This is a genomic window from Microbacterium sp. Beta (assembly GCF_005502545.1).
GTDB classification, from domain to species: Bacteria; Actinomycetota; Actinomycetes; order Actinomycetales; family Microbacteriaceae; genus Microbacterium; species Microbacterium oxydans.
Genome location: NZ_SCOG01000027.1, coordinates 1 through 47,465, shown reverse-complemented (window position 1 = coordinate 47,465; position 47,465 = coordinate 1). Strand labels below are relative to the sequence as shown.

The 47,465-nt window shown below is 68.5% G+C and carries 46 protein-coding genes and 1 tRNA gene; 33 read left to right on the top strand and 14 right to left on the bottom strand.

What is annotated here, in order from left to right; all coding sequences use genetic code 11:
- Positions 1–119 precede the first annotated feature (119 nt).
- Together FFS56_RS18055 and ald are read right to left on the bottom strand one after the other, a co-directional pair.
- Positions 120–1,319 (bottom strand): pyridoxal phosphate-dependent aminotransferase, encoded by a 1,200-nt coding sequence (locus FFS56_RS18055; protein ID WP_127012569.1) that lies wholly within the window; start codon positions 1,317–1,319, stop codon positions 120–122.
- A gap of 81 nt (positions 1,320–1,400) precedes the next feature.
- Positions 1,401–2,495: an alanine dehydrogenase gene (gene ald, locus FFS56_RS18050; protein WP_046747839.1), complete on the bottom strand. Its 1,095-nt coding sequence runs from the start codon at positions 2,493–2,495 to the stop codon at positions 1,401–1,403.
- A 104-nt stretch (positions 2,496–2,599) separates the two neighbouring features.
- Here ald and FFS56_RS18045 point away from each other — a divergent pair, with 104 nt between their 5' ends.
- Positions 2,600–3,118, top strand: a complete 519-nt coding sequence (locus tag FFS56_RS18045; RefSeq protein ID WP_082108623.1) for an Lrp/AsnC family transcriptional regulator — start codon at positions 2,600–2,602, stop codon at positions 3,116–3,118.
- Positions 3,119–3,136: 18 nt separating this feature from the next.
- Here the strand turns inward: FFS56_RS18045 and FFS56_RS18040 are convergent, their stop codons facing one another.
- From FFS56_RS18040 to aceA, 3 genes are all read right to left on the bottom strand, one after another.
- Positions 3,137–3,568: a hypothetical protein gene (locus FFS56_RS18040; RefSeq protein ID WP_046747841.1), complete on the bottom strand. Its 432-nt coding sequence runs from the start codon at positions 3,566–3,568 to the stop codon at positions 3,137–3,139.
- Between the two features lie 90 nt (positions 3,569–3,658).
- Positions 3,659–5,323, bottom strand: a complete 1,665-nt coding sequence (aceB, locus tag FFS56_RS18035) for a malate synthase A (protein WP_127012568.1) — start codon at positions 5,321–5,323, stop codon at positions 3,659–3,661.
- Between the two features lie 134 nt (positions 5,324–5,457).
- Positions 5,458–6,783, bottom strand: a complete 1,326-nt coding sequence (aceA, locus tag FFS56_RS18030; RefSeq protein ID WP_046747843.1) for an isocitrate lyase — start codon at positions 6,781–6,783, stop codon at positions 5,458–5,460.
- Positions 6,784–6,916: 133 nt separating this feature from the next.
- On the opposite strand from aceA, the gene FFS56_RS18025 reads away from it, so the two are divergent.
- From FFS56_RS18025 to FFS56_RS17995, 7 genes are all read left to right on the top strand, one after another.
- Positions 6,917–8,368 carry a helix-turn-helix domain-containing protein gene (locus tag FFS56_RS18025; RefSeq protein WP_046747844.1) on the top strand — a complete coding sequence of 484 codons (1,452 nt, stop codon included), beginning with the start codon at positions 6,917–6,919 and terminating at the stop codon, positions 8,366–8,368.
- Positions 8,369–8,392: 24 nt separating this feature from the next.
- Entirely contained in the window at positions 8,393–9,517 is a 1,125-nt protein-coding gene (locus tag FFS56_RS18020; RefSeq protein ID WP_127012567.1) for a DUF6226 family protein, read from the top strand.
- A gap of 145 nt (positions 9,518–9,662) precedes the next feature.
- Positions 9,663–10,766 carry an ABC transporter substrate-binding protein gene (locus tag FFS56_RS18015; RefSeq protein WP_046747846.1) on the top strand — a complete coding sequence of 368 codons (1,104 nt, stop codon included), beginning with the start codon at positions 9,663–9,665 and terminating at the stop codon, positions 10,764–10,766.
- The gene (locus tag FFS56_RS18010; protein WP_017201539.1) at positions 10,766–11,563 is read left to right on the top strand and encodes an ABC transporter ATP-binding protein; all 798 of its coding nucleotides are present in this window, start codon (positions 10,766–10,768) and stop codon (positions 11,561–11,563) included. Before FFS56_RS18015 ends, FFS56_RS18010 begins: the two co-directional genes overlap by 1 nt.
- Entirely contained in the window at positions 11,556–12,404 is an 849-nt protein-coding gene (locus tag FFS56_RS18005) for an ABC transporter permease (RefSeq protein ID WP_046747847.1), read from the top strand. The genes FFS56_RS18010 and FFS56_RS18005 overlap by 8 nt, the downstream gene beginning before the upstream one ends.
- A 111-nt stretch (positions 12,405–12,515) precedes the next feature.
- Positions 12,516–13,895: an NtaA/DmoA family FMN-dependent monooxygenase gene (locus FFS56_RS18000; protein ID WP_058633055.1), complete on the top strand. Its 1,380-nt coding sequence runs from the start codon at positions 12,516–12,518 to the stop codon at positions 13,893–13,895.
- Positions 13,888–14,772: a PfkB family carbohydrate kinase gene (locus tag FFS56_RS17995; protein ID WP_046747849.1), complete on the top strand. Its 885-nt coding sequence runs from the start codon at positions 13,888–13,890 to the stop codon at positions 14,770–14,772. Before FFS56_RS18000 ends, FFS56_RS17995 begins: the two co-directional genes overlap by 8 nt.
- A 2-nt stretch (positions 14,773–14,774) precedes the next feature.
- Here FFS56_RS17995 and FFS56_RS17990 read toward each other — a convergent pair whose 3' ends face one another.
- Positions 14,775–15,380 (bottom strand): PadR family transcriptional regulator, encoded by a 606-nt coding sequence (locus FFS56_RS17990; protein WP_046747850.1) that lies wholly within the window; start codon positions 15,378–15,380, stop codon positions 14,775–14,777.
- A 103-nt stretch (positions 15,381–15,483) separates the two neighbouring features.
- Between FFS56_RS17990 and FFS56_RS17985 the strand changes: the two genes are divergently transcribed.
- Together FFS56_RS17985 and FFS56_RS17980 are read left to right on the top strand one after the other, a co-directional pair.
- Positions 15,484–16,008 (top strand): flavin reductase family protein, encoded by a 525-nt coding sequence (locus FFS56_RS17985; protein ID WP_046747851.1) that lies wholly within the window; start codon positions 15,484–15,486, stop codon positions 16,006–16,008.
- Positions 16,005–16,394 (top strand): riboflavin kinase, encoded by a 390-nt coding sequence (locus FFS56_RS17980; protein WP_046747852.1) that lies wholly within the window; start codon positions 16,005–16,007, stop codon positions 16,392–16,394. Before FFS56_RS17985 ends, FFS56_RS17980 begins: the two co-directional genes overlap by 4 nt.
- A 50-nt stretch (positions 16,395–16,444) precedes the next feature.
- On the opposite strand, the gene FFS56_RS17975 is transcribed toward FFS56_RS17980, so the two are convergent.
- The gene (locus FFS56_RS17975) at positions 16,445–17,953 is read right to left on the bottom strand and encodes a PucR family transcriptional regulator (protein ID WP_127012566.1); all 1,509 of its coding nucleotides are present in this window, start codon (positions 17,951–17,953) and stop codon (positions 16,445–16,447) included.
- A 98-nt stretch (positions 17,954–18,051) separates the two neighbouring features.
- On the opposite strand from FFS56_RS17975, the gene gabT reads away from it, so the two are divergent.
- From gabT to FFS56_RS17940, 7 genes are all read left to right on the top strand, one after another.
- Entirely contained in the window at positions 18,052–19,419 is a 1,368-nt protein-coding gene (gene gabT / locus FFS56_RS17970; protein WP_046747854.1) for a 4-aminobutyrate--2-oxoglutarate transaminase, read from the top strand.
- Positions 19,420–19,526: 107 nt separating this feature from the next.
- On the top strand, positions 19,527–20,909 hold the full coding sequence (locus tag FFS56_RS17965; protein ID WP_127012565.1) for an NAD(P)/FAD-dependent oxidoreductase: 1,383 nt from the start codon (positions 19,527–19,529) through the stop codon (positions 20,907–20,909).
- Entirely contained in the window at positions 20,909–21,793 is an 885-nt protein-coding gene (locus tag FFS56_RS17960) for a universal stress protein (protein ID WP_045264684.1), read from the top strand. Before FFS56_RS17965 ends, FFS56_RS17960 begins: the two co-directional genes overlap by 1 nt.
- Positions 21,793–23,340 carry an APC family permease gene (locus tag FFS56_RS17955; protein ID WP_046747856.1) on the top strand — a complete coding sequence of 516 codons (1,548 nt, stop codon included), beginning with the start codon at positions 21,793–21,795 and terminating at the stop codon, positions 23,338–23,340. Before FFS56_RS17960 ends, FFS56_RS17955 begins: the two co-directional genes overlap by 1 nt.
- A 22-nt stretch (positions 23,341–23,362) precedes the next feature.
- On the top strand, positions 23,363–24,829 hold the full coding sequence (locus tag FFS56_RS17950) for an NAD-dependent succinate-semialdehyde dehydrogenase (RefSeq protein ID WP_137772203.1): 1,467 nt from the start codon (positions 23,363–23,365) through the stop codon (positions 24,827–24,829).
- Between the two features lie 99 nt (positions 24,830–24,928).
- On the top strand, positions 24,929–26,293 hold the full coding sequence (locus FFS56_RS17945) for an NAD-dependent succinate-semialdehyde dehydrogenase (protein ID WP_058632128.1): 1,365 nt from the start codon (positions 24,929–24,931) through the stop codon (positions 26,291–26,293).
- 111 nt (positions 26,294–26,404) lie between these two features.
- Positions 26,405–26,842: a pyridoxamine 5'-phosphate oxidase family protein gene (locus tag FFS56_RS17940; protein ID WP_046747859.1), complete on the top strand. Its 438-nt coding sequence runs from the start codon at positions 26,405–26,407 to the stop codon at positions 26,840–26,842.
- Positions 26,843–26,864: 22 nt separating this feature from the next.
- Here the strand turns inward: FFS56_RS17940 and FFS56_RS20640 are convergent, their stop codons facing one another.
- A complete protein-coding gene (locus tag FFS56_RS20640) occupies positions 26,865–27,035 on the bottom strand; it encodes a hypothetical protein (RefSeq protein WP_164734110.1) in 171 nt (56 codons plus the stop codon).
- Between the two features lie 176 nt (positions 27,036–27,211).
- Between FFS56_RS20640 and poxB the strand changes: the two genes are divergently transcribed.
- Positions 27,212–28,936, top strand: coding sequence for a ubiquinone-dependent pyruvate dehydrogenase (gene poxB / locus FFS56_RS17935; RefSeq protein ID WP_046747860.1), 1,725 nt, complete (start codon positions 27,212–27,214; stop codon positions 28,934–28,936).
- Between the two features lie 26 nt (positions 28,937–28,962).
- On the opposite strand, the gene FFS56_RS17930 is transcribed toward poxB, so the two are convergent.
- Together FFS56_RS17930 and FFS56_RS17925 are read right to left on the bottom strand one after the other, a co-directional pair.
- On the bottom strand, positions 28,963–31,761 hold the full coding sequence (locus FFS56_RS17930) for a hypothetical protein (protein WP_127012563.1): 2,799 nt from the start codon (positions 31,759–31,761) through the stop codon (positions 28,963–28,965).
- 21 nt (positions 31,762–31,782) lie between these two features.
- Complete coding sequence (locus tag FFS56_RS17925) at positions 31,783–33,606, bottom strand: HSP90 family protein (protein WP_171011040.1); 1,824 nt, start codon at positions 33,604–33,606, stop codon at positions 31,783–31,785.
- Positions 33,607–33,801: 195 nt separating this feature from the next.
- Between FFS56_RS17925 and FFS56_RS17920 the strand changes: the two genes are divergently transcribed.
- From FFS56_RS17920 to FFS56_RS17880, 9 genes are all read left to right on the top strand, one after another.
- A tRNA-Trp gene (locus FFS56_RS17920) sits at positions 33,802–33,874 on the top strand.
- Positions 33,875–33,914: 40 nt separating this feature from the next.
- Positions 33,915–34,187: a preprotein translocase subunit SecE gene (gene secE / locus FFS56_RS17915; protein WP_021201065.1), complete on the top strand. Its 273-nt coding sequence runs from the start codon at positions 33,915–33,917 to the stop codon at positions 34,185–34,187.
- Between the two features lie 40 nt (positions 34,188–34,227).
- Positions 34,228–35,265 carry a transcription termination/antitermination protein NusG gene (nusG, locus tag FFS56_RS17910; RefSeq protein ID WP_127012561.1) on the top strand — a complete coding sequence of 346 codons (1,038 nt, stop codon included), beginning with the start codon at positions 34,228–34,230 and terminating at the stop codon, positions 35,263–35,265.
- Between the two features lie 247 nt (positions 35,266–35,512).
- Positions 35,513–35,944, top strand: a complete 432-nt coding sequence (gene rplK / locus FFS56_RS17905) for a 50S ribosomal protein L11 (RefSeq protein ID WP_046747864.1) — start codon at positions 35,513–35,515, stop codon at positions 35,942–35,944.
- Positions 35,945–35,955: 11 nt separating this feature from the next.
- Positions 35,956–36,645 carry a 50S ribosomal protein L1 gene (gene rplA, locus FFS56_RS17900; protein WP_046747865.1) on the top strand — a complete coding sequence of 230 codons (690 nt, stop codon included), beginning with the start codon at positions 35,956–35,958 and terminating at the stop codon, positions 36,643–36,645.
- Between the two features lie 172 nt (positions 36,646–36,817).
- Positions 36,818–37,639, top strand: coding sequence for an amino acid ABC transporter substrate-binding protein (locus tag FFS56_RS17895; protein ID WP_046747866.1), 822 nt, complete (start codon positions 36,818–36,820; stop codon positions 37,637–37,639).
- A gap of 3 nt (positions 37,640–37,642) precedes the next feature.
- Positions 37,643–38,308, top strand: coding sequence for an amino acid ABC transporter permease (locus tag FFS56_RS17890; protein WP_113681342.1), 666 nt, complete (start codon positions 37,643–37,645; stop codon positions 38,306–38,308).
- Entirely contained in the window at positions 38,295–39,098 is an 804-nt protein-coding gene (locus FFS56_RS17885; protein WP_127012559.1) for an amino acid ABC transporter ATP-binding protein, read from the top strand. Before FFS56_RS17890 ends, FFS56_RS17885 begins: the two co-directional genes overlap by 14 nt.
- Before the next feature lie 77 nt (positions 39,099–39,175).
- Positions 39,176–39,532, top strand: a complete 357-nt coding sequence (locus tag FFS56_RS17880; RefSeq protein WP_046747869.1) for a DUF1801 domain-containing protein — start codon at positions 39,176–39,178, stop codon at positions 39,530–39,532.
- 4 nt (positions 39,533–39,536) lie between these two features.
- Here the strand turns inward: FFS56_RS17880 and FFS56_RS17875 are convergent, their stop codons facing one another.
- Entirely contained in the window at positions 39,537–40,199 is a 663-nt protein-coding gene (locus FFS56_RS17875) for a LysE/ArgO family amino acid transporter (protein WP_046747870.1), read from the bottom strand.
- Positions 40,200–40,269: 70 nt separating this feature from the next.
- Between FFS56_RS17875 and FFS56_RS17870 the strand changes: the two genes are divergently transcribed.
- Positions 40,270–41,214: a LysR family transcriptional regulator ArgP gene (locus FFS56_RS17870; protein ID WP_171011039.1), complete on the top strand. Its 945-nt coding sequence runs from the start codon at positions 40,270–40,272 to the stop codon at positions 41,212–41,214.
- Here FFS56_RS17870 and FFS56_RS17865 read toward each other — a convergent pair.
- Positions 41,153–41,668: a MarR family transcriptional regulator gene (locus FFS56_RS17865; RefSeq protein WP_127012557.1), complete on the bottom strand. Its 516-nt coding sequence runs from the start codon at positions 41,666–41,668 to the stop codon at positions 41,153–41,155. The genes FFS56_RS17870 and FFS56_RS17865 overlap by 62 nt on opposite strands.
- Positions 41,655–43,370, bottom strand: coding sequence for an MDR family MFS transporter (locus FFS56_RS17860; RefSeq protein WP_046747873.1), 1,716 nt, complete (start codon positions 43,368–43,370; stop codon positions 41,655–41,657). The genes FFS56_RS17865 and FFS56_RS17860 overlap by 14 nt, the downstream gene beginning before the upstream one ends.
- Positions 43,371–43,649: 279 nt before the next feature.
- Here FFS56_RS17860 and FFS56_RS17855 point away from each other — a divergent pair, with 279 nt between their 5' ends.
- From FFS56_RS17855 to FFS56_RS17835, 5 genes are read left to right on the top strand one after another with little or no spacing between them, the layout of a single operon-like run.
- Positions 43,650–44,270, top strand: a complete 621-nt coding sequence (locus FFS56_RS17855) for a SipW-dependent-type signal peptide-containing protein (protein WP_046747874.1) — start codon at positions 43,650–43,652, stop codon at positions 44,268–44,270.
- Positions 44,271–44,277: 7 nt separating this feature from the next.
- Positions 44,278–44,895 (top strand): SipW-dependent-type signal peptide-containing protein, encoded by a 618-nt coding sequence (locus FFS56_RS17850; RefSeq protein WP_061015381.1) that lies wholly within the window; start codon positions 44,278–44,280, stop codon positions 44,893–44,895.
- A 27-nt stretch (positions 44,896–44,922) separates the two neighbouring features.
- Positions 44,923–45,537: a signal peptidase I gene (locus FFS56_RS17845; protein ID WP_061015380.1), complete on the top strand. Its 615-nt coding sequence runs from the start codon at positions 44,923–44,925 to the stop codon at positions 45,535–45,537.
- The gene (locus FFS56_RS17840) at positions 45,534–46,178 is read left to right on the top strand and encodes an LPXTG cell wall anchor domain-containing protein (RefSeq protein ID WP_046747876.1); all 645 of its coding nucleotides are present in this window, start codon (positions 45,534–45,536) and stop codon (positions 46,176–46,178) included. The genes FFS56_RS17845 and FFS56_RS17840 overlap by 4 nt, the downstream gene beginning before the upstream one ends.
- A complete protein-coding gene (locus tag FFS56_RS17835; RefSeq protein WP_046747877.1) occupies positions 46,165–46,662 on the top strand; it encodes a hypothetical protein in 498 nt (165 codons plus the stop codon). The genes FFS56_RS17840 and FFS56_RS17835 overlap by 14 nt, the downstream gene beginning before the upstream one ends.
- A gap of 78 nt (positions 46,663–46,740) precedes the next feature.
- On the opposite strand, the gene FFS56_RS17830 is transcribed toward FFS56_RS17835, so the two are convergent.
- Positions 46,741–47,421 carry a YqaJ viral recombinase family protein gene (locus FFS56_RS17830; protein ID WP_046747878.1) on the bottom strand — a complete coding sequence of 227 codons (681 nt, stop codon included), beginning with the start codon at positions 47,419–47,421 and terminating at the stop codon, positions 46,741–46,743.
- Positions 47,422–47,465 lie beyond the last annotated feature (44 nt).

The following is a 47,465-nucleotide window of genomic DNA, read 5'->3' as shown; positions in this document are numbered from 1 at the left end:
CCCCTCACACGCGTCGAGACCCATCGTCGGCGCCGAGACCCACTCCCGCAAGCGACTGCAGGAGTGGGTCTCGGCGAGTGCAATGGGTCTCGACGGGGGTGCCGGGGGCGTGGCGCGACTCAGGCGAACAGACGCTGCAGGCGCTGGACACCCTCGAGCAGCTGGTCGTCGCCGAGTGCGTATGACATGCGGATGTAGCCGGACGGGCCGAAGGCCTCACCGGGCACGACGGCCACCTCGGCCTGGTCGAGGATGAGGTCGGCGAGCTCGAGCGAGGTGGTCGGCGTCACACCGCCCCAGGTGCGACCGAGCAGACCCTGCACGTCGGGGTACACGTAGAACGCGCCCAGCGGGTTCGGCACCACGAGGCCGTCGATCTTCGACAGCTCGGAGACGATGAGCTGGCGGCGGCGGTCGAAGGCCTGTCGCATCTGCTCGGCCTCGTTCTGCGGACCGGTGAGGGCGGCGATCGCAGCCTTCTGGGCGACGTTGTTCACGTTGCTGGTGAGGTGCGACTGCAGGTTACCCGCGACCTTGATGGCGTCGGCCGGACCGACCATCCAGCCCACGCGCCAGCCGGTCATGGCGTAGGTCTTCGCGACGCCGTTGACCAGGATCGTCTGGCCGGCGACCTCGGGGACGGCTTCGACGATCGAGGTGGCCTTGACGCCCTCGTAGGTGAGGTTCTGGTAGATCTCGTCGCTGATGATCCAGATGCCGTGCTCGAGCGCCCACTCGCCGATGGCTCTGGTCTCCTCGGCGGTGTAGACGGAGCCGGTGGGGTTCGACGGTGAGACGAACACGAGTGCGGTGGTGCGGGCGGTACGAGCGGCCTCGAGCTGCTCGACCGTGACCTTGTACTCCTGGTCGGCGCCGGCGAAGACCTCGACGGGGGTGCCGTCGGCGAGGCGGATGGCCTCGGGGTACGTGGTCCAGTACGGCGCGGGCAGCAGCACCTCGTCGCCCGGGTTCACCACGGCCTGGAAGGCCTGGTAGACCGACTGCTTGCCGCCGTTGGTGACGATGACCTGGCTCGGAGACACCTCGAGGCCCGAGTCGCGGAGGGTCTTCGCCGCGATCGCCTCGCGCAACGCCGGGAGGCCGGGAGCGGGCGTGTACCGGTAGCTCGCCGGGTCGGCCAGAGCTTCGGCCGCCGCATCGACGATGAACTGCGGCGTCGCGAAGTCGGGCTCGCCGGCAGCGTATGAGATGACGTCCTTGCCTTCGGCCTTGAGGGCCTTGGCCTTGGCGTCGACCTTGAGGGTCGCGGACTCGGCGATGGCGGACAGCTTGCGAGAGAGAGGAGCGCGTTCGGTCACGATTACGAGCGTACTCGGGTCGGTGCGGCAGGAGAGGTGTGGGATGCCGCCAAGATCCGGAGTTCTTTCGGGTTCGGAAGGTCAGTCGGTCGTGAGTCCGTGGGCCTGCGCGACGGCCGGGAGCGTGATGCGTCCGCCCTGCACGTTCAGCCCCTTCGCGAGCGCCGCGTCCTCAGCCGCCGCACGCTCCCAGCCCTTGCCTGCGATCGCCGAGACGTAGGGGAGGGTCGCGTTGGTCAGCGCACGGGTCGCCGTCTCCGGCACCGCGCCCGGCATGTTCGCGACGCAGTAGTAGATCGAGTCGTGCACGGCGAACGTGGGGTCGTCGTGGGTGGTCGGGCGCGACCCCTCGAAGCATCCGCCCTGGTCGATCGCGATGTCGACGAGCACCGAGCCCGGCTTCATCGCGGCGACCATGTCGTCGGTCACCAGCTTGGGAGCGGCGGCACCCGGGATCAGCACGGACCCGATCACGAGGTCGGCGCTCTTCAACTCCTCGGCGATGTCGTAGCGGCTCGATGCGCGGGTCTCGAGAGCGCCGCCGTAGCGGTGCTCGAGCTCACGCAGGCGCGGCAGGGAGACGTCGATCACGGTGACCTTCGAGCCGAGTCCGAGTGCGTTCGCCGCGGCGTGCTCGCCCGCGACGCCGCCACCGATGACGACGGTCTTGGCACGCGGCGTGCCGGCGATGCCACCGAGCAGCATTCCGCGTCCGCCCTGCGACCGCAGCAGTGAGTACGAGCCCATGGTGACGGAGAGGCGTCCCGCGATCTCGCTCATCGGCACCAGAAGGGGCAGGCTGCGGTCGGGAAGCTGCACGGTCTCATAGGCCACGGCCGTGGTTCCCGCGTCGACGAGGGCGGTCGTCAGAGCGCGGTCGGCGGCGAGGTGAAGGTAGGTGAAGAGGGTGAGGTCGTCGCGCAGGAAGCCGTACTCCTGAGGGATCGGCTCCTTCACCTTGATGACCAGATCGGCCTCGCCCCACGCGTCGGCTGCGATCGCCACGATGTCGGCACCGGCCGCGCGGTAGTCGTCGTCGGTGATGCGCGAGCCGAGCCCTGCGCCGGACTGCACGAGCACCTGGTGGCCCTCGCGCACCAGGCGGTCGGCGCCGGCGGGGGTGAGGGAGACGCGGTTCTCGTTGTTCTTGACCTCGGTGGGGACGCCGATCTTCATTGATCCTCCAGGGTTCGATGCGGTGCGGCACTCAGGATCGCAGAAACATCGACAGAACAACAGAATCCGTGAAGATGATTCGCTCTGCGCACGGATCCTGAATAATGCTTCGTATGGAGACGACATCGGAGGCCTCGGAGCCGAATACCGTTCGGGCGCCGGCGCTCGATGCGGTCGACGCGAAGATCGTGCAGCTGCTCACGGCGGACGGCCGCATGACCAACGCCGAACTCGCCGGACGACTCGGCGTCGCCCCTTCGACGGCGCACACCCGCCTGCGCGCCCTGGTGGACCGCGGGGTGATCACGGGGTTCCACGCGAGTGTGGACGAGCGGATGCTGGGTGCCGGGCTGCAGGCTGTTATCGGCGTGACCCTGCGGCCGAGCGGACGGAGGGAGAGCATCGTCGAGTTCGCGGATCGCGTGCGGGTGCTGCCCCAGGTCATCCAGGTGTTCTTCCTGGGTGGAGACGATGACTTCCTCTTGCACATCGCCGTCGCGGACTCATCCGAGATGCGCGAGTTCGTGCTGGAGCACCTCTCGGCGCAGAGCAGCGTCGCCTCCACCCGCACGAGCATCGTGTTCGACTATCACCGCAACTCGGTGGCCGCGTCCTTCCGCTGAGGTGCCGGAGCGTTCTCGTCAGGCGCCGTAGGAGGCGGGCAGGGCGCAGTAGTCCGCGAACCGCCGCTTCGGATGTGCCGGGTCGGAGACGTCGACGATCGAGCCGGCCACGGTGTGGGGCGGTTCGTCGCCCGCCAACTGCCACAGCGCGTAGTTCCACATCCCCCTGCTGCGCTCGCCGATCAGGGCGGCTGGACCGGAGACGAGCAGGATGTCGTCGCTCTTCGGTCCCTCCCGGAACGCGGTGACCACGCCGCGGAGCTCGGTCTTGTCGCCCTCTGCGGAGTGTTCGCGCACGACCTGCTGCCCTGACGCCGTCAGAGCGGTGGCGAGTTCGTCGGCTGCCTGTCGCGAGCGCTCGGCATCCGCCCCGGCCACCGCGAGCAGCCGCCGCCCACGCGGATAGAAGTGCAGGAACTCGGTGGCGATGTCTGCCCAGACGTCGGTCATGCCTCCAGGCTACGCCCGCGTGCCCGCCCCGGCTCCGGACGCGGAAGAGTCCCGGGCCGCAGCTGCCGCCCGGGACTCTTCCTCTCGCGCTCAGTCCTCGTCGATCAGGTATCGGCTGTAGGCGCCCAGCGTGAGGAAGGTCGGGAACTCCTCCTGCAGGGCGACCTCGCGGAAGATCTCCGCTGCGTCGTCGTAGCGGTCGCCGTGGCTGCGGGTTGCCTGTGCGAGCACCTGGTCGATCAGCCCCTCGATGTACTCCGCCGTGATGGGGGTGCCGTCCTGCGTGGTGCGGTCCTGGTGGATCCACTGCCACACCTGTGAGCGGCTGATCTCCGCGGTCGCGGCATCCTCCATGAGGTTGTCGATCGCCACAGCGCCGAGCCCGCGCAGCCAGGCCTCCAGGTAGCGGATGGCGACCGACACGTTGTCCCGCACACCCTGGGCGGTGATCGGGCGGCCGATGTGCAGGTCGAGCAGGTCGCGCGCCTCCACGTGCACGTCGTCGCGCTGGCGGTCGACCTGGTTCGGGCGGTCGCCCAGCACGGCGTCGAACTCAGCCTGCGCCGTGGGAATCAGGTCGGGGTGCGCCACCCACGTGCCGTCGAAGCCGTCTCCGGCCTCGCGCTTCTTGTCGGCAGACACCTTCTCGACCGCACGCGCCGTCACCTCGGGGTCGCGGCGGTTCGGGATGAACGCACTCATGCCGCCGATCGCGAAGGCTCCGCGCTTGTGGCACGTCTGCACGAGCAGGTCGGTGTAGGCCCGCATGAACGGCACCGTCATCGTGACCTCGCTGCGGTCGGGGAGCACGAAGCGCGCCCCGCGGCCACGGTAGTTCTTGATGATCGAGAAGATGTAGTCCCAGCGCCCGGCGTTCAGGCCGGCGCAGTGGTCGCGCAGCTCGTACAGGATCTCGTCCATCTCGAACGCGGCAGGCAGCGTCTCGATCAGCACGGTGGCGCGGATGGTGCCGTGCGGGATGCCGATGTACTCCTCGCTGAACGAGAAGACGTCGTCCCACAGCTTCGCCTCCTCGCTCGACTCCAGCTTCGCGATGTAGAAGTACGGGCCTCGCCCGGCCTCGATCAGCGCCTGTGCGTTGTGCAGGAAGTAGAGACCGAAGTCGACCAGCGACCCGGATGCCGAGGTGCGACGGCCCGCCCGGTCGATGAAGGCGACGTGCTTCTCGGGCAGGTGCCAGCCGCGGGGGCGCATCACGATCGTGGGCGTGCGCTCCGCGGTGACGCGGTACTCCTTGCCGGATCCGGATTCGGAGGCGGGCGCGGTGAAGGAGAGTTCTCCTCGGATCGCGTCCTTGAGGGAGAGCTGACCCTCGATGACGTTCTTCCAGGTGGGACTCGTGGCGTCCTCCTGGTCGGCGAGCCACACCCGCGCACCGGAGTTCAGCGCGTTGATCGTCATCTTCGGGTCGGTCGGCCCGGTGATCTCGACGCGGCGGTCCTCGAGGCCAGGGCCGGCGCCGGCGACCCGCCAGTCCCGGTCTTCGCGGATGTGGGCCGTGTCGTCGCGGAACTTCGGGTCGTGCCCGTTGCCGATCTCGAAGCGTCGGCGCATCCGGTCGGCGAGCCGGTCGTGACGGCGGGACGCGAACCGATGGTGCAGCTCGGTGAGGAAGGCGATCGCCTCAGGCGTGAGGATCTCCTCGTAGTGGTCGCGGATGGGGCCGGTGACCTCGATCGCCGGACCCTGCTGGGTCGTCTGGATCGGTGCCGTGGTGGTCGTGGGAGTGGTCATGATGAGTCCTTGTACGTCGGTGTCCTCATCCGCCGAGACCCACGGTGGTCGCCGAGACCCAACGCTGCAGACGATCGCGGCGGTGGGTCTCGACGGCGGGGATGGGTGTCGGCGAGACGGGAACGAAGTGGGGATCAGTGGAACTGCGCGGCTTCGGTGGAGCCGGCGAGGGCGAGGGTCGCGCTGTCGGGGTTGAGCGCGGTGGAGATGACGTCGAAGTAGCCGGTGCCCGCCTCGCGCTGGTGCTTGGTGGCGGTGTAGCCGTCCGCCTCTGCGGCGAACTCGGCCTCCTGCAGCTCGACGTAGGCGCTCATGGCGCGATCCGCGTAGCCGCGGGCGAGGTCGAACATCGAGTAGTTCAGGGCGTGGAATCCGGCCAGCGTGATGAACTGGAACTTGTAGCCCAGATCAGCCAGCTCCTGCTGGAACGTCGCGATCTCGGCGTCCGACAGGTGCTTCTTCCAGTTGAAGCTCGGCGAGCAGTTGTAAGCCAGGAGCTTGCCGGGGAACTGTGCATGGATCGCCGCGGCGAACGAGCGGGCGAGCTCGATGTCGGGCTCTCCCGTCTCGACCCACAACAGGTCGGCGTAGGGGGCGAAGGCGAGGCCGCGGCTGATGACAGACTCCAGACCGGGGCGGATCCGGTAGAACCCCTCGGTGGTGCGCTCGCCGGTGGTGAACTGCTGGTCGCGCTCGTCGACGTCGCTGGTGAGCAGGTCGGCGGCGAGGGCATCGGTGCGGGCGATGATGACGGTCGGGACGCCGGCGACGTCAGCGGCGAGACGGGCCGCGTTCAGGGTGCGGATGTGCTGCTGGGTGGGCACGAGCACCTTGCCACCGAGGTGGCCGCATTTCTTCTCGCTCGCCAGCTGATCCTCCCAGTGGATGCCGGCGGCGCCGGACTGGATGAGCGACTGCGCGAGCTCGTAGGCGTTGAGCGGTCCGCCGAAGCCCGCCTCGGCGTCGGCGACGATCGGGGCCAGCCAATCCTGCGTGGTCTCACCCTCGGCGTGCTCCAGCTGGTCCTGGCGGATGAGCGCGTTGTTGATGCGGCGCACGACCGCCGGCACCGAGTTCGCCGGGTACAGCGACTGGTCCGGGTAGGTCTGACCGGCGAGGTTGCCGTCGGCGGCGACCTGCCAGCCGGAGAGGTAGATGGCCTTGAGGCCGGCCCGCACCTGCTGCACGGCCTGGCCTCCGGTGTAGGCGCCGAGCGCCCTGACGTAGTCCTCGGTGTGCAGGAGGTTCCAGAGGTTGTCGGCCCCGCGGTGAGCGAGCGTGGCCTCTTCGCGAACCGATCCACGGATGCGGATCACATCCTCGGCCGTGTAGGTGCGCTCGACACCGTCCCACCGGGGATCGGTATCCCAGATCTCCTGAAGCTCGGCTGCCGTCTGAACCTGGTCGCCGGCTCGCAGACCGGCGGGGCGGGGCGTCGGGGTGTTGGCGGTGTTCGTCATGGTGTCTCCTCGGTGGATCCGGCTGCGGTGCCGGAGTGGCGTGGTTCCACTGTGAGTGAAGTTCACGAGCTTGGCCGACCGATTCCGGGGAGAAGATCGGTCGAAATTCTGTTTCTGTGACAGAATCGCCCGCATGAGCACCATCGACGCTGCAGAAGAGACCGACGCCCTCACGATCGGCCGCCGCATCCGCCAGCTCCGTACGGCGAAGGGGATGACCCTCGACGACCTCGCCTCCGCCGTCGACCGGGCGCCGAGTCAGATGTCGATGATCGAGACCGGCAAGCGCGAGCCGAAGCTCACGCAGCTGCAGGCGATCGCCCGGGCTCTCGGGGTCACGATCGACGCGCTGCTGGAAGGCGAGCCGCTCGACGAACGCAGCGCGGTCGAGATCGCCCTGGAGCGGGCGATGAAGGGCCAGACGTTCCAGGCCCTGGGCATCGAGCCGTTCCGCATCGCGAAGAGTCTGCCCACGGATGCGCTGAAGGCGCTGCTCGCTCTGCACGGCGAGATCGACAGGCTCAAGGACGAGCGGGCCGCGACGCCCGAAGAAGCTCGCCGGGCGAACGTCGAGCTGCGGCACCTGATGCGGCGGCAGGACAACCACTTCGCCGACCTCGAGACGAAGGCCGCCGAGATCCTCGCCGCGGTCGGTCACCCCGGCGGCCCGCTGACGCAGCGCACCGCATCCGAGATCGCGGCCTACCTGGGCTTCACCCTGCACTACGCGCCCGACCTGCCGCAGACCACCCGCAGCGTCGCCGACCTCGCCAACGGCAGGCTCTACCTCTCCAGCAGTGTGCCGGCGAAGGGCGATGCCCGCACCGCGGTGCTGCAGGCGCTGTCGAGTCGCATCCTCGGGCACTCCGAACCACGCAGCTACGCCGAGTTCCTGCGTCAGCGCGTCGAGACGAACTACCTCACCGGCGCCCTGCTCATCCCGGAGGCGCACGTCGTCCCCGCCTTGAAGGACGCCAAGCAGCGGAGGGCGATCTCGATAGAAGACCTGCGTGACGGATACTCGGTGTCGTACGAGACGGCGGCGCACCGCTTCACGAACCTCGCGACCCGGCACCTCGACATCCCGGTGCACTTCCTCAAGGTGCACGAGTCGGGCACCATCACCAAGGCGTACGAGAACGACGACGTGAACTTCCCGACCGACCGGCTCGGGGCCATCGAGGGGCAGATGTGCTGCCGCCGGTGGACCTCGCGCGTGGTGTTCGATGAAGACGACCGCTTCAACCCGTACTACCAGTACACCGACACCGGCAACGGGACGTATTGGTGCACCGCCCGGGTGGAGTCGTCGAGCGAGGGGCTGCACTCGGTGAGCGTGGGAGTGCGCTTCGACGACACGAAGTGGTTCGTGGGGCGTGACACCTCGCATCGCGGCGTCTCGAAGCATTCGGTCGAGGTGTGCTGCCGTCGGGCTCCCGCCGATCTGGAGGACCGCTGGCGCGAGAACTCGTGGCCCAACGTGAAGACCCCGCGCACGCTGCTGGCGACCCTGCCCACCGGAGCCTTCCCCGGCGTCGACACGACCGACGTGTACGAGTTCCTGGAGGCGCACGCACCGCGGTGAGACGCCGGTCGATACGCTCAGTCGATGAGCAGCGACGTCTTCCCCGGTCCGTTCGGCCCGATGCCCGAGGCAGGGTCCGCCGCGATCATGTGGATGCCGTCGCCGTCGGATGCGCGGAGACCGGTGCGGTTCATCGGCGGCTTCGAGCCGTTCGCCGGGTTCGTACGGAGTCAGGGCGCGGACCCGAATCTCCTGGCCCACGACCTCGCGGCGACGTGGGATTTCGTGGCCGCGCATCATGTGATCCTCGACAGCGCCGACCTGGCCGCTGCGGCGGCGCGTTTCGTGGGCAACGTCATCGCCATGGTGCATCCGGCAGCGACATGGCGGATGGCGGCCGAGCCCGAGATAGGGACGAACACCCTCTCCATCCCGGTCGAGGCGCTCGTGCAGGGGATGGTGCGGCAGTCCGACCAGCGCGAAGCCTTCCTGCGGATGATCGAGTCGTGGGATCAGGACGACCTCGACGACCAGAAGGTGAGGGCGCTGTCCGCCGAGGCGCCCGAGCGCACCGCCGTGCTCCCTGCGAGCGCCTACGTCCGTCCCGCTCTCCCGCTCCTGCTCTTCCGCGACGACCGGGGCGAGGTCATCCGCTACGGACGCCGCTGGTCCGAGGGTGCCCCGCCGGAGGAGGCCTACTCCCGGGAATCGCACCCGGAGCGCTTCGAACCGTTGCTTCTCGTGGTCGAAGCCCTCGTCGAACACCTTCGTGCCGGGTACGAAGTCGAGGTGCGGCGTGAGCGCGATGAGGGAGGTGCCGAAAGCATCGTGCTCGACCCCGCGGTCGGAGCGGCGATCAGCCTCGCTCCGATGCCTCCCGTCGTCCGCGTCGAAACCGGGGCACTCTTCCATGCGATCGTCCCGTCGTGCGTGTGCGACGCCTGCGACGAGACTGCCGAAAGCGCGGCGGACGAGATAGAGCGGATCGTGCTGTCCGTCGCCTCAGGCGGTTTCCGGGAGAAGTACCCCGTCGGGCGACGCGCCTGGCTGTACACGGAGGTGCGGTCCCCCGACGGGGAGCGTCGGGAGACCGCCGCGGGTCCGGCCCCGGAGCTGACCGCGGACGAGCGGGAGCGCGTGACGTCGCTGTTGAGCGGACTCGATGGCGGCTGGTGGCCGGCCTGGCCCCTCCGCTCGACCTCGGTCTGACCTCCGGTCTCCGCTGTCCTCATGGGCGGAGGCATGGTGCGCCCGTCATGCCGTTCGTCAAAACTTAGTTTGATCTTGCTTAGTCAAGATTGACTATGTTACTTTCATCGAGCCATCAACGACGAACGGCCGAGAAGGGACCCTCATGGCTACTTCCCCTGCGGAAACCCGATTCCGCATCACTGCCACCCTGACGTGCGTTCTCGCCGCCACGCTGACGCTCGGAGCATGCTCCGCGCAGACGCCAGGCGGCGATACCGCCCCCACGAGTGCGAACGACAGCGACGCCTGCAAGCGGAATCAGGATGCCGGCACCATCACCTACATCTCCGGTTACGGCTACTCCGCCAGCGCCGGTCAGCTCGATGTGTTCCTCGCCGAGGAGCTGGGCTACTTCGACGATCTGTGCCTCGATGTCGAGATCAACGCCTCAGGGGCGAACGGGCAGCAGCTCGTGGCTTCCGGGCAGGCGCAGTTCACCGCGCTCGGCTCCGCGTCCGATGTGATGCTGGCGGCCGCCAACAGCAAGAACCTCACGGCGGTCGCCACCTACGGCACCACCCCGCCGTTCTCCATCTTCGGCAACGAGAAGCTCGAGAGCCTCACGGACCTCGAGGGCGGATCGCTCGGGTACTTCATCAACCTGACACCGATCGCCTCGGCCATGCTCGACGAAGCCGGGGTCGACGTCTCGAAGGTCGAGATGGTGAAGATGACCAACTACGACCCGACCGTCGTGGTGCGCGAGCAGGTCGACGCGATCGTCGGCTACGCCTCGAACCAGCCCCAGTCGCTCAAGGCACAGGGCATGCCGTTCAGCGAGTTCCTCCCCTCCGACCTCGGCGTCGAGGGCACGTACAACGTGATGGAGGTCAACTCCCGGTTCCTCGATGAGCACCGCGAGGTCGCCGCCGACTTCATGCGCGCGAGCCTCAAGGCGCTCCAGTACTGCCTCGACGAATCCGATGCGTGCATCGACAAGCTGGCGAAGCTGGCCGAGGACAACGGGCAGGGAGCCGCGTTCCCGCGCGAGCAGCTCGCCCGCACGTGGGAGGTGGAGTCCGCCTGGGTGCGCGAGAGTGCCGGCGGCAACCCCGGCGTGCAGAACGAGTCCATGTGGGAGCCCGAGTACGCCCTCGTGAAGAAGTACGGCGACGTCAAGGAGCTGCCCGCGATCGCCGACATGATGGACGCCGACCTGGTCGCCGACCTCTACGACGGTGACACCCTGATCTGGCAGGAGAAGTGATGACGGTCGCACACGGCGCCGGCGTCGAGGTCAGGAACGTCTCGAAGTCCTTCGGCGTCGACGGCGCGAAGGTCACCGTGCTCGATGACGTGAGTCTCACGATCGGGATGGGCGAGTTCGTCTCGGTGATCGGGCCCAGCGGTTGCGGGAAGTCCACGCTGCTCAAGGTGGTCGCCGGGCTCCTCGACGCCGACTCCGGCACCGTCACGATCGACGGCGAGAGCGTCAGGGCGGCCTCGCGTGACAAGAAGATCGGACTCGTGCCGCAGTCTCCGGCGCTGCTGCCGTGGAAGACGGTGCGCGAGAACGTCGAGCTCCCCGTGCGGATCAACCGCGGGGCCAACGGCGACCGTGCGCTCCGCGACCCGGCCGAGCTGCTGTCGACCTTCGGCCTCGGCCATGCACTGAAGAAGTACCCGGGGCAGCTCTCCGGGGGTATGCAGCAGCGCGCCGCGATCGCCAGGGCGTTCGTGTTCGACCCGGCGATCATGCTGATGGACGAGCCGTTCTCCGCCCTCGACGAGATGAACCGGGACCTGCAGCGGATCGCTCTGCTGGACTTCTGGCAGTCGAACCGCAAGGCCGTGATGTTCGTCACGCACTCGGTGCCGGAGGCGATCATGCTCTCCGACCGCATCGTGGTCATGGCCGCGCACCCCGGACGCATCGCCCAGGTGATCGACGTGAACCTGCCGCGACCGCGTACCGAAGAGGCCTACGCGACGGACGAGTTCCGCGAACTGGAAGCAGTCGTGCGCGGTGCGCTGCGCGCGCAGACGGAGAAGGCCCATGTCTGAGCTGACGATGAGAGACACCACCGCGACGATCGCGACCGCCCGTCTGAAGGGCCAGCCCCGCCGCGGCGCTCCCTCCTGGCTGCGGTGGGGATCGTGGGGCCCCACCCTGATCACCTTCGTGATCGCCGCGCTGCTCTGGCAGGTCGTGGCCTGGACCAACCCATACGTGCTCCCCACGCTGGAGGCGATCGGTGCGAGCCTCGTCGATGACGCCGGCATGTACTGGTCGAACTTCCTCGTCACGCTGCTCGAGGTGGTGGTCGGTGCCTCCGCCGGCATCCTCGCCGGGTTCCTCCTGGCTGTGGTGATGGCGGAGTTCCAGATCATCGAGCGGGCGGTCATGCCGCTCGTGATCATCGTGATGGTGACCCCCATCGTCGCGATCGCCCCGGCGCTGGTCGTGGCGTTCGGCTTCGGCATGGTGCCGAAGTTCATCGTGACCGGCCTCGTGGTGTTCTTCCCGATGCTCGTGAACTCCCTCGCAGGGCTCCGCGACGTCGACCAGAAGGCCATGGACGTGTTCAAGACGCTGCATGCCTCGCGGTGGGAGATCTTCCGCGAACTGCGCTTCCCCGGCAGCATGCCGTACGTGTTCGCCGGCCTCCGCATCGCCCTGCCGCTCGCCGTGGTCGGCGCCGCGGTCGCCGAGTTCGTCGCGGCGGGGCAGCAGGCCGGCCTCGGCTCGCTCGTCACCACCTCGGCCGCCCAGGCGAACCTCCCCGTCACCTGGGCCAGCATCGCCCTGCTGTGCCTGCTCGGCGTGCTCCTCATCATCGTCCTCGCCCTGGTGCGCAAGCGCGTGCTCTGGTGGAGCGACGGCGAGGTCACGGCCAAGGGCTGACGCGGCGCCCGCCTCCCGGGACGGGATCCCCCACCCGTCCCGGGGTTCCTCCGGCGTGCCCGGAGAACAGCCCAGATCCACCCGAACCACCCACAAGGAAGGCACCCGCACATGACCGATCAGAACACCGTCAAACCGCTGCGTCTCGGCCTCTTCGAGAACGCGCAGGCGAACGACTCCGGCACCGCGACCTGGCGGCACCCCGACAACGGGCGCTACCTGTTCGACAAGCTCGAGTACTGGCGCGACACCGCGCGCATGGTCGAGGACGCCGGGTTCGACTTCCTTTTCCTCGCGGATGCCTGGGGCTGGGCCGACGTCGCGGGTGAACGCCCCGACATCTGCTCCGTCGAAGGCCTCGATCTGCCCCGGCTCGACCCGGCGATCATCCTTGCCGCACTCATCCCCGAGACCACGCGACTGGGGCTCGTCGCCACCGGATCCACGCTGCTCGAGCCGCCCTATTCGTTCGCGCGCCGCATGGCGACGCTCGACATCCTCTCGGGCGGACGCATCGGCTGGAACGTGGTCACCACGGGCACGGCCGACACCGCGGTGCAGGGCTTCGGTGTGCCGATGGTCGGCCACGACGAGCGCTACCTCATGGCCGACGACTTCATGCAGGTCGTCTACAAGCTGTGGGAGCAGGCGTGGGAGGAAGGCGCCCTGGAGCGCGACAAGGCCGGTCGCTTCGCCGACCCGTCCAAGGTGCACCGCATCGCGCACGACGGTCCCTATTTCCGCTCGCACGGCTACGGCAACACCTCGCGCTCGCCGCAGGGGACGCCGGTGCTGTTCCAGGCCGGGGCATCGCCCGCCGGTCGCGAGTTCGGCGGCAAGCACGGCGAGGCGATCTTCGTCGGCAGCGGTTCGGTCGAACAGCTCAGTGCGCACTCGAGTGCGATCCGCGAGGAGGCCGTCAAGAACGGTCGCGGGGCCGACGAGGTCAAGATCATGTCGGCGTTCGCCGCGGTCGTCGGCAGCACCGAGGAGGAGGCCCGGCGCAAGTACGCCGAGGTCGCCGACGCGCAGAACCCCGATGTCACGGTCGCCTCCTACGCATGGTTCACCGGCCTCGACCTCTCGGCGTACGCGCCGAACACGCCGATGTCGGAGCTCAGCACCGAACTCTCGCAGACGCAGGTCGCCCGCTTCGCGGACAAGACCGTCGGCGATGTGCTGGGGGATTGGCACGCGCACGGCGTCGGAGCCCGCCCCATCGTCGGCACCCCGGAGCAGGTCGCTGACCGGATGATCGAGCTCGCCGACGGCGCCGACCTCGACGGGTTCCTGTTCGCCCCCGTCATCCCGCCGGCCTCGACCGTCGACTTCATCGAGCACGTGCTGCCGATCCTCAAGGAGCGCGGCGCGATCGCGGAGCCCTCGTCCGAGCCGCAGTCGCTGCGCGAGCGCCTGATCGGCACGCCCACGCCGGCGCTCGCCGAGTCGCACACGGGCTCGCAGTACCGGCGGACGATGTCGCGTGTCTGACACCCTCGCCGGCGTCGCCGTGGTGGGGAGCGCGAACCTCGACCTCGTGGTCGAGGTCTCGCGCCCTCCGCTCGTCGGTGAGACGCTCCTTGGCCGTGCCGGTGGCCGCTTCTCGGGCGGCAAGGGCCTGAACCAGGCCGTCGCCTCCGCCCGCAGCGGGGCGTCCACGCGGTTCTGCGGGGTCGTCGGAACGGACGAGGCCGGCGACGTGCTGCAGCGGACGCTGGCGGATGCCGGAGTAGAGGCGGCCCTGCGCCGAAGCGCCGTCGCCCCGACCGGTGTCGCCCATGTGCTGGCCTTCGACGACGGGGACAACAGCATCATCGTGGCGGCCGGCGCGAACGGGGAGCTCGGCGCCGATGACGCGGTCGCCGGGGTCGAGGGCGCCGCGGTCGTCCTCGCTCAGCTGGAGATTCCTCTCGCGAGCGTGGCGGCGGCGCTGCGGGCCGGCCGCGCAGCGGGAGCGCTGACGATCCTGAACGCCGCGCCCGCACACGCGGCGACGATCGGGATGCTCGCCGACGTCGATGTGCTGGTCGTGAACGAGACCGAGTGCGCCGAGCTCGGCGGCATCGACCGGCTGTACGCCGCAGGTGCCGGGCTCGTGGTCCTCACCCGAGGTGCCGGGGGAGTGACGCTGCACCGGGCGGGAGACGACCCGCTGCACGTCGACGCCTTCCGGATCGATCCGGTGGACACGACCGGCGCCGGTGACGCGTTCTGCGGGGCACTGGCAGCTGCGCTCGCTCAGGGGGCTGCCATCCAAGCGGCGCTGATCCGCGCCTGCGCTGCCGGCGCTGTCGTCGCCCAGCACCGCGGCGCGACGACGACTGCTCTCTCGCCCACCTCGATCGCGGCGCTCGTGGCGTCGCGCTGAGGTCAGTCCGAGGCGGCAGCGTCAGCCGTTGCCGCGCTCTCGACCGTCTCGCCGGCGAAGGTGTACTCGCCGTCGCGCAGACGAGCCAGCAGGTCGAGCAGCCACTGCTTCTCCGCAGTGAGACGCGCGGTGGAGAGGTCGAAGATCTCCCGCACGTACTTCGGGGTGGTCTCGGAGCGCAGGGTGTCCTGCACATCGAAGCCGTTCTGCGTGATGATCGCGTCGCTCTTGATGAGGCGGTGCTCGAGGCCGGCGATCACCTCCTGCCGGCTCAGCACGAACATGAACGAGGCCACGGTCATGATCGCCTGCGTGTCGAAGGCCGCCACGTTCCAGAGGTTCTCGCGCAGCATGCGCTGCAGTTCGACCTCGCCGGCCGGAGTGATGCGGTACGTCGTGCGGGCCGGACGCTTCCCCTCGGCTTCGGTGCCGCTCTCGGCGATGTAGCCGTCGACCTCGAGCGCGCGCAGGGCGTTGTAGATCGAGCCCGGCTGGATGTGGGCCCACTCGTCGACGTGCCACGTCATGAGTTCTCGGCGGAGGAAGTACCCGTGCACGGGCTGGAACTGCTTCACGGCACCGAGGACGACGAGGCGGGTGGTCGACATGACCCTCATGCTAACGGCTGGGATCACACATTCCTGTTGTTTGCATGATCAAAGTTGCCTATTATCTAAACTAGTCAAAGTTGACTAACGAAAGGAAGCCGAAATGACGACTGCCGTGACCGACGCGCTGCCGAACGATGCCCTGCCGCGCGATCTCGCCCTCCGCCGAGCCTTCTCCGTGTATCCGACCGGCGTCGTGGCCCTCGCCGCGCACGTGGAGGATCGCGCCGTCGGCATGGCCGTCAACTCCTTCACCTCGATCTCGCTCGAACCTGCGCTGGTCGCGATCAGCGCGGCCCGCACGTCGAAGACCTGGCCGGTGTTGCGTGCGGTTCCCGAGCTCGGCATGAGCGTTCTCGCAGCGCACCACGAGCCCCTCAGCCGGTCGCTCTCCGCGCGAGAGGGCGACCGGTTCGGTGGGCATGAGTGGCGGCGCACGGATGGGGGCGCCGTCCTGATCGCCGACGCGGCCCTGTGGCTCACCTGCCGTCTGCACAGCACCTTCGACGGCGGGGACCACGAGATCGCACTGTACGAGATCGCCGACGTCACGTTGTTCGACGACATCGAACCGCTCGTCTTCCATCAGAGCCGTTACCGCTCCATCGCCGCCCCCGAGAGCGCGTGAGCACTTCGCCGCTCGGGACGATCGTCGGACGGGTCGTCCCCGGCGACGGCCGCGGGCGTGAGCTCGGCTTCCCGACGGCGAACCTCGAACTCGATGGTGCGCGTCTGCCTGAGGACGGGATCTACGCGGCGTGGGTGCGGATCGACGATGATCCGCGGCACCGTGCGGCGAGTGTCAGCGTCGGGACGAACCCGACCTTCGAAGGCGATCGCGGCCGACGCGTCGAGGCGCACCTGCACGATGTGGACCTGGATCTGTACGGCCGACGGCTGGCCGTGACTCTCGTCGCGCGTCTGCGCCCGACCCTGCGCTTCGACGGCGTCGACGCTCTGATCGCGCAGACCGCAGACGACGTGACCCGCTGCCGCACCCTCCTCACCTCCTGACCCCCCGGCACCCGCGTGTCGGCGGCAGTGGGAGAGGTGGGGAGAGGGGGTCAGTCGCGGGCGGTCTGGAGGATGGTCCAGAGCTCGGCGCGGGCGGGGAAGGTGGACAGGTCGACGTCGAGCAGTGCGCCGGCTTGGGCGATGCGGGTGCGCAGGGTGTGTCGGTGAATCCCGAGAGCGTTCGCGGCGGATTCGGCCTTCGCGTCGTGCTCGAGCCAGGTGCGCAGCGAGCGCTCGAGGTCGGCGCCGGTGCGGGCATCGTGCTCGCGCACCGGGGCGAGTCGAGACTCGGCGACCAGGCGGGCCTCGTCGGTCGCGAGGGCGGTGAGGATGCTCGACCCCACGGTGTCGGCGTACCGGGCGGTCCCGTGCGAGCCCTGCTGGCGCAGCGCGGTGAGTGCCTGCGCATGGGCACGGGCGAACGAATCGTAGCCCTCCGAATCGGAGACGCCGATGCGGATGCCGAACCGCGCGGCGACCTCATCGAGCAGCCCTTCGTCGGCGACCGACACGCACATCGTGACGCCGTCCTCCGACTCGGCCAGGAAGAAGGAGGTGCCGTGTTCGGACCGGTGTCGCTCCCACCAGTCGGCCAGGGGTCCCGCAGGGGCGTCGGCCGCGACCGCGACCAGCACGGGCGCGGGTGGCAGGCTTCCCAGCACCCGCCTGGCGAGAGAGGGGTCGTCGGCGAGGAGAGAGCCGAGGAGCTGGGTGTGCAGGCGGCGTCGGCTGCGCGCCAGCTGCTCGCTCTGCTCCATCGCGAGTCCCGCCATGGCGATGACCGATGTCACGACCGAGCGTGCTTCGGGGTCGAGCGTCTCGATGGCCAGGGCGATGACGCCGCGCAGGTGTCCGCCGCGGCCCACCGTGAACAGCATGAACGAGTGACCCTCGATGCTGAGCGACTGCCCGGCCTCGAGCCCCCGCGTGAGGATCTCGACCACGCGGGAGCCGAGTTCGTCGAGCACACGCGCCTCGATGGCGTCACGCGGGTGAGCGAACGTGAGGGCTCCGGCGGCGTCGAACATGCCAGACCAGACGTCGAGCCGACGCCCGAGCTCCGCGATCGTCGCGTCGAGGCCGTGCGGACGGAGGGCGGCGAGGGCCAGAGCGCGCTGCGTGTCGAGCGCCCATGACCGTCGTGCATAGGCCTGAGCCGCGATGGCCTCGGAGTGTGCACGTGCGACGGCGATGAACGGGGTGCGATACGGTACGGCGAACAGGGGCATCCCGTGCACAGCGCAGGCCTCGACGAGCTCGTCGGGGATCCCTGAGCGATGCACCTCGGTACCGAATCCCAGGCCGATCACGCCGCGGTCTGCGAGCCGCCCGACATACGTGTCGATGCTCACGGCCTCGTCGAACTGCGTCCCCGTGGTCAGCAGTGCCAGGTCTTCCGAGAGGAACGGGGTCGGGTCGGCGAGGTCGGAGCTGTGAACCCAGCGCAGGGGGCGGTCGAGAGCGCCTTCCGGGATGTCGGCTTCGCGAGGCACCAGCGAGAGCCCGAGGTCACGACGCTGCAGCAGCGCGCGCAGGGTCGGCTGAGCGGTGACGGCCATGACATTCTCCGGAACTTGTACACGCAGGCGAACTGACGCTACAGATTGTACAGACCGGTGAATGCAGCAGTCTCGGTCACCGCCGTACGCTCGCGAACATGGCACTCCTCGACACCGCAGCCCCCGCAGTCCCTCTCGGTGGACCCGACCTCCCGCAGGAGCGTCGCCTGGTCACGGACCTCCCCGGCCCCCGTTCGGCCGAGATCCTCGCGCGCAAGGCGGACGCCGTCGCCGCGGGTGTCGGACACACGGTTCCGATCGCGGCCGTCGCCGCGGGCGGCGGAGTGGTCGTCGACGCCGACGGCAACTCGCTCATCGACCTCGGTTCCGGCATCGCCGTGACCACGGTGGGCAACGCGCACCCCAAGGTCGCTGCGGCCGTCGCCGCTCAGGCCGCGCAGTTCACGCACACCTGCTTCATGATCTCGCCGTACGAGTCCTACGTGGGCGTGGCCGAAGCACTCAACCGCGTCACCCCCGGCGACTTCGCCAAGAAGAGTGCCCTGTTCAACTCGGGCGCCGAAGCGGTCGAGAACGCGATCAAGATCGCCCGCAAGCACACCGGTCGCCAGGCCGTCGTCGCATTCGACCACGGCTACCACGGCCGCACGAACCTGACCATGGCGCTCACCGCCAAGTCGATGCCCTACAAGAGCGGCTTCGGCCCGTTCGCCCCCGAGGTGTACCGCGCGCCGATGTCGTACCCCTTCCGCGACGGACTCGACGGGCGCGAGGCCGCGGCCCGCGTGATCCTCCAGCTCGAGAAGCAGATCGGTGCCGACAACCTGGCCGCGGTCATCATCGAGCCCATCCAGGGCGAGGGTGGCTTCATCGTCCCGGCCGACGGCTTCCTCCCCGCGATCGTCGACTGGTGCCGCGCGAACGGCGTCGTCTTCATCGCCGACGAGGTGCAGACCGGCTTCGCCCGCACCGGTCACATGTTCGCGAGCGAGATCTTCGGCATCGAGCCCGACCTGATCACCACGGCCAAGGGCATCGCCGGCGGCCTCCCGCTCGCCGCCGTCACCGGTCGTTCCGAGATCATGGACGCCTCGCACTCCGGCGGTCTCGGCGGCACCTACGGCGGCAATCCGATCGCCTGTGCCGCGGCCCTCGCCTCGATCGACGTGTTCGAGAACGACGGCGTCATCGAGCGGGCACGCGAGATCGGCACCATCCTCATCGACCGTCTCACCGCGATCCAGCAGAACGACCCGCGCGTCGGAGACATCCGCGGCCACGGCGCCATGATCGCCGCCGAGTTCGTGGATCCCGAGACCAAGGCACCGAACGCCGCTCTCACGGCGGCCGTCGCGAAGGCGTGCATCGCGCAGGGCGTCATCGTCCTCACCTGCGGCACCTACGGCAACGTCATCCGCTTCCTTCCTCCGCTCTCGATCGGCGACGACCTGCTGAACGAAGGACTCGACATCGTGGCCGCAGCCCTGGCTGCAGCCGCCGAATAACATGCAGGCCGCGCTCCCGCGCGGCCTGACCCCCTGTCCGGTCGCGACCCCAATCGGGGGATTTCGGGTCGCGACCGGCACTACTTCCCCCAACGAAGGAGTTGCAGATGTCTGAGATCACCCGCGACGTACTCATCATCGGTGCCGGAGCCGCAGGCCTCACGGCCGCGAACGACCTGCGCAAGGCCGGCCTGTCGGTCGCCGTGCTGGAGGCCCGCGACCGCGTGGGCGGACGCCTGTGGACCGACGTCATCGACGGTGCCATGCTCGAGATCGGCGGCCAGTGGGTCTCGCCCGACCAGGACGCGCTCAAGGACACGATCGAGGAGCTGGGCCTCGAGACCTACAGCCGTTACCGCGAGGGTGACAGCGTCTACGTCGGACCCGACGGGAAGACCCACCGCTTCACGGGGGAGATGTTCCCCGTCTCGCCGGAGACCGAGGCCGTGATCGCCCGCATCACCGGCATCCTCGACGCGCTGGTCGCGGAGATCGACCCCGATCAGCCGTGGGCGCACCCCAAGGCCGAGGAGTGGGACTCCATCACCTGGGATGCCTGGCTGCGTTCGCAGACCGACGACGACGAGGCCGTGCGCAACCTCGCCTTCGCCACGGGCTCCGCGATGCTCACCAAACCCACGCACTCGTTCTCGCTCCTGCAGTCGCTCCTGATGGCCGCGTCCGCCGGTTCCTACTCGAACCTGGTCGACGCCGACTTCATCCTCGACAAGCGCGTCGTGGGCGGTCTCCAGCAGGTGCCGCTGCGCCTTGCCGAGCGTCTGGGCGACGACGTGCTGTTGAACCAGCCCGTCCGCCGCCTCGAGTGGTCGGATGCCGGTGTGGTCGCCGTCACCGACGAGCTCACCGTGCGCGCCCGCCACGCGATCCTCGCGCACGCACCGGTTCTCTACAGCCGCATCTCGTTCGACCCGCCGCTTCCGCGCCGCCAGCACCAGCTGCACCAGCACCTCTCGATGGGCTTCGTCATCAAGGTGCACGCCGTGTACGACCGGCCGTTCTGGCGCGAGCAGGGTCTCAGCGGCACCGCGTTCAGCCCGTACGAACTGTCGCACGAGGCCTACGACAACACCAACCACGGCGATGAGCGTGGCACCCTGGTCGGCTTCGTCTCCGACGCCAACGCCGACGGTGTCTTCGAGCTCTCGGCCGAGGAGCGCAAGGCGCGCATCCTCGAGTCGCTGTCGCACTACTACGGCCCCGAGGCCAAGAACCCGGTCGTCTACTACGAGAGCGACTGGGGCAGCGAGGAGTGGACGCGCGGCGCCTATGCCGCCAGCTTCGACATGGGCGGCCTGCACCGCTACGGCGCGGACCTGCGCAGCGCGGTCGGACCGATCCACTTCGCGTGCAGCGACATGGCAGGCGCCGGGTATCAGCACGTGGACGGTGCGATCCGGATGGGACACCTGGTCGCCTCCAACATCGTCGATGCGAGTCGTGAGGCCGGCGCTGTCGAGAGCAGCAGCTGATGACCGGGTCGGTCGTCGTCGGATACACGGCGACGGACGCGGGAGCGGATGCCGCAGCGCTGGGTGCACGCATCGCCCGCAGCCTGGGAGCGACCCTGCACCTGGTGATCGTGCTGCCCAACGAAGGCACGCGCAGCGCCGCGGTGCCGCCGGAGCGCGCCTACGAGGAGCACATCCGCTCGCAGGCCAAGAAGTGGCTCGGCGACGCCGTCGTCCGGTTGCCGCAGGAGCTGATCCGCAGCGGACACGTCCGCTTCTCCGAGTCCTTCGCCGAGGGGCTCATCGCCGCCGGTGAGGAGTTCGGCGCACGTCTGATCGTGATCGGCGCGGCGGGCGGCGGCATCTTCGGACGCCACCGTCTCGGCAGCGTGGCCTCCGAGCTGCTGCACTCGTCGACCATCCCGGTGGCCCTGGCACCCGTCGGCACGGCGCAGCAGGACGACCACGTCATCCCGCGTGTCACGGTCGCGGTCGGCTCACGGCCGGGCGCGGACGCGCTGCTCGACGAAGCGGTGTCGCTCGCCGGAGACAGCGGTGTCGATCTGCGACTCGTCTCCCTCGTGCCGTTCGACGTGCCACCCGGCCTCGACACGGGAGCCATCCGCACCGTAGGGGACACGCACGGTCGAGAGGTTCTCGCGATGGCGACCGAGCTCCTCCCGGACGGGCGCACCGCCGCGGTCGAGAAGGCCCCAGGCGACACGGTCGAGGATGCGGTCGCGAACCTCTCCTGGCTTCCCGGTGAGGTCATCCTGGTCGGATCGAGCAGGCTGGCACAGCCGCGCCGACTGTTCCTGGGCTCCACGGCGGCGAAGATGCTGCACGTTCTGCCCGTCCCCATGATCGTCGTCCCGCGCACCCGCAACGAAGCAGGAGAACGCTGATGAGCAGCACCCACCGGGCGACGGAGCCCGAATCCGGCGTCACCACCGGGATCTCCACCAAGGGCCTGAGCGCCGGAACGGTCGGCCTGATCGGCGCGGTCGTGATCGGCATCTCGTGCATCGCGCCCGCCTACACGTTCACGGCGGCCGTCGGACCCGTGGCCTCCACCGTCGGGTCCCAGATCCCGGCGATCATCCTCGTCGGGTTCATCCCGATGCTCCTGGTCGCCTTCGGCTACCGCGAGCTCAACAACCGGATGCCCGACTCCGGAACGTCGTTCACCTGGGCGGCCCGCGCCTTCGGTCCCTGGGTCGGCTGGATGGCCGGCTGGGGCCTCGTCGTCGCCACGATCCTCGTGCTGTCCAACCTCGCGGGCATCGCCGTGGACTTCCTCTTCCTGCTGATCTCGCAGATCACGGGCAACCCCGACATCGCCTCCCTCGCGAGCGTCACCTGGATCAACATCGGCGTGTGCCTGCTGTTCATGCTCGGCGCGACGTGGATCTCGTACCGCGACATGCAGACGACGCAGAAGCTGCAGTACTGGCTCGTCAGCTTCCAGATCCTCGTGCTGCTGTTCTTCGCCGGGGCCGCGATCGTGCAGGCGGTGAACGGCAACGGCTTCGACTACCAGCCGTTCGACCTCGGCTGGTTCAACCCGTTCGCGATCTCGTCGTTCAGCGCCGTCGCCGCCGGCCTCTCCCTGTCGATCTTCATATTCTGGGGCTGGGACGTCACCCTCACCATGAACGAGGAGACCAAGGATCCGGAGAAGACCCCGGGGCGTGCCGCCACCGTCACGGTGCTCATGATCGTCTCCCTGTACCTGCTGCTGGCGGTCGCGATGATCATGTTCGCCGGCGTCGGCACCGGAGCGTTGGGCCTCGGCAACGAGGACATCCAGGAGAATGTGTTCTTCCACCTCTCCGGCCCGATCCTCGGCCCGCTCGCGTTCCTCGTGTCGCTCGCGGTGCTGACCAGTTCGGCATCGTCGCTGCAGTCCACGTTCGTGGGCCCCGCGCGCACCCTGCTGGCGATGGGGCACTACGGCGCACTGCCCAAGTCGTTCGCGAAGGTCAGCCCGCGGTTCTTCACCCCGGGGTACGCGACCATCGCCTCCGCCATCGTGGCATCGGCCTTCTACGCCGTGATGCGCATCGTCAGCGAGGACACGCTGTGGGACACCATCCTGACGCTCGGCATGATGATCTGCTTCTACTACGGGATCACCGCATTCGCCTGCGTCTGGTACTTCCGCAAGCAGTGGTTCGACTCGACGCGGAACTTCTTCTTCACGTTCCTGTTCCCGCTGGTCGGCGGCGCGATCCTCGCGGTGCTGTTCTTCACCACGCTGATCGACTCGATGGACCCGGCCTACGGCTCCGGCTCGCAGATCGGCGGGGTCGGCATCGTGTTCATCCTCGGCATGCTGATCATCGTCGTCGGCATCGTCGTCATGATCTGGAACGCGATCAGACGGCCCGCCTTCTTCCGCGGACAGACCCTGGGCATCGACGCACCGCCCAGTCGACGCAAGCGCTCCTAGCCCTCCTCACAGAAAGAGAATCATGAGCACTCAGACCGAACAGGCGCTCCTGGACAGCATCCCCACCGGACTCTTCATCGGGGGCCAGTGGATCGACGGCGAGACCGGCGGCACCTTCGATGTGAAGGACCCCGCGACCGGTTCCGTGATCCGCACCATCGCCGACGCGACGCCCGGCGACGGCATCCGCGCCCTCGACGCCGCAGTCGCCGCGCAGGACGCCTGGGCCGCGACGGCTCCGCGCCTGCGCAGCGAGATCCTCCGCAAGTCCTTCTACCTCGTGCAGGAGCACAAGGAGGATCTGGCCCTTCTCATGACGCTCGAGATGGGCAAGCCTCTCGCCGAAGCACGTGGCGAGGTCGGCTACGGCGGGGAGTTCCTGCGCTGGTTCAGCGAGGAGGCCGTGCGCATCAGCGGTCGCTACGGCATCAACCCCGAGGGCACCGGCCACATGGTCGTATCGCAGCGCCCGGTCGGACCGTCGTTCTTCGTGACGCCGTGGAACTTCCCGTTCGCCATGGCCACCCGCAAGATCGCCCCCGCACTCGCAGCGGGCTGCACCGTCGTGATCAAGCCCCCGGCACTCACGCCCCTGACGACCATGTACTTCGTCTCGCTGCTCGAGCAGGCAGGCCTTCCCGCCGGTGTCGTGAACGTCGTGCAGACGTCGAAGTCGAGTGCGCTGTCGGCGCCCATCATCGCCGACCCGCGCCTGCGCAAGCTCTCCTTCACCGGGTCGACCGAGGTGGGCCGCAAGCTCATCGCCCAGGCGGCCGAAGGCGTGCTGCGCGTGTCGATGGAACTGGGCGGCAACGCTCCGTTCGTGGTGTTCGACGACGCCGACCTCGACAAGGCCGTGGACGGTGCGCTGGCCGCGAAGTTCCGCAACATCGGCCAGGCCTGCACGGCCGCGAACCGCTTCATCGTGCACAAGGACGTCGCCGGGGAATTCGCCAAGCGCGTGACCGAGCGCGTCAACGGCATGAAGATCGGCCGCGGCACGGAAGAGGGCGTGGCGATCGGACCGCTCATCGACGAGGACGCCGTGGCCAAGGCCGGCGAGCTCGTGGACGATGCGGTCGAACGCGGTGCGACCCTGCTCGCCGGCGGCAAGGCCGTCGAGGGCACCGGCACGTTCTACGAGCCCACCGTGCTCACCGACGTGGTCGCCGGAAGCGCGATCCTCCGCGAGGAGATCTTCGGACCGGTGCTCGCGATCGCGACCTTCGAGACCGAGGAAGAGGCCGTGCGCCTGGCGAACGACACCGAGTACGGGCTCGTGTCGTACGTGTTCACCGAGAACCTGCAGCGCGGGCAGCGGATGATCGACGGGCTCGAGACCGGCATGATGGGTCTCAACGTGGGAGTGGTCTCGAATGCGGCCGCACCCTTCGGAGGCGTCAAGCAGTCCGGCGTCGGACGCGAGGGCGGCTTCGAGGGCATCCACGAGTACCTGTCCACCAAGTACACGCTGATCCCGGTCTCCTGACCTTCCGGGTGGGTCCCTGAGCTTGTCGAAGGGCCCACCCCACCCGAACGGCCTGGGTCCCTGAGCCTGTCGAAGGGACCCGCACACGAGAGGACAACCATGACCGACTACGCCGTCATCAACCCCGCCACCGGAGAGACGCTGGCGTCCTTCGACACCTTCACCGACGCTCAGATCGAAGAGGCCGTGGCCGCGGCCGACGAAGCCCACCGCGGGTGGTCGCGTTCGTCGACGGTCGCAGAGCGCGCTGCCCTCGTCCGCCGTGCGGCCGAGCTGCACCGCGAGCGCCGCGAGGAGCTCGCGGACATCTTCGTGCGCGAGATGGGCAAGCCCCGCGAGGCCGCGCTCGGTGAGGTCGACTTCGCCGCGGACATCGCCGAGTACTACGCCGACCAGGCGGAGTCGATCATGGCCGACCAGCCGATCGCGATCCTGGGGGAGGGGTCGGCCATCATCCGCCGCTCCTCGCTCGGTCCGCTCGTCGGCATCATGCCGTGGAACTTCCCGGCGTACCAGATCGTGCGCTTCGCCGCGCCCAACCTCATCGTGGGCAACACGATCCTGCTCAAGCCCGCACCGCAGTGCCCGGAGTCGTCGACCGCGATCGAGAAGATCTACCACGACGCCGGGTTCCCGAAGGGCGCCTACCAGAACGTGCTCGCCACGAACGAGCAGATCGCGACCATGATCGCCGATCCGCGCGTGCAGGGCGTCTCGCTCACCGGTTCCGAGCGCGCAGGCGCCGCGGTCGCCGAGATCGCGGGCCGCAACCTCAAGAAGGTCGCGCTCGAGCTGGGCGGCTCCGACCCCTTCATCGTGCTGTCGACCGACGACCTCGACGCCACCGTCCAGGCCGGCGTCGATGCGCGTCTGGACAACAACGGCCAGGCCTGCAACGGCGCCAAGCGCTTCATCGTCGTCGACGGTCTCTACGACGCGTTCGTGGAGAAGTTCACGGCGGCGATGGCCGCGGTCGAGGCGACCGACCCCATGCGCGACGACACGGTGCTCGGTCCGGTGTCGTCCGAGACCGCGGCGGAGAACCTGCAGAAGCAGATCGATCAGGCCGTCGAGCAGGGCGCCACGCTGCTCACGGGTGGCACCCGCGACGGTGCGTTCTTCGCTCCGACCGTGCTGGCCGACGTGACGCCGGAGATGAACGTCTACCGTGAGGAGCTCTTCGGACCGGCAGCCGTCGTCTACCGCGTGGCGGATGAGGACGCAGCGGTCGAGCTCGCGAACGACACCACGTTCGGGCTCGGCTCGTACGTCTTCACGACGGATGCGGAGCAGGCCGAGCGCGTCGCCGACAAGATCGAGGCGGGCATGGTCTACGTCAACCTCGTGCTGGCGGACAGCCCCGAACTGCCCTTCGGCGGCGTCAAGCGCAGCGGCACCGCCCGTGAGCTGGGACACCTCGCCGCAGACGAGTTCGTCAACAAGAAGCTCATCCGCATCGGCTGAGCGTGCGACGGACGGCCCCTCGCAGAGCGCGAGGGGCCTTCCGCATGCCCGCCTCGTGTTGCGGGACGGACGCCCTGTCGGCGGGGACACCGGGTGAGGGACAATGGCCGCATGAGCGCACACACCGATCCCATCGAGACGCTGACCACCGAACAGAGCTGGGAGCGGCTCCGCACGCAGGAGCTCGGCCGGCTCGTCACCCACGTGGGGGAGACGATCGATATCTTCCCCGTGAACTTCGTGGTCGACGGGGACGGCATCCTGTTCCGCACCGCACCCGGCAGCAAGCTGTTCGAGCTCACGGTGAACACCGATGTGCTGTTCGAGGTCGATGACCACACCGACACGGACGCCTGGAGCGTGATCGTGCGGGGCCACGCGAGTGCGTTGGAATCGGACGCCGACGTGCACAGGGCGGATGCGGCCGGCCTCCGCCCATGGATCCCCACCCTCAAACGCGTCTACGTGCGCATCGACCCGACGTCGGTTTCGGGGCGGGCCTTCCGTCGCAGTGCCGAGCCGGAGCTCGACGGGCCCCAGGAGTACTGACTGACCGTCAGGCCGATAACCGTCAGGCCGAGAAGAGCTTCAGGTCGGTCGGGGTGAAGTAGTTCTGGGTCACATCGGTGATCCGCACGAGGAACTTCCCCCGCTTCTCATCGATCGAGACGACCGTCCCGACATTGCCTGTCATCGTCGGTCCAGTGATCTGCACGGTGTCCCCGATGGCGAATTCGTTCATGGGAGTTCCTCTCCTTGCCGTACTGCTCCGGATCGGTACAGCACTCCGGTTCTTCTGATGGTCAGAGGCTAGATCGAGTGCGGTTGTGGAGACAGTGCCAGACGTCGCCATTTCGGGTGACATCTGTCACGGGTCCGGACGAGCCTCGCGCCCGCCCCCGGGCGTAGGGTCGAAGCATGGCAAACGTCGCTGAGAACATCGTCAAGACTCTGCACGCCAACGGGATCGACCGTGTCTACGGCATTCCCGGGGACTCGTTGAACGGCTTCACGGACGCGCTCCGCAAGGACGGCACGATCCGCTGGGTGCATGTGCGGCACGAGGAGTCCGCCGCCTTCGCCGCCGCCGCCGATGCCGCCACCACGGGCGAGCTCGCCGTGGTCGCGGGCTCCTGCGGGCCGGGCAACCTGCATCTCATCAACGGCCTGTACGACGCGAACCGCTCCCGCGTCCCCGTGCTCGCGATCGCCGCGCACATCCCCACGACCGAGATCGGCACCGGGTACTTCCAGGAGACGCACCCGCAGGAGCTCTTCCGCGAGTGCAGCGTGTACGTGGAGTATGTCGCCGACCCGAAGCAGATGCCGCGCCTGATGGAGATCGCCATGCGCGCAGCGATCGAGGAGCGCGGTGTCGCCGTCCTCGTGATCCCCGGTGACGTCGCCCTCGCCGACATCGCCGACGACCGCGCCGTCGTGATCGAGCGCGCCCGCCCCGTGGTGGTCCCCAACGGCGCAGAGCTCGAGAAGGCGGCGACGCTGCTGAACGCGGCGAAGAACGTCACGATCCTCGCCGGCGCCGGGGTCGAAGGCGCCCACGACGAGGTGATCGCGCTCGCCGACAAGCTGGGTGCTCCCATCGTCCACGCCCTTCGCGGCAAGGAGTTCATCGAGTACGACAACCCCTTCGACGTCGGGATGACGGGACTGCTCGGTTTCGCGTCCGGCTACCGCGCGATGGAGGCCGCCGACGCGCTGCTGGTGCTCGGCAGCGACTTCCCGTACGAGCAGTTCTACCCTGACGGTGCGAAGACGATCCAGGTTGACATTCGCGGCGCACAGCTCGGCAAACGGCATCCGCTCGATCTGGGACTGGTCGGCGACGTCCGGGCCACGGCCGAGGCGCTGCTGCCGAGGATCGCGCGCAAGGACGATCGCGGTCACCTCGACGACGCGATCGCGCACTACCGCAAGACCCGCAAGAAGCTCGACGAGCTGGCGGTGCCGGCGAAGGGGAAGCGCCCCATCCATCCGCAGTACCTCGCCAGGCTCCTGGACGAGTACGCGACCGATGACGCGATCTTCACCGCCGATGTCGGGTCACCGACCGTGTGGGCGGCGCGCTATCTCTCGATGACCGAGAACCGGCGCCTGATCGGCTCCTTCACCCACGGCTCGATGGCGAACGCGCTGATGCACGGCATCGGTGCGCAGGTCGCCCACCCCGACCGTCAGGTCGTCGCACTCGCGGGCGATGGCGGATTGGCGATGATGCTCGGCGAGCTGCTCACGCTGACGCAGAACAAGCTCCCGGTGAAGACGATCGTGGTCAACAACTCGTCGCTGAACTTCGTCGAGCTCGAGATGAAGGCCGCCGGCTTCGTCACCTACGGCACAGGACTGGACAACCCCAGCTTCGCCGCGATCGCCGAAGCCATGGGCATCTTCGCCCGTCGCGTGGAGCGCAGCGAAGACCTCCCTGATGCCGTGCGCGAGGTGCTGGCTCACGACGGTCCGGCCCTGCTCGACGTGGTCACAGAGCGGCAGGAGTTGTCCATGCCGCCGGCGATCGAGGCCGCGCAGGTCAAGGGCTTCGCGCTCTATGCGATCCGCACCGTGATGTCCGGACGCGGGGACGAGCTTCTCGACCTCGCGAAGGCGAACTGGCGCCAGCTCTTCTGAGCCGGCGCCACGCCGGGATCCGACGCTCAGCTCTCCAGGTGGGCGCGGATCTCGGCGGCCTCGCCGTGCCGCCCGAGCGCCTCGAACACGTTGCCGAGTTCGAGGGCCGCGACCTGCAGCAGCGGCGGGTGGCCGGCCGCGTGATCGATCGCGCTGCGGTACACCGGCACGGCGTCGGCTGAGCGGTCGTTGCCGGCGAGCACCCGCGCGGCGAACAGCTCGGAGCTTCCGGCCGCCCCCAGGTCTCCCAGTGCAGCGAAGCCGTCGGCCGCGGTGAGCGCGGCCGACACGGCCTCGTCGATGCGTCCGAGCTCAGCCAGAGCGCGTGCCCGTGAATCGGTGACATCGGCGAGCAGCCACCCGGCGTCGTGCTGCTGTGCGAGGGCGGCGACCTCGTCGAAGAGAGCGAACGCCCGCTCGTCGCCGCGCCCGCCGTAGGCCTGCCCGAGGCTGTGCAGCACCTCGGTGAGCGCTCCGACGGCATCCGGCGCGCGTCGGACGGTCTCGGCCGCGGATTCGAGCAGGGCGATCGCATCGTCGTGCTCGTCGAAACGCGCGAGGATCTTCGCCTGCTCGGTCATCGCCATCGCCTGCTCGGCGTGCTCCTCGGCCTGCCCGAACAACTCGGAGGCGTAGCCGTGGGCGCCCACCGACTGGCCGAATTCCCCGGCCGCACTCAATGCGCGGGCGAGCATCGAAGCGGTCATCGCTCGAGAACCGGCGGGGACGTCGGCCTCCTCCTCGCGCTGCAGCACATCTCCGAAGAGCTCGGCGGCCTCCTCCGCATCACCGACCCGCAGCATGGCGCGGGCGAGTCGGAAGTCCAGTCCGGTCGTGTCGCCTCCCGCGTCGCCGCCGAGGCGAGCGGCGAGGCGATAGCGCGAGACGGCCTTCTCCGGCTCGTCGGCGTCCTCCCAGAGCGCGCCGGCGAGCAGATGGGCGTCGCCGAGCGCACGGGTCGCTCCCAGTTCGGCGAGCAGGCGGCAGGACTCGTCGGCGTCGACCGCCCCCTCGGCATACGAGCTGGTGCCACCGCGCACGCGTGCGCGGGTCTGCAGGGCCTGCGCCCGGTGCCCCGTGCGGACGTCGTCCTGGGCGAGGAAGCGGTCCAGCAACGCGCTGCCGGCTTCGAGATCGCCCTTGCTCAGCACGGCCGAGATGGCCACCAGCGTCGTGGTGTTCGTCAGGCGGGTGTCGTCCGCTTCGGCGAATGACCGGGCGGCCACCTCCGCGTGGTCCAGCGCGGCGTCCGGCTCGCCGGACTGCAGGTGCAGGGCCGCGCGGCTGATCGCGAGATCACCGCGCGTCCACGCGGGAAGCTCGTCCGATGCGCCGATCTCCTCTTCCAGAGCGGCGGTCGTCTCCGGCGTGTTCAGGCCGAATGTCGCGAGTCCGATGCGCTCCTCGAGGTCGGCCTGCGCCTCGTGCCCAGCGGCGCGGAGTGCGGCGATGCGCTCCGGCAGCAGTTGCAGGGCCTCGTCCGCGCGCTCCAGTGCGACCAGGATCCCCAGCCGCATGGACAGCAGCTGGGCGCGCTTGGCGGGATCTTCGACTTCGAGGGCGCGGGGCAGGGCTTCGAGCGTCTCGTGCTCGGCGCCGAACTGCGCGAGCTGCATGGCGCGCTCGAACCAGCCCTCTGCGTCGACCGGGGCGGTGGTGGAAGCAGGGGTGATGAAGGCGTCGGACCGGATCGGCACGTCGTAGCTCTCCTTCGCGAGTCCACGCATCCGCTGCAGGCTGCGGGCGTGGCCCTCGGTACCGTCGCGTTCGTCGAAGCCTCGGCCGATCCGCTCGGCGGCGGCCCACGAGGCGGCAGCCAGGTCGGCCGCGCCCCAGGCGCCGTCGTGCTCGCCGAAGAACGGCACGAGCGCGGGGGAGTCGGCTCCGCGCACCGGGGTGTCGCCGTGCCCGGCTGCCGTGACGCGGTCGAGCGCCACGGCGAGGGCGGCGAGAGCGGCGAAGTGCGCGTCGACGTTCAGGCCGTCGTGCGCGAGCCAGGAGATGTGCTTCTCGACCAGGGCGAGAGCACGTGCCTCGTTCCCGGTGACGGCTGCGAACACGATGTTGTTGGCGACGATGCGCAGGTTGTCCGGGTTGTCCTTGGCGAGGCGGTAGCTGCGCAGGTGGGCTGTCTTCGCCTCCTCGAGACGTCCGGCGCGCAGATAGGGGAGCAGCACGCGGGACAGGGCGTGCTCCGGCTCTTCGCCGCAGGAGAAGCCGCCTTCGATCATCTCCTCGACCAACACGATCGCCTCGGCGTCGCGATCGGTGTCGGCGAAGAATCCGGCGAACTGGCTGCGTCCGCACGCGTCGCAGTGGCTGTGGTCGTCGCGCGGCGTGGCCTCGAGCTGCACGCGGAGCGCCTCGGCCTCGTCCATGCGTCCGGCATCCCAGGCGTCTTCGAAACGAGCCGTGAGCACACCGCTGACGCCGAGACCTGCGGCACGGTAGTGAGACTCCATGTCGTCGAGGACGGCGGCGATCTGCTCCTGGGAGAAAGCCGGAGAGGACCTCAGCGACGAGGCCATCCACTTGAACTGCCACATCAGATCGGCGCCGCCGTTGTCGAGGTCGGCGGGGAAGCGCTGCGGGTCCGCGTCGTGATGAGCGAGGCACCACGCGAACGAGTTCAGCATGACGTCGGTCGCACCGTTCATGTTCGCCGAGGCCGTCTGGCGCATCCTGGCCTCGTACTCGAGCCGCTCGTCGCCGATCTCCACCGCGAGGGCCACTGCCTCGGAGACCAGAGCCTGCTCTGCGGGACCCCAGGGAGTGCGATCGATCTCCTCGATCAGCTGCTGGAAGCGCTTCTTCGGACGTGCCATGGACAGAGCCTTTCGGGAGGGTCAGCGGGCGTCGCCGAAGGGAAGGGTGTCTCCCTCCAGACCGGCCGAGAGCGAGACGAGGTCGGAGAGGGCGCTGGTCATCAGCGCCCGGTCGGCGTCGGCGAGCGGGTGATGCCCGGCCAGGAGCGCCTGGATGTAGAGCAGCTGCACGGTGCGGGCGAAGACCGCCTCATCCTGCACCCTCACCAGGGCGCGCACCACCCTGTTCGACCAGTTCAGGCACAGTCGGGCGCGCAGATCCTCCTCCCTGGCGGAGGACAGGGTCTGGTCGATGCGGTCGAGCACGCCGCCCCAGAGTGATCCGGTGATGCCCTTGGTGCGGCCGCGGTCGATCGCCCTGAGCACCTCGGGGTCGGCCACGTAGAGGGCGGCGAGGTCGGGGCGATCGATGGATCGCACGACAACGGAGCAGTCGGACGCCGCGAGCACCGCACCGGCACGGGCCTCCAGCGCCACCGCGGAGTCGCGGTCGTCGAGGGGCGGCGGGTCGAGCCGGTCGAGTTCGCCCGTGACGTCCACCTGCTCGACGGTGACGTGGGGGTACAGGTCCGGCAGCATCCGGATGAGGTCGGAATCGTAGAGGTAGCCGCCGTTGACGAGCACCTCGTCTGCGGGAGAGATGCCTGCCACCTGCCGGAACTCGTCCACTGTCTGCGCGTACCTGATGTGCGGGTATCGCTCGACGAGGTCGCCGATGCGCATGGCGCCGTGCGTGGTCTCGACGGTCAGCCAGCGCGAGATGAAGTGGGAGAGCTCTTCGTCGTGGCGCACCAGCGACTTGAGCCCGACCTCGTGCACGGCGACGAACTGGGCGAGACGGTGCGGTTCGCGCAGCCCCAGCTCCAGCACCCAGCGGCGGATCCCGGCGCCCAGCTGCTCGCGCACGCGCTCGAGGGCGGCGTCCTCGACGAGCGATTCCCTGCTCGCGGTCGGGGCGAGTCCGGTGGAGTCGACCACGGCCCGCACGAAGAAGGCCCAGTCGGGGAGCACATCGTCGACGCGTTCGGAGAGCAGCATCCGGCCGAGGTACATGCGGGTCGCCTGGCGTGCGCCGGGCGGCGGCGCGAACGGCAGCACGTAGGCGAGGCCCCGGGTGCCCGTCGCCGGCTCGCTGAGCTCGATGACGTCGAGCGGACTCGCACCGAGAAGGTCGCGACCGAAGTCGACGGCGGCCTCAGGGTGCTGTGCGGCGTGCAGGAACGGGGCGTCCCTGGTGATGTCGACATCGCCGGCCGCGGTGTCGATCGTGACGCGCACAGGGAGGAACTCGCCGAACGTCGTGGCCAGCTCGCGCACGGCTACGGGACGCAGCAGCTCGTCGGCGTCGAACCGCGGGACGAGATGCACGCTGGTCCCGATCGGCAGCTCCTCGTCGATCTCCGTCACCTGGAACGTGCCGTCCGCGCTCCCCGTCCACTCGACCGAAGCGCCGCCGCGGGCGCTGCGGGAGCGGATGACGATCGTGTCGGCGACCATGAAGCAGCTCAGCAGACCGATGCCGAACTGGCCGAGATAGTCGCTGCGCGGGAGGTCGAAGATGTCGCGCTTGGAGCTGCGTCCGACGGTCGCCAGCAGGTCGGCGACCTCGGCGGACGTCAGCCCCACGCCGTCGTCGCGCAGCACGAACTCGCCGTTCTCCGCGGTCAGCGGAGTGATCCGGATGTGGCCGCCTCCGCCGTCGACCTCGTGGCGGGCGGTGATCGCATCGCGGGCGTTCTGCAGCAGCTCCCGCAGGTACACGCGAGGACTGGAGTAGATGTGCCGGCTGAGCAGATCGACGACTCCGCGCAGATCCACCTGGAACTGCTGCACTTCAGCGCTCACCGGCGCTCCCTCCTCCTGCATACGCTCGCCGAGCCTAACAAGAACACGCCATCGCCATCCCGGTTCGGCGCCGCCGCATCGATGCCGTATGCTTGTGGGGCAGTTGTTCTCTGCATTCTTTCGCCGTGCCTGGGGTCTCCGGGTCGCAGTCGCGGTGGCAGGGTGGGGAGAGCACCCCGAGACCTCCCGGTCTCTAGGGCGGTAGCTCAATTGGCAGAGCAGCGGTCTCCAAAACCGCAGGTTGCAGGTTCGATTCCTGTCCGCCCTGCGCGTCAGCGCAACGCTGACACACGAAAGGTACATTCAGGATGGATCAGGACGAACCGCGCGGCGAGGTCGTCGCGGCCGGCGCCACCCGCGAGAAGAAGGGCAACCCCTTCTCCCGGTTCTTCGGGAGCATCGCCCTGTTCATCCGCCAGGTCATCGCCGAGCTCCGCAAGGTCGTCACCCCGACTCGCAAGGAGCTGTTCAAGTTCACCGGGGTGGTGCTCGTCTTCGTGATCATCGTCATGGGCATCGTCTACGGCTTGGACTTCGCCTTCGGGCTCTTGGCGCACTGGGTGTTCGGAATCCCTGGCTGATGACCCCCGCGGCTCGCGCCGCAGCTATGGAGAAAACAACGTGTCTGAACGATATTCCGACGACGCCGACTGGGCGACCGCCGCAGAGCAGTCCAGCGAGGAAGACGAAGCCCAAGAGGGCAACGTCCTCGCTGAGGAAGAGCTCTCGGTCACCTCGGCTGAGCACGTCGCGGTCCACGTCGAAGGCGAGGACGGCGAAGGAGACGACACGGATGACATCGACATCGACATCGACGACCCGGAGGCGGACGCGATCGTGAACGACGCTCTCAACCTGGACGAAGCGGCTGAGTCCGAGGCCGCCGCTGAGGTCCTCAACGAATCTGTGGCCGAAGAGGTCGCCGAGCAGGAGGCGGAGGCGGCCGACGAGGTCACCCCGTACGACGGCCCCGACGTGAACGGTGAAGACGACCGTCCAGCGGGCGAGGACGCCGAGTCCGAGGACGACGCGGAGGAGGACCCGTACGAGGCCTTCCGCATGGACCTCCGCATGCTCCCGGGCAAGTGGTACGTCATCCACTCCTACGCCGGTTTCGAGCGCAAGGTGAAGGCCAACATCGAGCAGCGCAAGTCGACGCTCGAGGTCGAGGACGAGATCTACCAGGTCGAGGTCCCGATGGAAGACGTGGTCGAGATCAAGAACGGCCAGCGCAAGATGGTCACCCGCGTGCGCATCCCCGGCTACGTGCTGGTGCGCATGGAGCTCACGGAGGACACCTGGTCCGTCGTCCGCCACACGCCCGGTGTGACCGGCTTCGTGGGCAACGCCCACAACCCGACGCCGCTGCGCTTCGAGGAGGCCTTCAACATGCTGAAGTCGCTCGTCGAGGTCAAGGACGTGCCGACCGCCAAGAACATCGCGTCGAAGGGCGGCGTCGCCGTCGCTCGTCCGCTGCCCGCAGAGGTCGACTTCGAGGTCGGCGAGACCATCACGATCAAGGAGGGCTCGTTCGCGGGTCTTCCCGGTTCGATCAGCGAGATCAAGCCCGAGAGCGGCAAGCTCACGGTGCTCGTCTCCCTCTTCGAGCGCGAGACCCCGGTCGAGCTGTCGTTCGACCAGGTCACCAAGATGATCTGACACCCGTCAGCGAGAACGGCCGTCCCATTCGGGGCGGCCGTTCTGCGTTGGTGCATCCGACCGGGGCAGGGGGGATCCGGTGACGTCCGTCGCTGCGCTCCGGATCAGGTAGACTTGTGTGGTTTGTGCGACAGCCCGCATGGGTCCCTGAGCTTGTCGAAGGGCGCGCAGACGACCACGTTCCGGAAACGCCGGATCCGTGGGAGAAGCGGATGCTCCGGTATCCGATTCGATGAAAGGAAAGAGAATGGCACCGAAGAAGAAGGTGACCGGCCTGATCAAGCTTCAGATCAACGCCGGTGCAGCCAACCCGGCGCCGCCGATCGGCCCCGCGCTCGGTCAGCATGGCGTCAACATCATGGAGTTCTGCAAGGCGTACAACGCCGCGACCGAGTCGCAGCGCGGCAACGTCATCCCCGTCGAGATCACCGTCTACGAGGACCGCAGCTTCACCTTCGTCCTGAAGACCCCGCCCGCGGCGGAGCTCATCAAGAAGGCCGCAGGCGTCCCCAAGGGCTCTGCAACCCCGCACACCGTCAAGGTCGCGAAGATCACCAAGGACCAGGTCCGTCAGATCGCCGAGCAGAAGCAGGCCGACCTGAACGCGAACGACATCGAGGCCGCCTCGAAGATCATCGCCGGCACCGCCCGTTCCATGGGCATCACGGTCGAGGGCTGAGGAGAATAATCATGGCTACCAAGTCCAAGGCTTACAAGGCTGCCGCCGAGAAGATCGAGGCAGACCGTTTCTACACCCCGACCGAGGCCGTCGCCCTCGCGAAGGAGACCGGCTCGTCGAAGTTCGACTCGACCGTCGAGGTCGCGCTGAAGCTCGCCGTCGACCCCCGCAAGGCGGACCAGATGGTGCGCGGCACCGTCATCCTGCCCCACGGCACCGGTAAGACCGCCCGCGTCATCGTGTTCGCCACCGGCCCCGCAGCCGAGGCAGCGATCGCCGCAGGTGCAGATGAGGTCGGCGGCGCCGAGCTCATCCAGAAGGTCGCCGACGGTTGGACCAACTTCGACGCCGCCGTCTCCACCCCGGAGCTCATGGGCCAGGTCGGTCGTCTCGGAAAGGTGCTCGGACCCCGTGGTCTGATGCCGAACCCGAAGACCGGCACCGTGACCCCGAACCCGGCCAAGGCTGTCGAGGAGATCAAGGGCGGAAAGATCGAGTTCCGCGTCGACAAGCACGCCAACGTGCACTTCGTCGTCGGCAAGGCCTCCTTCACCGCCGAGCAGCTCGACGAGAACATCGGCGCAGCGCTCGAGGAGATCGTCCGCCTCAAGCCGTCGAGCTCGAAGGGCCGTTACATCCAGAAGGGTGCGGTGTCGACCACGTTCGGCCCCGGCATCCCGCTGGACGTCAACGCCATCTGAGTCTGGCTCTCTGAAACGCCCCCGGGTCCGCCCGGGGGCGTTTCTGCGTCCCGTCGGAACCGCGAAACGCAACGTCATCGGATGCGGGGAACCGACATGCGCCACGTACTGTGGGGGAGTTCCCGTGACGGTCGCGTAAACTCGCACCGCGCTTCTCACCCCAGGAGGGTTCATGTCCCGTCGTCTCATCGCCGTCACCGCACTCGTCGTCGCCGCCGCGGCACTGACCGCCTGCAGCGGGTCCAGCACTCCCGCGAGCACCTCGGGCTCCGGTGGGAGCTCCGCGAGCTCGGAGTACGGCCTCGCGAAGGACGGCGTCCTCACCGTCGGCACGGAGGGCACGTATCGTCCCTTCAGCTTCCACGGCGACAACGGAGCGGGCGACCTGACCGGCTACGACGTGGAGATCATCGAGGCCGTCGCAGACAAGCTCGGCCTCGACGTGAAGTTCGAGGAGACCCAGTGGGATGCGATCTTCGCGGGTCTCGACGCCGGCCGATTCGACGTGATCGCCAACCAGGTCACGATCAACGACGAGCGTGAGGCCAAGTACCTCTTCAGCTCCCCGTACACCGTCTCTCCGGGCGTGATCGTCGTGGCCGAGGACGACGACTCGATCTCGTCCTTCGCCGATCTCAAGGGCAAGACCACCGCGCAGTCCCTCACCAGCAACTGGAACGACCTCGCCACCGAGTCCGGCGCCAAGGTCGAGGGTGTCGAGGGGTGGGCCCAGGCGGTCGAGTTGCTCCGCCAGGGCCGCGTCGACGCGACCATCAACGACAAGCTCACCTTCCTCGACTACGAGACCACCAACAGCCCGACCGGACTGAAGATCGCGGCCGAGACCGATGAGGCGGGCAAGTCGGCGTTCGCGTTCACCAAGGACAAGGAAGCTCTCGTCACGGCCGTCGACGGAGCGCTCGACGAGCTCCGCGCTGACGGCACCCTGGCGGAGATCAGCAAGAAGTACTTCGGCGAAGACGTCTCCCAGTAATCGATGGAGAGTCCCTGGCAGCTGTTCCTCGACTCGCTCGGGCCGATCGCCTGGGCGGGTCTGACAGCGACGGTGCCGCTCGCGCTGGCGTCGTTCTCCCTGGGGCTGATCATCGCCATCGGCATCGCGCTGATGAGGATCTCGGTGAACCCGATCCTCTCGGGCATCGCGCGGTTCTACATCTCGGTGATCCGCGGGACGCCGCTGCTGGTGCAGCTTTTCGTGATCTTCTACGGCATGCCGTCGATCGGGATCACGATCGACCCGTGGCCGAGCGCGATCATCGCGCTGTCGCTCAACGTCGGCGGCTACGGCGCCGAGGTGGTGCGTGCGGCCATCCTCTCGGTCCCGCAGGGGCAGTGGGAGGCGGCGTACACGGTGGGCATGAACCGCACCCGCACGCTCACCCGCATCATCCTGCCGCAGGCCGCGCGCGTGTCCGTCCCGCCGCTGTCGAACACCTTCATCTCGCTGGTCAAGGACACCTCGCTCGCGTCGCTGATCCTCGTCACCGAGCTGTTCAAGGTGGCGCAGCAGATCGCCTCGACGACGTACGAGTTCATGGTGCTGTACCTCGCTGCGGCGCTCGTCTACTGGGTGCTCTGCCTGGTGCTGTCGTTCGGCCAGAGCGCCCTCGAGAGGAGGCTCGACAGCCGTGTCGCGCACTGACAACACTTCGGACGCACTCCTCACCGCCCGCGGCCTGCGCAAGAGCTTCGGCGACAACGAGGTGCTCCGGGGGATCGACCTGACCCTGCACCGCGGAGAGGTCGTCGTGCTCATCGGGCCCAGCGGTTCCGGCAAGACCACGGTGCTGCGCGCCCTCAACGGTCTCGAGACGCCTGACGCCGGCACGATCGTGGTCGATGGCGGGCCCGAGATCGACTTCGCCCCCGCGGTGAAGCCCTCGCCCCGGGTGCAGAAGCAGAAGCGGCTCGCCCTGCGCGACCGGTCGGCGATGGTGTTCCAGCACCACAACCTGTTCCCGCACCTCACTGTCCTCGAGAACGTCATCGAGGGTCCGTGGCGCGTGCAGGGTCGACCGAGAACCGAGGTCGTCGCCGAGGCGCTCGTCCTCCTCGATCGCGTGGGTCTGGCCGACAAGTCTGACGCCCGGCCGCATCAGCTCTCCGGCGGACAGCAGCAGCGCGTCGGGATCGTGCGGGCGCTCGCGCTCAAGCCCGACCTGCTGCTGTTCGACGAGCCGACGAGCGCGCTCGACCCCGAGTTGGTGGGGGAGGTGCTGCTCGTCATCAAGGAGCTGGCCGACGAGAACTGGACCATGGCCGTGGTCACTCACGAGCTCAGCTTCGCGCGGGAAGCCGCGGATCACGTGCTGTTCATGGACGGCGGCGTCGTCGTCGAACAGGGCCCACCTGCCCAGCTCTTCAGTGCACCCACGCACGAGCGCACGCAGCGGTTCCTCACCCGCATCATGCGTCCTCTCGACGGTGCCTGAACTCCACGGTGCCTGAGCAGAGGCGCTGAGCCCGCGCGACCCTCGCCTCTGAGGTGGATCGGTGAGAGGATGCCCTCGTGGGCACCATCGACGACTATCTCGCGGACCTCGAACCGGCCGATCGGGCCGCTGTCGATCGTGTCTACGCGGTCGCGCGCACGGAGGTGCCGGACGCGGAGCAGGGCAAGGGCTACGGGATGCCGGCGCTCGTGCACCACGGCAAGCCGCTGCTCTCGGTGATGCGGGCCAAGAAGCACATCGGCGTCTACCCGTTCAGTCCCGATGCTGTGGCGGCCGTCGCCGACGCGCTCGGGAACCACCCCGGAGCCAGCGTCGACAAGGGCACCATCCGGTTCCAGCCAGAGCATCCGATCCCGACCGAAGTGCTGGAGACTCTCGTCCGCGCGCGTCTCGCTCAGATCGACGCCTCCTGATCCGTCACGCTCCCAGCACGGGGAGGACGAGACTGATCGCGATCGAGATCATGACGACGGCGATCACGGCGTCGAGGATGCGCCACGACCGTGGGGTGCGCAGCCATCGTCCGAGATAGCGCGCCCCGAAGCCCAACGCGGTGAACCACAGCAGGCTCGCGGCCATCGCCCCGACGGCGAAGAGCCAGCGCTGATCACCGTGGGTGGCCGCGATCGAACCGAGCATCAGCACCGTGTCGAGGTACACGTGCGGATTGAGCCAGGTGAGCGCGAGGGTGGTCAGGATGACCGGTGCCAGCCGCGTTCGGGTCATCGTGGGCGTCGTGCCTCCCGCGGTCGGGGCGCGGAGTGACGCGGAGTCCGCCGCGTCGACGTCGAGCTCCTCGCCGCCCCGCCAGGCCCTCCGCGCGGCGAGTGCTCCGTAGGTGAGCAGGAACAGCGCGCCCGCCCATCGGGCGACCACGACCAGCCAGGGTGCTGCGGAGATCACGAAGCCGAGGCCGGCGACCCCCGCGGCGATCAGTGCTGCATCGGAGAGCGCGCAGATGATCACCACGGCCAGGACGTGCTCGCGACGGATTCCCTGACGCAGCACGAACACGTTCTGCGCGCCGATGGCGACGATGAGGGAGAGGCCGAGTCCGAGGCCGGCGAGAATCGTGAGCATGTGTCCAGCGTAGAAACGGACACACATGAAGAGAAGCGAAGATTCCTACGGAAGCATTAGCCTGGCTTATGTGCGTATCGACCCGGAACTCGCGAACACCCTCGCCGCGATCGTCGATGAAGGAACGCTGGACGCGGCTTCGAGGCGTCTGCAGATCACGCCGTCCGCGGTGAGCCAGCGTTTGAAGACCCTCGAGCAGCAGCTCGGCCGCATCCTGGTGGTGCGCACCAAGCCCGCACGCCTGACCGAGGCGGGGGAGGCCGTCGTCCGTCTGGCCAGACAGATGTCCCTGCTGGAGCATGACGCGCTCGCGGGGGTGGGCATCGACGACCCGGACGGCTCTCCACGCATCACAGTGCCTCTCGCGGTGAACGCCGACTCGATGGCGACGTGGTTCCTGGCCCCGCTCGCGCGACTCTCCGCACGGCACGACATCGACTTCGACCTGCATCGCGACGATCAGAACTTCACGGCCCGCCTGCTCGAATCGGGCGCGGTGATGGCGGCCGTCACGAGCGAGGAGACCCCCGTCACCGGCTGCTCCGTGTCACCGCTCGGGGTGCTCGAGTATCGCGCGATGGCCGAGCGGGAGTTCGCCGCTCGGTGGTTCCCCGACGGGGCGACCTCGTCGGCGCTGGCCGGAGCGCCGTTCGTCGACTTCGACCGCAGGGACACCCTGCAACATGAATGGCTCAGGGCGATGTCGGTCGAACAGGCGGGCGTCCCGCGTCATTACGTTCCGGCGTCACACGACTACGCGCTGGCGGTCGCTCTGGGGCTCGGGTGGGGCATGGTGCCGGTGCTGCAGGATTCGGGTGGACTCGTGCCCCTGGGCGGCCCCGTGCTTCGGGTGCAGCTTTACTGGCAGCAGTGGAACCTGCGATCGGAGCTGCTCGACACGATCGCCGCTGAGGTCGCGGACGAGGCTCGACGGGTGCTCGGGGCTCCTTCGCTCAGTCGGCCGCGCTCGTTCGCGGCGTCACCCCGGACCCGAGGGCGTGCAGCAGCCGGGTGAGGTTCCCGATGTCCGCGAGGCTCCACTCCTGGAGCGTGCGCAGCAGCATGCCCTCCTGCGGAAGTCGGGCTGCGGACAGCCTCTCCGTGCCGAGCGGCGTGAGCTCGAGCAGGGAGGAGCGTCCGTCGGCGGGGTCGGCCGTGCGTTCGATGAGACCGAGGTCCTCCAGCTCACGCACCGTCCGACTCACCTGCCCCTTGTCCATGAGCATCCGCTCGGACAGTGCGGACACGGTGACCTGTTCGCACCGTGCGATCGTGGTGAAGATCTTGTAGGCGCCTGGCAGCAGCCCAGGACTCACACGGTTCGCGTTCTCGGTGATCACGCGGCGGAAGTGCGTGATCAGCTCACCGAACTCCGCCTCGAGGGCGCGGACCGCTTCGGCCCGCGCCTCCGGGGTGTCGGCGTCGTCCGCGGTGTGGGCGGTGCCGGGGGTGTCGTCAGCGTCGGACATCGGACGAGGCGTCTCCATGGTCGTCGGCGCGATGGATGACGCCCACCGCGCCGGTCGTCGGAGCGCCTGAGAGTGCCTCCGCGTCGGCGATCGCGACGTCGGATGCCTCTGCCGCACGGCCGTCGTCCTCCTTCGCGGCATCCGCGTGGGCGCGCTCGGTCGTCGTCATCGTGGTCAGCGGACGGTTCGGCAGGAACAGGATCGCCACAAGGCTGATCACGGCGAGCGGGATGCCGATCAGGAACGCGTGCGAGATCGCCTGCGCGTAGAAATCCTCGATGATCGAGCGCACCGGTTCGGGGAGCAGGCGCACCTCCGGCAGTGTTCCGCTGGACAGCTGGGCTGCGACCTCCGCACCCTTGTCACCCAGTTGAGCGATCGCTGCTCCGATGCGCTCCTTGCCGTCGCTGAACAGACCGGTGAGGCTGTTCGCGAGCACGGCACCCATCACCGAGACGCCGATCGTGCCGCCGAGGCTGCGGAAGAAGGTCACACCGGAGCTCGCGACGCCCATCTCGCTGGGCTTGGCGACGTTCTGCACGATGAGCACGAGGTTCTGCATCGTCATGCCGACGCCGGCGCCCATCACGAACATGTAGATCGAGACGAGGACGAAGTTCGTGTCGTAGTGCAGGGTCGACAGCATCACCGATCCGGCGATCAGCAGCACGGAGCCCAGGATCAGGTAGCCCTTCCACCTGCCGAACCGCGTGACGAGCTGGCCGATGACCATCGACGCGATCAGGAGCCCTGCCATCATCGGGAGGGTCATGAGTCCGGCCTCGGTCGGTGTGGCGCCACGGGACAGCTGCATGTACTGCGCGAGGTACACCGAGGTGCCGAACATCGCGACGCCGATCGAGATCGACGCGAGCACCGAGAGGGTGAAGGTGCGACCGCGGAAGAGCGTGAGCGGGATCAGCGGCTCTCGCACCCGGAGTTCCACGATGATGAAGGCGATGGCCGAGACGATCGCGCCGCCGACCATGAGCACGGTCTCCGTGCTCCACCAGTCGAAGGTCGATCCCGCGTTGGTGATCCAGATGAGGATCAGTGAGACGGCCGCGGAGAGCAGCACGATACCGACGTAGTCGATCGAGACCTTGCGGGTGCGTTCGGTGCTGATATGGAGCGTCTTCTGCAGGATGATGAGGGCGGCCACCGCGAAAGGCAGGGCGACGAAGAAGTTCCATCGCCAGTTCGCGACATCGGTGATCCATCCGCCGAGCAGCGGGCCGCCCACCGTCGCGACGGCCATCACGGCGCCGAACAGGCCCATGTACCGGCCGCGCTCGCGGGGGCTGATGATGTCGGCCATGATCACCTGGCTGAGGGCCGCGAGTCCGCCGCCGCCGATGCCCTGGATGGCACGGAACGCGATGAGCGTGTTGGTGTCCTGCGCGAAGCCGGCGGCAGCCGTCGCGCCGACGAAGACGACGATGGCGATCTGGATCAGCAGCTTGCGGTTGAAGAGATCCGCGAGCTTGCCCCAGATGGGCGTCGAGATGGCGGTGGTGAGCAGCGTCGCGGTGATGACCCATGTGTAGGCGGCCTGGTCGCCGCCGAGGTCGTGCACGATGACCGGCATGGAGGTGGAGACCACCGTGGTGGCGATCATCGAGACGAACATGCCGAGCAGGAGGCCGGTTAGGGCTTCGAGCACCTGGCGATGCGTCATCTTGACAGGAGAATCCGGGGTCATGCCTGACCTTTCGCAGAGAGAAGGAGGGGATGCTGCGACCGCTCTGGCGCGCGCGAGATGGTTGAACTGCGTCAACTATACGCTGGTCGTTGATATAGATCAACGATTACCGGAGGTCTCTCCACTCTGCGCGGGATGAGCGAATCTCCTGCGCGAAATCGCCTTGTTCTGCGGATGGGGCGGGGAGAGGATGGCGCAAACGCGCGGATGCGGGGTCGTTGAGGGGGACCGGAACAGAGGCATTCACGCGGTTCTCGAAGTTCCTGAGGGGGAAACGACATGGCAACCAAGGCAACCCAGCGCAAGGTCCTCGCGGTACTGGCGGGAGGGCTCGTGCTCGGCATCGGCACAGCGGTGACGCTCGCGGTGTGGAACGACTCCGAGTTCGCGAACGGCACGTTCACCGCCGGCGCCTTCAACCTCCAAGGATCGACGGACGGCACCACATATGCCGACCACAACTCCGCAGGCAGTGCAGCCACGCTCGCGTTCACGCTCCCCGCCGGGCTGGTGGGGAACATGTCGCCGACGAGCTCGGTGTACGCCGGATTCTGGGTGCGTCTGGCCGGCGGGACGACGACGGCAGCCAATCTCGTCGCCGACGGCACGACCGCCGACCCCGCAGCGAGCTCCAACACCGGACACCTGTCCTATTCGATCTATCAGCTCGCACCCGGCGCGACCTGCAACGCGGCGAGTGCCACCGGAACGCCGATCGCGACCGGAGCGACGCTCGACGTGCAGACCGGTGCGACGCAGGTGCCGCTCGCCGTCGGCAGCCCCACGACAGCTCCTGGTACGGCCGTGCAACTCTGCTTCAAAGTGACGGCGGATGCGTCGCTGACGCCGAGCCTGGTGACCAACGCCACCTGGAAGTTCACGGCCACGTCGACGAGCTGAGTACGTGATGGTCACCCGCAGAGATGTGCGGGAGGGGCGGAGGCTTCGATCGCGTCGACTGCGAGCCGTTCTCGCGGGAGGGCTCGTGCTCGGCATCGGCGCCGCCGCCACACTCGCCGCCTGGAACGACTCCGAGTACGGAACCGCGAACTTCACCGCGGGCCGGTTCGACATCGTCGGAGCCGTCGATGGAGCCACGTTCTCGAGCCACGCGACCACCGGCGCGGCCGCGACCCTGAACTTCCAGCTCGCTCCGACCGCCATGGCGCCGGGCAACTCCACCTATGCGTTGTTCAGCGTCAAGACAGCGAACCCGTCCGTTGCAGGAACCCTGCAGCTATCGGCGGGGACTCCGGGGGGAACGGGACTCGCCGCCTATCTCACCTACGGAGTGCGAACGATCGCCGGTACCACCTGCAACGCGACCACGTACGCGGCCGGGACCGCGGTCGTGGCTGACGGATCGGCCCTCACCGCTGGCGGATCCGCGACGCAGGTCGTCACCGCGAACGGTTCCGCACAAGTGAACTACTGCTTCGCCGTCACGCTCCCGCTCACCGCTGCGAACGCGGCGCAGGGCCTGACGATGACGCAGACCTGGCAGTTCCTCGGGACGTCGTCGTAGCAGCGATGCCAGGGAGAGGACGAGCACATGACGACCCCCACACGGCGGAGCCTGAGGGAGGACAAGACGTCCCTCGCCGCGGTCGAACCCCACGCGACCGCGGCGAGGGTACATTCCCGGATACGACCGGGGCGCGTGATCGGCGACGTGCTGCTCTGGGCGGCTGCGATCGCCGGCGCCGTCTGCATCCTGCTCGTCGTGCTCGCCTTCACGGCGCAGATCACGCTCATCATGTTCCGCACCGGCTCCATGTCGCCCACGATCCCCGCCGGTTCCGTCGCGGTGGTGCAGCGCGTGCCCGCGAGCGAGGTGGTCGTCGGTGATGTGGTCACGGTCGACCGCGAGGGGGAGCTCCCCGTCACCCACCGCGTCACCTCCGTCGTCGCGGGTGCGAGTGCGCCGGAGCGGGTGATCACGATGCGAGGGGATGCGAACGCGGCGGAGGATCCCTTCCCGTACACGGTCTCCTCGGTCAGGAAGGTGGTCTTCGCGGTTCCGGGGGTCGCGTCGATCATCGCCGGGATGGGCAATCCGATGGTGCTGGGGGTCCTGACCGTCGCGGCGACGTCGCTCGTCGTATGGGCCTTCTGGCCGCGCGAGCAGCGCCGAGCCGCTCGCGATCCCGACGGGAACGGCCCATGAGGCGCGCGCTCGCCGCGGTCCTGCTCGCGGTCGCCGTGATCGTGACGCCGGGTGCGGCCTGGGCGGCGCCCACGACACAGGTCATCCAGGGATCCGTTCTCCGACTGGTCTCCGTTGCGGACTGGGCAGCGGCAGGCAGCCTGTTGCCGGGGCAGCCGGTGCAGTGGGACATCGAGGTGAGTGCTGACGCGCCGGATCCGGGAGTCATCAGGATCGCGGTGAGCGCGACAGGTGAAGCACACCTGCTCCTGGACATCTCGACGTGCGCGGAGGCATGGACGGAGAGCGGATGTCCGGTGGGCGCGACGGCCCTGCGCACGCGGTGGGACATCCCGCGCGACGGCGTCGAGGTTCCGCTCCTGCAGGTCGCCGACACCGAGACGACACACCTCCGCCTCGCCATCGTCCTCGATCCCGCGGGCGGATCGGGCGCCGGCAGCACCGATGTCCGCGTGCACGCGCAGGGCGCGGGGGAGACGGTGGTCGCGGGGTCCGACGGTGCCCTGGCGACGACGGGACTTCCCTCCGCGGCGCCGTGGATCGTCGGAGCCGGTGCCGGCCTCATCGGGTCCGGTGCCGTGCTGGTGCTCCGCCGTCGAGGCGCTGCTTCGTGGCAGGAGGTGCGAGATGAGGCCTCGTGAGCGTGCACGGATCCTCGCCGGAGTCGTCGGCCTCGCGGTGCTCCTCGGCGTCGCCTCGTCTCCGTCGGTGCAGATGACCGATGCCGCCTTCACCGACAGCGAGTACGCGACGCGATCGTTCACGGCATCGACGTTGGCGACTCCGGTGGTGACCTCGTGCACGGTCACGAGTTTTCTCGGCACGTTCACCGGCTTCACGATCACCTGGACCTCGCCGTACCTGACGGTGCAGCAGCGGCTGTCGATCAACAACGTCGTCGTCGACAACAGCAACGTCACGCAGAGCGGCTCCGGCCCGTACACCTATTCGTCGACGATCAGCTCCGGGCTTCTGAACACGCTGCTCGGAAGCCTGCTGGGGTCGACGAACACCGTCAAGGTGGAGAGCATCTACGCGGGAACGTCGTGGGTGTCACCGGCGGCGACGCGCACACTGTCGGTCGGCGGTCTGCTGGGCCTCGGTGGCAACAACACCTGCACCTGAGGACGGCGGACGCAGGGTGGGAGTCAGTCGTGCCGGGTCAGTCGTGCCGGTCGGTGAACTCGTCGGTCGGCGAGCCCGTCAGTCGGCGAGGGCCAGAGCACGGAAGGCGTCGCGCTCTCGAAGCTGCTCTCGGCGGCTGGCGGCGGCGTCCACGATCCGGTTCGGAACCTGCTGTCCTGTGGTGCGGCGGTAGAGCTCATCGATGAGGTCGGTGGCGAGTCCGACGAGCTTGGCGATCTCGCGGTCGTCGCGGTCGATCCACACACAGCGCGGCTCGTCGTGGATGGGCGCGAAGTCGACGTGCTCCTCCCACACGAACAGCGTGCGTTCGGCGCCGAGGACGTGCTGCTGCCACCAGATCTGACGGAGGTAGGTGCGCGGGATGCCGCGGAAAGGCTTGTTCGTGGTCTTGATCTCGGCGAGCTTCACGCGCCCGTCCGCGTCGACTGCGATGCCGTCGGGTGTGGCGAGATGACGATGCTCGACCTCGGCGCGGAACAGCGCGGACGAGGGGAGGATGCCGTGGGTGGCCGCCACCCAGGCCGCGATCTCGGGTTCGCGTCGGCGGCCGTGATCCGTGTACGCGTTGCCGCCGAAGCGGGGTCCGCCACCGAGTTTCGAGTCCGCCGCCCTGGCGATCGACTTCTCGGAGGTGAGTCCGGCCACGTCGGTCGCCGTGATGCCCCGGGATCGAGCTCTCAACCAGGCCACGCGGTCACGGGAATCCGCGACGATGCGTGCAGAGAGTTCCGGGGTCACCCTTCGACCCTAACCCCGCCCGCCGACCCTCTCCGCCCTCACAC

Coding starts and splice junctions, on each gene's coding strand:
- FFS56_RS17845 (WP_061015380.1), top strand. CDS start 44,923: ATGACGACCCCCACACGGCGGAGCCTGAGGGAGGACAAGACGTCCCTC.
- secE (WP_021201065.1), top strand. CDS start 33,915: ATGGATCAGGACGAACCGCGCGGCGAGGTCGTCGCGGCCGGCGCCACC.
- poxB (WP_046747860.1), top strand. CDS start 27,212: ATGGCAAACGTCGCTGAGAACATCGTCAAGACTCTGCACGCCAACGGG.
- FFS56_RS17835 (WP_046747877.1), top strand. CDS start 46,165: ATGAGGCCTCGTGAGCGTGCACGGATCCTCGCCGGAGTCGTCGGCCTC.
- FFS56_RS17930 (WP_127012563.1), bottom strand. CDS start 31,761: ATGGCACGTCCGAAGAAGCGCTTCCAGCAGCTGATCGAGGAGATCGAT.
- FFS56_RS17960 (WP_045264684.1), top strand. CDS start 20,909: ATGACCGGGTCGGTCGTCGTCGGATACACGGCGACGGACGCGGGAGCG.
- FFS56_RS18015 (WP_046747846.1), top strand. CDS start 9,663: ATGGCTACTTCCCCTGCGGAAACCCGATTCCGCATCACTGCCACCCTG.
- aceA (WP_046747843.1), bottom strand. CDS start 6,783: ATGACGAACACCGCCAACACCCCGACGCCCCGCCCCGCCGGTCTGCGA.
- FFS56_RS17945 (WP_058632128.1), top strand. CDS start 24,929: ATGACCGACTACGCCGTCATCAACCCCGCCACCGGAGAGACGCTGGCG.
- FFS56_RS17875 (WP_046747870.1), bottom strand. CDS start 40,199: ATGCTCACGATTCTCGCCGGCCTCGGACTCGGCCTCTCCCTCATCGTC.
- FFS56_RS17940 (WP_046747859.1), top strand. CDS start 26,405: ATGAGCGCACACACCGATCCCATCGAGACGCTGACCACCGAACAGAGC.
- rplA (WP_046747865.1), top strand. CDS start 35,956: ATGGCTACCAAGTCCAAGGCTTACAAGGCTGCCGCCGAGAAGATCGAG.
- ald (WP_046747839.1), bottom strand. CDS start 2,495: ATGAAGATCGGCGTCCCCACCGAGGTCAAGAACAACGAGAACCGCGTC.
- FFS56_RS17975 (WP_127012566.1), bottom strand. CDS start 17,953: ATGGCCGTCACCGCTCAGCCGACCCTGCGCGCGCTGCTGCAGCGTCGT.
- FFS56_RS18045 (WP_082108623.1), top strand. CDS start 2,600: ATGCTTCGTATGGAGACGACATCGGAGGCCTCGGAGCCGAATACCGTT.
- FFS56_RS17890 (WP_113681342.1), top strand. CDS start 37,643: ATGGAGAGTCCCTGGCAGCTGTTCCTCGACTCGCTCGGGCCGATCGCC.
- gabT (WP_046747854.1), top strand. CDS start 18,052: ATGGCACTCCTCGACACCGCAGCCCCCGCAGTCCCTCTCGGTGGACCC.
- FFS56_RS18025 (WP_046747844.1), top strand. CDS start 6,917: ATGAGCACCATCGACGCTGCAGAAGAGACCGACGCCCTCACGATCGGC.
- FFS56_RS18010 (WP_017201539.1), top strand. CDS start 10,766: ATGACGGTCGCACACGGCGCCGGCGTCGAGGTCAGGAACGTCTCGAAG.
- FFS56_RS17950 (WP_137772203.1), top strand. CDS start 23,363: ATGAGCACTCAGACCGAACAGGCGCTCCTGGACAGCATCCCCACCGGA.
- FFS56_RS17895 (WP_046747866.1), top strand. CDS start 36,818: ATGTCCCGTCGTCTCATCGCCGTCACCGCACTCGTCGTCGCCGCCGCG.
- rplK (WP_046747864.1), top strand. CDS start 35,513: ATGGCACCGAAGAAGAAGGTGACCGGCCTGATCAAGCTTCAGATCAAC.
- FFS56_RS17855 (WP_046747874.1), top strand. CDS start 43,650: ATGGCAACCAAGGCAACCCAGCGCAAGGTCCTCGCGGTACTGGCGGGA.
- FFS56_RS17985 (WP_046747851.1), top strand. CDS start 15,484: ATGACGACTGCCGTGACCGACGCGCTGCCGAACGATGCCCTGCCGCGC.
- FFS56_RS20640 (WP_164734110.1), bottom strand. CDS start 27,035: ATGAACGAATTCGCCATCGGGGACACCGTGCAGATCACTGGACCGACG.
- aceB (WP_127012568.1), bottom strand. CDS start 5,323: ATGACCACTCCCACGACCACCACGGCACCGATCCAGACGACCCAGCAG.
- FFS56_RS17955 (WP_046747856.1), top strand. CDS start 21,793: ATGAGCAGCACCCACCGGGCGACGGAGCCCGAATCCGGCGTCACCACC.
- FFS56_RS18005 (WP_046747847.1), top strand. CDS start 11,556: ATGTCTGAGCTGACGATGAGAGACACCACCGCGACGATCGCGACCGCC.
- FFS56_RS17850 (WP_061015381.1), top strand. CDS start 44,278: ATGGTCACCCGCAGAGATGTGCGGGAGGGGCGGAGGCTTCGATCGCGT.
- FFS56_RS17865 (WP_127012557.1), bottom strand. CDS start 41,668: ATGTCCGACGCTGACGACACCCCCGGCACCGCCCACACCGCGGACGAC.
- FFS56_RS17965 (WP_127012565.1), top strand. CDS start 19,527: ATGTCTGAGATCACCCGCGACGTACTCATCATCGGTGCCGGAGCCGCA.
- FFS56_RS17860 (WP_046747873.1), bottom strand. CDS start 43,370: ATGACCCCGGATTCTCCTGTCAAGATGACGCATCGCCAGGTGCTCGAA.
- FFS56_RS17840 (WP_046747876.1), top strand. CDS start 45,534: ATGAGGCGCGCGCTCGCCGCGGTCCTGCTCGCGGTCGCCGTGATCGTG.
- FFS56_RS18040 (WP_046747841.1), bottom strand. CDS start 3,568: ATGACCGACGTCTGGGCAGACATCGCCACCGAGTTCCTGCACTTCTAT.
- FFS56_RS18000 (WP_058633055.1), top strand. CDS start 12,516: ATGACCGATCAGAACACCGTCAAACCGCTGCGTCTCGGCCTCTTCGAG.
- FFS56_RS17990 (WP_046747850.1), bottom strand. CDS start 15,380: ATGTCGACCACCCGCCTCGTCGTCCTCGGTGCCGTGAAGCAGTTCCAG.
- FFS56_RS18020 (WP_127012567.1), top strand. CDS start 8,393: ATGAGCAGCGACGTCTTCCCCGGTCCGTTCGGCCCGATGCCCGAGGCA.